Origin of the sequence: Agrobacterium cavarae, assembly GCF_004310285.1 — a bacterium.
Lineage (GTDB): Bacteria > Pseudomonadota > Alphaproteobacteria > Rhizobiales > Rhizobiaceae > Agrobacterium > Agrobacterium cavarae.
Window position 1 is genome coordinate 399,249 of record NZ_SISF01000023.1, and the last position, 57,671, is coordinate 456,919.

47 protein-coding genes and 1 tRNA gene (2 of these 48 cut by a window edge) are annotated in these 57,671 nt (G+C 59.2%); 24 read left to right on the forward strand and 24 right to left on the reverse strand.

Translation table 11 applies throughout. The features are described from left to right. The 3 genes in view from fliE to flgB are tightly spaced (at most 1 nt apart) and all read right to left on the reverse strand, a layout consistent with a single transcriptional unit that may run on beyond the window. On the reverse strand, window positions 1–136 hold the start of the coding sequence (gene fliE, locus EYC79_RS04950; RefSeq protein ID WP_062426048.1) for a flagellar hook-basal body complex protein FliE. It extends 212 nt beyond the left edge of the window; the window shows 136 of its 348 coding nt (coding positions 1–136); it begins with the start codon at window positions 134–136; the stop codon falls past the left edge of the window. Next, window positions 136–552, reverse strand: coding sequence for a flagellar basal body rod protein FlgC (flgC, locus tag EYC79_RS04955; RefSeq protein ID WP_062426047.1), 417 nt, complete (start codon window positions 550–552; stop codon window positions 136–138). Before flgC ends, fliE begins: the two co-directional genes overlap by 1 nt. 1 nt (window position 553) lies before the next feature. Then, complete coding sequence (gene flgB, locus EYC79_RS04960) at window positions 554–943, reverse strand: flagellar basal body rod protein FlgB (RefSeq protein WP_062426046.1); 390 nt, start codon at window positions 941–943, stop codon at window positions 554–556. A 196-nt stretch (window positions 944–1,139) separates the two neighbouring features. Between flgB and EYC79_RS04965 the strand changes: the two genes are divergently transcribed. After that, window positions 1,140–2,912, forward strand: coding sequence for a GumC domain-containing protein (locus EYC79_RS04965; protein ID WP_130977308.1), 1,773 nt, complete (start codon window positions 1,140–1,142; stop codon window positions 2,910–2,912). 92 nt (window positions 2,913–3,004) lie between these two features. Further along, window positions 3,005–3,904 (forward strand): bifunctional methylenetetrahydrofolate dehydrogenase/methenyltetrahydrofolate cyclohydrolase FolD, encoded by a 900-nt coding sequence (folD, locus tag EYC79_RS04970; protein WP_130977309.1) that lies wholly within the window; start codon window positions 3,005–3,007, stop codon window positions 3,902–3,904. A gap of 5 nt (window positions 3,905–3,909) precedes the next feature. Here the strand turns inward: folD and EYC79_RS04975 are convergent, their stop codons facing one another. Beyond that, a complete protein-coding gene (locus EYC79_RS04975) occupies window positions 3,910–4,938 on the reverse strand; it encodes a LacI family DNA-binding transcriptional regulator (protein ID WP_280956447.1) in 1,029 nt (342 codons plus the stop codon). A gap of 274 nt (window positions 4,939–5,212) precedes the next feature. Here EYC79_RS04975 and EYC79_RS04980 point away from each other — a divergent pair, with 274 nt between their 5' ends. The 5 genes from EYC79_RS04980 (at window position 5,213) to EYC79_RS05000 (ending at window position 11,650) form a co-directional block, all read left to right on the forward strand. Then, entirely contained in the window at window positions 5,213–6,574 is a 1,362-nt protein-coding gene (locus tag EYC79_RS04980) for an ABC transporter substrate-binding protein (protein ID WP_130977311.1), read from the forward strand. Window positions 6,575–6,670: 96 nt separating this feature from the next. Then, the gene (locus EYC79_RS04985; protein ID WP_111848389.1) at window positions 6,671–7,684 is read left to right on the forward strand and encodes a carbohydrate ABC transporter permease; all 1,014 of its coding nucleotides are present in this window, start codon (window positions 6,671–6,673) and stop codon (window positions 7,682–7,684) included. Window position 7,685: 1 nt separating this feature from the next. Continuing rightward, complete coding sequence (locus EYC79_RS04990; protein WP_111848263.1) at window positions 7,686–8,846, forward strand: carbohydrate ABC transporter permease; 1,161 nt, start codon at window positions 7,686–7,688, stop codon at window positions 8,844–8,846. Between the two features lie 38 nt (window positions 8,847–8,884). Beyond that, window positions 8,885–10,540, forward strand: a complete 1,656-nt coding sequence (gene bglA / locus EYC79_RS04995) for a beta-galactosidase BglA (RefSeq protein WP_130977312.1) — start codon at window positions 8,885–8,887, stop codon at window positions 10,538–10,540. Between the two features lie 21 nt (window positions 10,541–10,561). Further along, on the forward strand, window positions 10,562–11,650 hold the full coding sequence (locus EYC79_RS05000) for an ABC transporter ATP-binding protein (RefSeq protein WP_130977313.1): 1,089 nt from the start codon (window positions 10,562–10,564) through the stop codon (window positions 11,648–11,650). A gap of 218 nt (window positions 11,651–11,868) precedes the next feature. Here EYC79_RS05000 and EYC79_RS05005 read toward each other — a convergent pair whose 3' ends face one another. From EYC79_RS05005 to EYC79_RS05030, 6 genes are all read right to left on the reverse strand, one after another. Beyond that, complete coding sequence (locus tag EYC79_RS05005) at window positions 11,869–13,230, reverse strand: metallophosphoesterase (protein WP_130977314.1); 1,362 nt, start codon at window positions 13,228–13,230, stop codon at window positions 11,869–11,871. Window positions 13,231–13,523: 293 nt separating this feature from the next. Next, window positions 13,524–15,341, reverse strand: a complete 1,818-nt coding sequence (gene edd / locus EYC79_RS05010; protein ID WP_130977315.1) for a phosphogluconate dehydratase — start codon at window positions 15,339–15,341, stop codon at window positions 13,524–13,526. A gap of 109 nt (window positions 15,342–15,450) precedes the next feature. Next, on the reverse strand, window positions 15,451–16,149 hold the full coding sequence (gene pgl, locus EYC79_RS05015) for a 6-phosphogluconolactonase (protein WP_062599342.1): 699 nt from the start codon (window positions 16,147–16,149) through the stop codon (window positions 15,451–15,453). Between the two features lie 12 nt (window positions 16,150–16,161). Then, window positions 16,162–17,637 carry a glucose-6-phosphate dehydrogenase gene (zwf, locus tag EYC79_RS05020; RefSeq protein ID WP_062438714.1) on the reverse strand — a complete coding sequence of 492 codons (1,476 nt, stop codon included), beginning with the start codon at window positions 17,635–17,637 and terminating at the stop codon, window positions 16,162–16,164. 156 nt (window positions 17,638–17,793) lie between these two features. Beyond that, window positions 17,794–19,080, reverse strand: a complete 1,287-nt coding sequence (locus EYC79_RS05025) for an NAD(P)/FAD-dependent oxidoreductase (RefSeq protein WP_130977316.1) — start codon at window positions 19,078–19,080, stop codon at window positions 17,794–17,796. Between the two features lie 10 nt (window positions 19,081–19,090). Continuing rightward, complete coding sequence (locus EYC79_RS05030; RefSeq protein ID WP_062426035.1) at window positions 19,091–20,527, reverse strand: glutamine synthetase family protein; 1,437 nt, start codon at window positions 20,525–20,527, stop codon at window positions 19,091–19,093. Window positions 20,528–20,654: 127 nt separating this feature from the next. Here EYC79_RS05030 and EYC79_RS05035 point away from each other — a divergent pair, with 127 nt between their 5' ends. Together EYC79_RS05035 and EYC79_RS23895 are read left to right on the forward strand one after the other, a co-directional pair. Beyond that, a complete protein-coding gene (locus EYC79_RS05035; RefSeq protein WP_130977317.1) occupies window positions 20,655–21,839 on the forward strand; it encodes a BaiN/RdsA family NAD(P)/FAD-dependent oxidoreductase in 1,185 nt (394 codons plus the stop codon). 242 nt (window positions 21,840–22,081) lie between these two features. Further along, window positions 22,082–22,213 carry a hypothetical protein gene (locus EYC79_RS23895; RefSeq protein ID WP_280956445.1) on the forward strand — a complete coding sequence of 44 codons (132 nt, stop codon included), beginning with the start codon at window positions 22,082–22,084 and terminating at the stop codon, window positions 22,211–22,213. A gap of 62 nt (window positions 22,214–22,275) precedes the next feature. On the opposite strand, the gene EYC79_RS05040 is transcribed toward EYC79_RS23895, so the two are convergent. Further along, complete coding sequence (locus EYC79_RS05040) at window positions 22,276–22,521, reverse strand: SMc00767 family acetate metabolism repressor (RefSeq protein ID WP_062426031.1); 246 nt, start codon at window positions 22,519–22,521, stop codon at window positions 22,276–22,278. A gap of 102 nt (window positions 22,522–22,623) precedes the next feature. Further along, entirely contained in the window at window positions 22,624–23,913 is a 1,290-nt protein-coding gene (gene aceA, locus EYC79_RS05045) for an isocitrate lyase (protein ID WP_112358817.1), read from the reverse strand. Between the two features lie 240 nt (window positions 23,914–24,153). On the opposite strand from aceA, the gene EYC79_RS05050 reads away from it, so the two are divergent. The 6 genes from EYC79_RS05050 (at window position 24,154) to EYC79_RS05075 (ending at window position 31,810) form a co-directional block, all read left to right on the forward strand. Continuing rightward, on the forward strand, window positions 24,154–25,572 hold the full coding sequence (locus EYC79_RS05050) for a helix-turn-helix domain-containing protein (protein WP_130977318.1): 1,419 nt from the start codon (window positions 24,154–24,156) through the stop codon (window positions 25,570–25,572). A gap of 185 nt (window positions 25,573–25,757) precedes the next feature. Further along, on the forward strand, window positions 25,758–26,855 hold the full coding sequence (locus EYC79_RS05055) for a polyamine ABC transporter substrate-binding protein (RefSeq protein ID WP_130977319.1): 1,098 nt from the start codon (window positions 25,758–25,760) through the stop codon (window positions 26,853–26,855). Between the two features lie 80 nt (window positions 26,856–26,935). Next, window positions 26,936–28,093, forward strand: a complete 1,158-nt coding sequence (locus tag EYC79_RS05060) for an ABC transporter ATP-binding protein (RefSeq protein ID WP_112955900.1) — start codon at window positions 26,936–26,938, stop codon at window positions 28,091–28,093. Window positions 28,094–28,104: 11 nt separating this feature from the next. Continuing rightward, window positions 28,105–29,013, forward strand: coding sequence for an ABC transporter permease (locus EYC79_RS05065; RefSeq protein ID WP_130977320.1), 909 nt, complete (start codon window positions 28,105–28,107; stop codon window positions 29,011–29,013). 3 nt (window positions 29,014–29,016) lie between these two features. After that, window positions 29,017–29,829 (forward strand): ABC transporter permease, encoded by an 813-nt coding sequence (locus EYC79_RS05070; protein WP_062426026.1) that lies wholly within the window; start codon window positions 29,017–29,019, stop codon window positions 29,827–29,829. A gap of 28 nt (window positions 29,830–29,857) precedes the next feature. Next, entirely contained in the window at window positions 29,858–31,810 is a 1,953-nt protein-coding gene (locus EYC79_RS05075) for an acetoacetate--CoA ligase (RefSeq protein WP_130977321.1), read from the forward strand. Window positions 31,811–32,129: 319 nt separating this feature from the next. Here the strand turns inward: EYC79_RS05075 and EYC79_RS05080 are convergent, their stop codons facing one another. Further along, on the reverse strand, window positions 32,130–33,770 hold the full coding sequence (locus EYC79_RS05080) for an ABC transporter permease (RefSeq protein WP_245495196.1): 1,641 nt from the start codon (window positions 33,768–33,770) through the stop codon (window positions 32,130–32,132). Between the two features lie 94 nt (window positions 33,771–33,864). Beyond that, a complete protein-coding gene (locus tag EYC79_RS05085; protein ID WP_130977322.1) occupies window positions 33,865–37,716 on the reverse strand; it encodes a PAS domain-containing sensor histidine kinase in 3,852 nt (1,283 codons plus the stop codon). A gap of 313 nt (window positions 37,717–38,029) precedes the next feature. Between EYC79_RS05085 and EYC79_RS05090 the strand changes: the two genes are divergently transcribed. The 3 genes from EYC79_RS05090 to EYC79_RS05100 all read left to right on the forward strand — a co-directional run bounded on the left by EYC79_RS05090 (window position 38,030) and on the right by EYC79_RS05100 (window position 40,601). Further along, window positions 38,030–38,106: transfer RNA gene (locus tag EYC79_RS05090), tRNA-His, on the forward strand. 223 nt (window positions 38,107–38,329) lie between these two features. After that, window positions 38,330–39,877 carry a Ppx/GppA phosphatase family protein gene (locus tag EYC79_RS05095; RefSeq protein WP_113259942.1) on the forward strand — a complete coding sequence of 516 codons (1,548 nt, stop codon included), beginning with the start codon at window positions 38,330–38,332 and terminating at the stop codon, window positions 39,875–39,877. Between the two features lies 1 nt (window position 39,878). Next, complete coding sequence (locus EYC79_RS05100) at window positions 39,879–40,601, forward strand: RlmE family RNA methyltransferase (RefSeq protein ID WP_130977323.1); 723 nt, start codon at window positions 39,879–39,881, stop codon at window positions 40,599–40,601. A gap of 2 nt (window positions 40,602–40,603) precedes the next feature. Here the strand turns inward: EYC79_RS05100 and EYC79_RS05105 are convergent, their stop codons facing one another. Continuing rightward, window positions 40,604–42,001 (reverse strand): MDR family MFS transporter, encoded by a 1,398-nt coding sequence (locus tag EYC79_RS05105; protein WP_130977324.1) that lies wholly within the window; start codon window positions 41,999–42,001, stop codon window positions 40,604–40,606. Between the two features lie 192 nt (window positions 42,002–42,193). Here EYC79_RS05105 and EYC79_RS05110 point away from each other — a divergent pair, with 192 nt between their 5' ends. From EYC79_RS05110 to EYC79_RS05120, 3 genes are all read left to right on the forward strand, one after another. Next, on the forward strand, window positions 42,194–43,192 hold the full coding sequence (locus EYC79_RS05110) for an MBL fold metallo-hydrolase (protein ID WP_165456959.1): 999 nt from the start codon (window positions 42,194–42,196) through the stop codon (window positions 43,190–43,192). A gap of 217 nt (window positions 43,193–43,409) precedes the next feature. Beyond that, on the forward strand, window positions 43,410–44,915 hold the full coding sequence (gene guaB, locus EYC79_RS05115; protein WP_113178506.1) for an IMP dehydrogenase: 1,506 nt from the start codon (window positions 43,410–43,412) through the stop codon (window positions 44,913–44,915). A gap of 109 nt (window positions 44,916–45,024) precedes the next feature. Further along, window positions 45,025–45,426 (forward strand): MAPEG family protein, encoded by a 402-nt coding sequence (locus EYC79_RS05120; protein ID WP_130977369.1) that lies wholly within the window; start codon window positions 45,025–45,027, stop codon window positions 45,424–45,426. A gap of 11 nt (window positions 45,427–45,437) precedes the next feature. On the opposite strand, the gene EYC79_RS05125 is transcribed toward EYC79_RS05120, so the two are convergent. After that, window positions 45,438–46,325, reverse strand: a complete 888-nt coding sequence (locus EYC79_RS05125; protein WP_130977325.1) for a hydrogen peroxide-inducible genes activator — start codon at window positions 46,323–46,325, stop codon at window positions 45,438–45,440. Between the two features lie 73 nt (window positions 46,326–46,398). After that, window positions 46,399–47,349: a LysR substrate-binding domain-containing protein gene (locus tag EYC79_RS05130; RefSeq protein ID WP_062426017.1), complete on the reverse strand. Its 951-nt coding sequence runs from the start codon at window positions 47,347–47,349 to the stop codon at window positions 46,399–46,401. A 196-nt stretch (window positions 47,350–47,545) separates the two neighbouring features. Here EYC79_RS05130 and EYC79_RS05135 point away from each other — a divergent pair, with 196 nt between their 5' ends. Beyond that, window positions 47,546–47,842, forward strand: coding sequence for a YjiS-like domain-containing protein (locus EYC79_RS05135; RefSeq protein WP_062426016.1), 297 nt, complete (start codon window positions 47,546–47,548; stop codon window positions 47,840–47,842). A gap of 213 nt (window positions 47,843–48,055) precedes the next feature. Here EYC79_RS05135 and EYC79_RS05140 read toward each other — a convergent pair whose 3' ends face one another. The 6 genes from EYC79_RS05140 to EYC79_RS05165 all read right to left on the reverse strand — a co-directional run bounded on the left by EYC79_RS05140 (window position 48,056) and on the right by EYC79_RS05165 (window position 54,672). Beyond that, window positions 48,056–49,429 (reverse strand): glutamate--cysteine ligase, encoded by a 1,374-nt coding sequence (locus EYC79_RS05140; RefSeq protein WP_130977326.1) that lies wholly within the window; start codon window positions 49,427–49,429, stop codon window positions 48,056–48,058. A 140-nt stretch (window positions 49,430–49,569) separates the two neighbouring features. Next, the gene (locus EYC79_RS05145) at window positions 49,570–50,307 is read right to left on the reverse strand and encodes a 16S rRNA (uracil(1498)-N(3))-methyltransferase (RefSeq protein ID WP_130977327.1); all 738 of its coding nucleotides are present in this window, start codon (window positions 50,305–50,307) and stop codon (window positions 49,570–49,572) included. A gap of 33 nt (window positions 50,308–50,340) precedes the next feature. After that, a complete protein-coding gene (locus tag EYC79_RS05150; RefSeq protein ID WP_130977328.1) occupies window positions 50,341–51,849 on the reverse strand; it encodes an inorganic phosphate transporter in 1,509 nt (502 codons plus the stop codon). Between the two features lie 93 nt (window positions 51,850–51,942). Continuing rightward, window positions 51,943–52,413 carry an NUDIX hydrolase gene (locus tag EYC79_RS05155; protein WP_130977370.1) on the reverse strand — a complete coding sequence of 157 codons (471 nt, stop codon included), beginning with the start codon at window positions 52,411–52,413 and terminating at the stop codon, window positions 51,943–51,945. Window positions 52,414–52,582: 169 nt separating this feature from the next. Further along, window positions 52,583–53,338, reverse strand: a complete 756-nt coding sequence (locus EYC79_RS05160) for an HAD-IIB family hydrolase (RefSeq protein WP_130977329.1) — start codon at window positions 53,336–53,338, stop codon at window positions 52,583–52,585. Next, entirely contained in the window at window positions 53,335–54,672 is a 1,338-nt protein-coding gene (locus tag EYC79_RS05165) for a glycosyltransferase family 4 protein (RefSeq protein ID WP_062426011.1), read from the reverse strand. The genes EYC79_RS05160 and EYC79_RS05165 overlap by 4 nt, the downstream gene beginning before the upstream one ends. Window positions 54,673–54,894: 222 nt before the next feature. Between EYC79_RS05165 and EYC79_RS05170 the strand changes: the two genes are divergently transcribed. Continuing rightward, complete coding sequence (locus EYC79_RS05170; RefSeq protein ID WP_062599363.1) at window positions 54,895–56,169, forward strand: DUF3422 family protein; 1,275 nt, start codon at window positions 54,895–54,897, stop codon at window positions 56,167–56,169. A gap of 3 nt (window positions 56,170–56,172) precedes the next feature. On the opposite strand, the gene EYC79_RS05175 is transcribed toward EYC79_RS05170, so the two are convergent. After that, the gene (locus EYC79_RS05175; RefSeq protein ID WP_130977330.1) at window positions 56,173–57,078 is read right to left on the reverse strand and encodes a LysR family transcriptional regulator; all 906 of its coding nucleotides are present in this window, start codon (window positions 57,076–57,078) and stop codon (window positions 56,173–56,175) included. 111 nt (window positions 57,079–57,189) lie between these two features. Between EYC79_RS05175 and EYC79_RS05180 the strand changes: the two genes are divergently transcribed. Next, window positions 57,190–57,671, forward strand: partial view of an FAD-binding oxidoreductase gene (locus EYC79_RS05180; RefSeq protein WP_130977371.1) — the 5' portion only. Its footprint extends 952 nt past the window's final position; 482 of the gene's 1,434 nt are visible here — the first part of the coding sequence; its start codon is at window positions 57,190–57,192; its stop codon lies beyond the right edge, outside the window.

A 57,671-nucleotide genomic window follows, 5' to 3' on the forward strand; every position in this document is an offset into this window, starting at 1 on the left:
TCGGGCCAACCGTCGCGGTTGTGGCCGTGGTGACGGCGGCACCCGCAAGCGAGGTCAGGCCACTGGCAATGCCCTTGATGCTGTCTGTTGCGGAGTTGTTGGTCAGCGATTTGATGTTGCTGATAGATTCGATCATCACTGAGCCTTCAATAGGTCGATGGTTGAGGAAATCAGATCACGCGTCTGCTTGATGACCTGGAGATTGGCTTCGTAGCTGCGGTTGGCTTCGCGAAGGTCGGCCATCTCGATCAGCATGTTGACGTTTGGCAGCTTCACCACGCCTTTTTCATCGGCCGCCGGGCTGTCCGGGTCGTATTCCTCGATGAAGTTGGAGCGGTCGTAGCCAAGCTTCTTCACCTCGACGAGGTTGGTCCCCGACGCGCGATCCAGCTCATTGGCAAAGGTAATCGTCTTGCGGCGATAGGGGTCGGCGCCCGGTCCGTCGCCTGTCGTGCGGGAGTTGGCGATGTTTTCCGAAACGATGCGCAGGCGCGTTGCCTGTGCTTCCATTCCGCTGCCTGCGATCTTCAGCGAGGTTGATAATGAGTCCATCTTACTTGCCCACCGCGGTCATCATCATTGAGTGGAAGGTGCGAACGAGCTGCGTGTTCAGTTCGAACTGACGCTTGATTTCGCCGGTCTTGGCCATTTCCGTTGAAAGCGAAACGGTGTTGCCGGATGCCTGAACACCGATTTCATTGTTCAGTGGAGCGTCCCTCAGGCCGATCTTGCCAGCGCCGGTCACGCTCATTTCCATATGCGCCGGGTTCGTGCGCGCCATCTGCATGCCAGCCGTCTTCAGTTCAGTTTCGAACGGAACGACTTCCTTGGCGCGATACTGCGGCGTGCTCGCATTGGCGATGTTCGTGGCGACAACTTCCTGACGGATTGAGAGCCACTCGGCCTGCCGGGAGGCCAGCGCAAACAGCTGAATGGGCTGCATGACAATTCTCCGTGTTTAATCTGCCTCCGGTCTAGACCCACAATCTTGCGCGGGACTTACCCGCGGGTCGGGCATTCATTTGGTGGGCGTCACTTCCACAATTCGCCGTAGCATTAACCATTTGTTTGCCATGGCGCTTTAGATTTCGTTGATATTTCCGCCAGACGGACGGCTCTTACATCCCTGCGGGTTCGCAATGGCTCTTCATACGCAAACATATGTCGGTTCGGTTACGGAGCAGGCTGCGGCAGGCAGATGGCGGCGGTTCGTCGTTCCCGCGGCTCTCGTTCTGGCGTTCGGGGCCGCCGGTGCTATCCTGCCGTCCGCATTCCTTCCATCACCGTCTGCAGGATATGTCTCGCATGCCGTCGTCAGAGTTTCAGCCCCAGGGGGGAACCCAGTCGATACCGGCCGGCTAGCTGCTTCCATGCAGCAGAGCCTACTGTCCCCGGTGTCTCTGACGCTTGCCATTTCAGAGCTGAAGCTCAAGGCTGGCGATGTTACGGGCATTGTGGAAGAGGGGCGCCTCGCCATGCTGGCGAACCTGCTCTTGGGTGACGTGCAGCAAGCAACCCCCGTCAACGCCATCGAAGACGCGCTTCGTCAGTCCGTCAAAATCACCTCGGCATCGAAGGCGGACGTCGATGTCGGTGTTACCGCCGCAACGCCGAAGGCCGCTGAGCGGATCGTTGATTATCTTGCTCGCCAGGTCGTCAAAGGCGTGGGCGGCGATCATGCCGAACCCGCCTTGCAGGCGGTAGAGAAAGCACGCACCGCGCTCGACGCGGCGGAAGGCGCACTGACCGGATTTCAGATGCGCCACGGCAACGATATTGTCTCGCGTATCCAGGGCCTGCAGCAATCGCTTCATGAGGCGGACGCAACGATTGCGGCTTTGGGCGAGAAGGAGCACGACCTCGCCCAGGCTGTGACCAAAGTCTCGGCGATGAAGACGGACGACGTGCTGACGAAAGCATTGCCGCCGCTTCCCGTTTTCGAAGCTCTTGCGCCCGTCAGAGACAACTACACCACTGCAAAGCTTGCGCTTGACGACGTCAATGTCGATCACGGACCGAAACACCCGCGCACCATTGCGGCCCAAGGCGCTGTCGATGCCGCAAGATCTGCCGCCATGCCGGCTCTGCGCCGTGCGCTGGACGGTGCCAAGGCGGAGTTGAAGGACGTTGCCGCCACGCTTGACGCTGAGACCCGCGCGAAAGCCGCCGTTGAAGAACAATTGCGCGCTATGGGTAACGCACCGGAAGAGCTTGCCAAGCTGGAAACGGCTCTCGAAAAAGCCCGGCGCGAATATCTGGCGGCAAGCGAAAAGGCCGGTCCCTTCGCAGCACCGACCGTGACGGCCGCGATCGCCAAACCCGCATCACCCGCGGTTCTGCAGGAAGAGGGTATTCTGCCGCAGATGATACCTGGCGCGATGGCAGCTGCCGGCGCTCTGGTGGGAGTACTACTCGCGCTCTTCCTCATCAGCTTCCGCCGCACGGAGACGCAGGACCGGGTCGGGGCCGCCATTCAAATGGCAATAGAGGCGGAGACGGCTTTTGAGGCCGCCCCTGCAAAGGCTGAAGCGCATGATGAACGGTTCGAGATCGAGCCGGATATCTTCCATGATCTGGTCGAGGACGACGTCGAGCCCGTCTATGCCAGCGAGCGATACGATGTGACCGAAGACGATATCTGGGAGTACGATCTCCACGATGAGCCTGCCAACGATATCCCGCTCGATGAACGTGTCCGTCAGGTCCTGCTCGCCAACCGCGTCCGGTATGCGGAGACGGCACAAAAGGAGGATGGCTTCTGTCTACCGCCCTTGCTGGCCGCCGCACTGGAAGGCAAGGCAGATCATGCGCAGGCCGAAACGGACGAGCTACGAACGCTTCGACAGGAACTCGCTTCGCTCAAGCAAAGATTGAACGGCTTTGTCGAAGACGACATGCGGCGTCGCGGTTGATCCACTGATTTTCCCTTGCAATCTGTAGCTTCGCGCAGCATTAGGGGTTTTACCCCTCAAGGCTGGTTTGCGGGTTCTCAGGAGGCAGGCATATGGTGGTTGTGATCGACGGCAAGGCCAAGGCGGCATCCGTGACGGATGCTGTGCGAGACGCGGCTGAGCGTCTGGAGAATGAGACCGGCAAGAAGCCCGGTCTCGCTGTCGTCATCGTCGGCGATGATCCTGCAAGCCATGCCTATGTGAACTCCAAGAGCAAGATGGCCAAGCAGTGCGGTTTCAACTCCGTCCAGCATACACTGCCGGAAGAAACGACACAGCAGGAGCTTGCTACCCTGGTCGCGACCCTGAATGCGGACGCATCGATCCACGGCATTCTCGTTCAGTTACCGCTTCCAAAACACCTCGATTCCGATCCGATCATCCAGTCGATTCTGCCGGAAAAGGATGTCGATGGTCTGAGCGTCTTGAATGCCGGAAAGCTCGCTGTCGGCGATCTGAAGACAGGCCTGCTCTCCTGCACCCCGGCTGGTGCCATGCTTCTGGTTCGCAGCATCCATGGCGATGATCTGTCCGGCCTGAACGCCGTGGTAATCGGTCGTTCCAACCTGTTCGGCAAGCCGATGGGTCAATTGCTGCTCAACGCCAACGCAACGGTGACGATGGCGCATTCGCGCACCAGAGATCTGGCCTCCGTCTGCAAATCCGCCGACATTCTGGTTGCCGCGGTCGGTCGCGCGCAAATGGTGAAGGCCGATTGGGTCAAGCCCGGCGCGACCGTTATCGATGTCGGCATCAACCGCATTCCCGCACCCGAGAAGGGCGAGGGCAAGTCGAGGCTCGTCGGCGATGTGGCGTTCGAAGAGGCTAGTGCGGTCGCTGCGGCCATCACGCCTGTCCCGGGCGGCGTTGGCCCGATGACGATTGCTATGCTGATGGCCAACACGGTGATTGCTGCGCACAGAGCGCTCGGCAAAGACGCGCCGACGTTCTAATCCAGTTACCGAGGAGCGGGGCCGGTGGAGGCGCGCACCACCAGTTCCGCTTTCCACAACTCGTGAAACGGCTCGTTTTGCCCGGTCTTGATCTGGGCAATCAGCCGTTCGGCAACGCGCATGCCTGCTGCTCGAAGCGAAGACCGTGTCGTGGTCAGCGGCACGGAAAAGTTCACCGGCTTCAAGAGTGGCAGCACGTCGTCATGGGCGATGAGGGAAATATCCCGCCCGGGGCGCAGGCCCCGCTGGTTGAGCGAGCGGATGGCGCCGAGCGCAAGTGCGGTGGAGGCACAGAGAACGGCGGTCGGCTGTTGCGGCTGGTCAAGCAGCCGCTCCATCATCAAGAACCCGGCTTCGTCGGTCATCACGCTGTGGCTGACCTTGTCAGGATCAAGTGAATGGCCCTGAGCGGCCAATGCCGCTTCCACACCGCGGTAGCGACGGAATGTAAAGTCGTAACCCTCCGGCCCATTGATCAGCGCGATATTTTCATGGCCGAGTTGGAGCAGCAGCGATGCGGCGTCATGAAAGGCGCCCTCATTGTCGACATCGAGATAGGGATAGTCCGGCTCGATCCCCCAGGAGCGGCCGTGCACCATGAAAGGGATCGACAGACTCTTCATCATCGCGATGCGACGATCGTTCTTTTTCATATAGGCGAGATAGATACCGTCGACCGTGCCATTGGCGGCGAGATCCCGCAACGCTTCGTCCTCGTCACGCGGATCGGTCGGCATGATAACGAGGTGAAACCCGTTTCTTGCCGAGACCTCCCCAAGCCCGTTGAGGAATTCCCCGAAGTGAACGTCGGATTGATGTTCTGCACCCGTGGGCATCACGAGACCGATGGAGCCGACCTTGCCGGTCGCCAGCCGCTGCGCTGCCGCGTTGGGTCGATATCCGTTCTGGCGCGCCGCCTCGATGATCTTCCGGCGCGTCTCGGCATTGACTTCGGGATAGCCGTTCAGGGCGCGGCTGATCGTCGTCTGAGAGATGCCAAGCAACTGCGATAGTTGTTTCAGATTCATGCCCAGCCTCCCTCTGCTGCTCAAGCCCGCGGACCTTGGAAAGGGACGGCTCCTCCACCGTCTCCAAACCGCTTTGAAGGCTAGCAAGTGTTGAGGCGCTAGACAATTCAAAAAGCTCTGCTGCAGCGCAAATACAGTCTCCCGCACAGCAAAAGGGGACCAAACTTGGGATGATCATCAACCCTCTTGACTCTGAGCAATTCTCAATGAGATGAATAGGCAGCCAAAGCGCTTTGAAAAGACACGCCGAAGCCGATTAATGTGATGGGAGGTAGATCACATGAAAAAATTATTTTTAACGACCGTTGCCGTAGCCACGCTTCTGTCGGGCGCATCCTTTGCCGCCGAACTCAAATTCAAGCCGGGTGAAGACAGCAAGTTCAACTGGAAGAGCTACGAAGCCTTCAAGACCGCCAATTCCAGCCTGAAGGGCGAGACGCTGACGATCTTCGGACCGTGGCGCGGCGAAGACGAAGCGCTGTTCCAGTCCGTGCTCGCCTATTTCGCCGATGCGACCGGCGTCAATGTCCGTTACTCGTCTTCGGAAAATTACGAGCAGCAGATCGTCATCGACACGCAGGCCGGCTCGCCTCCAAACGTCGCGATCCTGCCGCAGCCGGGCCTTCTGGCTGACCTCGCCGCCAAGGGACTTCTCACTCCGCTCGGTGACGAGACGGCAAATTGGGTGAAAGAAAATTACGGCGCGGGCCAGTCCTGGGTCGATCTTGGCATGTACAAGAACAAGGACGGCAACAAGGCCTATTTCGCCTTTCCGTTCAAGGCCGACGTGAAGTCGCTTGTCTGGTACGTTCCTGAGAACTTCGAGGAAGCCGGTTACAAGGTACCGGAAACCATGGAAGATCTCGTCAAGCTCAGCGACCAGATCGTGGCCGATGGCGGCACGCCATGGTGCATTGGTCTCGGCTCTGGTGGCGCGACCGGCTGGCCGGCAACCGATTGGGTGGAAGATTTCATGCTGCGCACGCAGCCGCTCGATGTCTACCAGAAGTGGACGACGAACGAGGTAAAGTTCAACGATCCGCGTGTCGTCGCCGCCATCGATGAATTCGGCAAGTTTGCAAAGAACGACAAGTATGTTTCGGGCGGCGTTGCCGCTGTCGCCTCGACAGACTTCCGCGACAGCCCGAAGGGTCTCTTCGACATTCCGCCGAAGTGCTACCTGCACCGTCAGGCTTCCTTCATTCCATCCTTCTTCCCCGAGGGAACGAAGGTCGGGACGGATGTCGACTTCTTCTACATGCCGACTTTCGCCTCCAAGGCCGATCTCGGCAAGCCGGTTCTGGGTGCTGGAACGCTCTTCACCATCACCAAGGATTCCAAGGCTGCGCGTGCGCTCGTCGAATTCCTGAAGACGCCGATCGCTCACGAAGTCTGGATGGCGCAATCCGGCTTCCTGACACCGTTCAAGGGCGTCAACAAGGACGCCTATGCCAATGATCAGGTGAAGCGTCAGGGCGAGATTCTGACGACGGCCACCACCTTCGGCTTCGACGGTTCCGACCTCATGCCCGGCAAGATCGGCGCTGGCGCGTTCTGGACCGGCATGGTCGATTTCGTCGGCGGCAAGTCTGCCGAGCAGGTCGCCAACGATATCCAGAAGGCCTGGGACGGCTTGAAGTAATTCTCAGATCCAGCCCGGCAGTTATCTCTGCCGGGCTGTCATCGAAAGAACGGCGCGGGAAACGCGCCGAATATAAGTAAGATCGGGGAGGGAATGATGATCACGCAAATCGTATCCGCGCTGGGTGTCGTTATTGTCGGCGTCTTTGCCTGCGCCGCCTATTACTGGCTGTCGGACAAGGCGTTGCAGTTTATTTTTCCGGTGCGGGACGGCGATGTCATTCATGCGTCGCGCAATCTCAACCGGCGCGCCGCCATTCGTCCCTGGCTCTTCGTCGGACCAGCCCTGCTGCTGCTTGCCATCTATCTTGTCTACCCGGTCGTTGCGACCTTCATCCTGTCTTTCTACGATCGGACAGGAGCCAATTACGTCGGCTCTGCCAACTACGTCTGGGCCTTCTACGACGCTGGCTTCCGCCAGTCGATCTTCAACAACATTCTCTGGCTTGCGGTCGTCCCCGCCGCTTGCACCTTTCTGGGCCTGGTCATCGCGGTCATGACCGACCGCATCTGGTGGGGCAATATCGCCAAGTCCATCGTCTTCATGCCGATGGCGATCTCCTTCGTCGGCGCCTCCGTCATCTGGAAATTCATCTATGAGTATCGCGGCGAGGGCCAGACGCAGATCGGCCTTCTCAATGCGCTGGTGGAGTTCTTCGGCGGCAATCCGCAGGTGTGGATTTCCATGCCCTTCTGGAACAACTTCTTCCTGATGGTGATCCTGATCTGGATCCAGACGGGCTTTGCCATGGTCATTCTGTCGGCAGCGCTTCGCGGCATTCCGGAAGAAACCATCGAGGCGGCGGTCATCGATGGCGCCAATGGCTGGCAGATTTTCTGGAAGATCATGGTGCCGCAGATCTGGGGGACCATCGCGGTCGTCTGGACCACCATCACCATTCTCGTCCTCAAGGTCTTCGATATCGTGCTGACCATGACCAATGGCCAGTGGAACACCATGGTCCTCGCCAACCTCATGTTCGACTGGATGTTCCGTGGCGGTGGCGATAGCGGGCGAAGTGCGGTCATTGCGCTCGTCATCATGGCGGCCGTCACACCGATCATGATCTGGAACATCCGCCAGGCGAACCGCGAGATGGAGGGCCGTTGATATGAACATCGCAACCCGTCTGCGCCGTATTGGCCTGCCCCGCCTCATCGTTCACGCCAGCGTCCTCTTCATCGTTCTGCTCTGGCTTCTGCCGACGCTCGGCATTCTCGTCAGCTCGCTGCGAGACAAGGACCAGATCGTCGTTTCCGGCTGGTGGACGGCCTTCTCCAGCTCCAACCAGACGCAGGCGCTGCGCCTTGGCGATCCATCGACACAGACCCAGCAGGGCGATCGCTTCGTCATTGCCGGCAATGTCTTCGGTGAAGGCAAAAGCGGCCATGTTTCGGCCTACGGCGTGCGCGTTCAGGAACCGGCAGCCTTCAAGGCCGGGACGTCCGCCGATCTCGGTGATGGCGAAACGCTTCAGCTCAACGAGGACGGCAGCTATCAATATAGCAAGAATGCCAGCTTCGAAGGATCGCGCGCAAAACGCGTCTATGTCGTGGTTTCCACGCCACCGATCTTCACGCTCGACAATTACCGCACCGTTCTCCTCTCCGAAGGCATCGGCCAGTCCTTCGTCAATTCGCTGACGGTTGCCATCCCCGCAACGATCATTCCGATCCTGATTGCCGCTTTCGCTGCCTACGCGCTCTCATGGATGCGCTTCAGCGGTCGATCCTTGATGATTGCACTGGTGGTTGGCCTGATCGTCGTGCCGTTGCAGATGTCGCTCATTCCTTTGCTGCAACTCTATAACTCCATCGGCAACATCTTCGGCATACCGTCCAAGACCTATGCCGGGATCTGGCTGGCGCACACCGCCTTCGGTCTGCCGCTCGCCATCTATCTGCTGCGCAACTATATCTCCGGGCTGCCGAAGGAAATCATCGAGAGCGCCCGTGTCGATGGCGCCAGCGATTTCGAGATTTTCGTCAAGATCGTGCTGCCGCTTTCCTTCCCGGCGCTTGCCTCCTTCGCCATCTTCCAATTCCTGTGGACGTGGAACGACCTTCTCGTCGCCATGGTCTTCCTCGGCACACAGAAGGATGAGCTGGTGCTGACCGGCGCATTGAACGCGCTGCTCGGCTCTCGCGGCGGCAACTGGGAAATTCTCACCGCGTCGGCCTTCGTCACCATTATCGTGCCGCTTTGCGTCTTCTTCGCGCTCCAACGCTACCTTGTGCGCGGCCTCTTGGCCGGCTCCGTCAAGGGAGGCTGATCGAACCCATGAATGCTTTCAATCAACAGGACACTACCATGACCGCGACCGTTTCTTCCGCCCTTACTCCGGACAAGGATTGGTGGCGCGGTGCCGTGATCTATCAGATCTATCCGCGCTCCTATCAGGACTCCAACGGCGATGGCATCGGCGATCTGAAGGGTATCACCTCCAGGCTTGAGCACATCGCCAATCTCGGCGCGGATGCAATCTGGATTTCGCCCTTCTTCACCTCTCCCATGAGGGACTTCGGCTACGACGTGTCGAACTATGTCGATGTCGATCCGATGTTCGGAACGCTCGCCGATTTCGACGGTCTGATTGCAGAAGCCCATCGCCTGGGTATCCGGGTGATGATCGATCTGGTTCTGTCGCACACCTCCGACCAGCACCCATGGTTCGTTGAGAGCCGCTCCAGCCGCAGCAACCCGCGCGCCGACTGGTATGTGTGGAGCGATGGCAAGCCGGATGGCACGCCGCCCAACAACTGGCTCTCGATCTTCGGCGGTTCCGGTTGGCAGTGGGACCCGACCCGCATGCAATATTACATGCACAACTTCCTGACCTCGCAGCCGGATCTAAACCTGCATAATCCGGAAGTGCAGGAAGAGCTGCTCAACATTACCCGCTTCTGGCTGAAGCGCGGCGTCGATGGCTTCCGTCTCGACACGATCAATTTCTACTTCCACGACAAGGAACTGCGCGACAACCCGGCACTGGCGCCGGAACGCCGCAACGCCTCAACCGCGCCTGCCGTAAACCCCTACAACTTCCAGGAACATATCTACGACAAGAACCGTCCGGAAAACCTGGAATTCCTCAAGCGCTTCCGTGCCGTACTGGATGAGTTCCCGGATATCGCCGCCGTCGGCGAAGTCGGTGACAGCCAGCGGGGTCTTGAAATCGTCGGCGAATATACATCCGGCGATGACAAGATGCAGATGTGCTATGCGTTTGAATTCCTGGCACCAGATGCGCTGACCCCCGCCCGTGTTGCAGAGGTTCAGGCAGCCTTCGCTCAAGCCGCACCTGAAGGCTGGGCCTGCTGGGCTTTCTCCAACCACGACGTCGTGCGCCACGGGACGCGCTGGGGTGAGACGGTCGAGGACAAGGATGCCTTTGCCAAGGTGCTTTCGGCTCTGTTGATGACGCAGCGTGGCTCTGTCTGCATCTATGAGGGCGAGGAGCTTGGCCTGACGGAAGCAGATATCGCGTTTGAAGATTTGCAAGACCCCTATGGCATTCAGTTCTGGCCGGAATTCAAGGGCCGCGACGGCTGCCGCACGCCGATGGTTTGGGATGCCGGCCACGCGCAGGCGGGCTTCTCCACCTCGGATAAGACCTGGCTTCCCATTCCTGCCGAACACAAGAAGCGCGCGGTCAGCGCCCAGCAGGGCAACGAGGCGTCCGTTCTGGAGCACTACCGTCGCTTCCTCGCCTTCCGCAAGCAGCACCCGGCTTTCGCCAAGGGCAAGATCGAGTTCCAGGACGCGGACGCGACCGTCTTGAGCTACACCCGCACACTCGGCAACGAAACCGTTCTTTGCCTCTTCAACCTCTCGGCAGTGCCAGCACCGGCAAAGCTGCCGGATGGCGAGTGGAACGAGCTGGAAGGCCATGGCTTTTCGGCTGAACGGAATGGCACAACCGTAGAACTTCCGGCATGGGGCGCGTTTTTCGCCCGCCACGCGTAATACCATAGGGAGGAGCACCGCATGACTGGCCTAATTCTCAAGGGCATCCGTAAATCCTACGGTGAGGTGAAGGTCCTGCACGGGATCGACCTCGATATCAAGCAGGGCGAATTCATCGTCTTCGTCGGCCCCTCTGGCTGCGGCAAGTCAACGCTTTTGCGTATGATTGCCGGTCTGGAAGAGATCACCGGCGGTGAAATGTATATCGACGGCCAGTTGGTCAACGAAATCCCGCCATCACGGCGCGGCATCGCCATGGTCTTCCAGTCCTACGCGCTTTATCCGCATATGACGGTCTACGACAACATGGCCTTTGGCATGAAGATCGCCAAGGAAAGCAAGCAGGAAATCGACCGCCGCGTTCGCGCTGCTGCCGAAATCCTGCAGCTCACCCAATACCTCGAACGCCTGCCGAAGGCGCTCTCTGGCGGTCAGCGCCAGCGCGTCGCGATCGGCCGCGCCATCTGCCGTAACCCCAAGGTCTTCCTCTTCGACGAGCCGCTATCAAACCTCGACGCGGCCTTGCGCGTCGCGACCCGCATCGAGATTGCCAAGCTCAGCGAGAAGATGGCCGATACCACCATGATCTACGTGACGCACGATCAGGTGGAGGCTATGACATTGGCTGACCGCATCGTGGTATTGAATGGCGGCCGCGTCGAGCAGGTGGGCGAACCGCTGGAGCTTTACGAGAACCCCGCTAACCTCTTCGTTGCCCGCTTCATCGGCTCCCCGGCCATGAACATCATCGCAGGCACAGTGAAGGCGTCCGGCGAAATAACCACGCTCGATCTTGCGGGCGGCAAGACACTGGCCGTGCATATTCCGACGCCATCGGGCGAAGAAGGCAAGGCAGCGTCCTTTGGCGTGCGTCCGGAAGACTTGTTCATCGCCGACGGCGACGATTATCTGTTCGAGGGCAAGGTGTCGATCGTCGAGGCGCTCGGTGAAGTGACGCTGCTCTATCTGGAGGCACCCGCGGGTGAGGAGCCGGTCATCGTCAAAATCCCAGGCATTGCACCGGTGAAGAAGGGTCAGACGCTGCGCTTCTCCGCGCCACCGGAAAAGCTTCACCTTTTCGACGCGCTGGGGAAAACCTATCGCCGCTAACTCAGCTGGCGTGGTTGCAGCTCAGACCATCGGGACATGCGAAAAAGGGTGGGAGCAATCCAGTTGCCGCGAGGCCGCTTGAGTTGCGCTCACTCTCTACGTGTCTCTTAGAGCGTCCTTTGGACGCACAAAAAACGCTCTATCTTCTTTGATAGACGCATCGTGCTTTCCGAAAATCGATCCGACTTTCGGGTCGATGCTGTAACGCTCGCCGGCGGTCAGCTGAGCCCCGTAAGAACCGTCTGCTTCAACTTCACATCGGGCACTTCGCTGAAGGTCAGATCGTCACGGCCGAAATAGGATTTCTGATTGGTGGCCGACCAGTCGTTACAGACAAGCTTGTAACGGTCTTTCGCCGCAGGATTGTCCGGCATCGCATAGAGATAGTCGCCGGTGCGTTTGGCCAGTGGAATATCGCCATCCTGATTGCAGCGGCTGAGAACCTGCTTCAGCACCTCACCATCGACCTCGGTGACCATCAACTTGCCCTCGAAGCGCAGGCACGCGTTGAAATCGTAGCGGCGGATATCCCCCTTCGGCAACCCAGCACCGAAAGAGGTATGGCCGATGAAGCCGACATCCGCACCGGCCTTTGCGGCAATAAGCTCGGCCACCCGGCGTCCCGCCTCATCGACTGTCAAGGCCTTCGCCGTTTTGGCGACGGTTTCCCGTTCCTCCGGTGTCAGATGCTGAGCGAGCGTCTTTTCGATCAGCGTGCCCAGCGCCGGGGAGGGCTTCGCACTGCGATCGATCGCCGCCGTTTCTATGGTTGCGGCCTGGCCGGGGCCTGGAATGCTAGCAACCGCCATCGACGTGCCCCAAGAGCCGGTATGGACATAGCGTGTGGCACCGGCTTCATGCACGAAGTTCAGGTGGTCGTGACCACCCACCACAAGCGTTCCGTCTGGTAGCAGAGGAAGGATGTCGCGGTCCGCCACCACACCGGCATGGCTCATCACGATGTTGATCGCATCGGGCTTGACGATCTCGGAAAGGTTGGCCTTTGCCCATTCCACGGGCTGGGGAATGGTCAGCGCCTCGCGCGTCGCCTTCGGATAGGTGTTGATGGCGTTGGTGGCGAGCCCGGCCACGATGACCTTTTGTCCACCAATCTCGAATGTCTTGCTCGACGGGGCGTAAGGCGCACCGCTCCGCTTGTCGATGATGTTGGAAAGGACTGTGATTCCAAGCCCTTCAGCGCGGCTAACGAAATGAGCGAGGTCGCTGTCGATATCCGGCTCGTGGTTGCCGATATTCACGACGGTAGGACCGAGCTTGGCAAGGGCTGCGAGGAAGCTCCACTCGATCTCGCCTTGCGACCGCATCGCGACCGTATTGCCGCTCTCGAACAGGTCGCCATTCAGGAGAATGATGTGAGGGCTTTTGTCCGCGGAAATGCGCGTCTCGATGGCTGCCAGAAGCTGGCCCATGCGCTCATAGGCGGAGTGCAGGTCGGAAATGACGATGGCGCGCAGCGGAGCCTGTTGGTCGGCAACTGCCGGAAAACGCAGCAGCGGCAACATGGCAGTTCCGGCCATGAGCTTCAGCAAATTGCGGCGTGTGCGTGAGAAAATCGTCATACTTGGCCCCGTCACTTCAGACTGCGCCACCGCCCCCGCGGCTGGCTGCACAGGCCCTATAGGGCGATCATCACAGCCGCATGACAGCAGAGGCGCTAGCCTTCACGTCAATAGGGGAGAAAAGGGGAGGAGATGTCAAGGCATGGTGCTGGAGCGCCCTTCGTCCTTTCGGACGCCAGAAGGACGCTCTCTCTTTCAAGCCACGCAGGGTGCTTTTGCGAAACTCGGTCTCGAGTTTCGCGCCGGTTTTGTCGGGCATGGCGGATGCCCCAACCGGACCGCCATTGGGCAGATCAATGGAAGACGCTGGCGCCCTGGTCTGCGGTTCCGGCATTGCGACGGAACGGCGCGAAAAGCTCGCGGCCCATGCCCCACTCATTGGCGGAGAGATCGGCCCGCGCCGGTTCGCGCTTGGACAACTCCGCTGCCGACACCAGAACCTCGAGCGTGCCTGAGACCGCATCGAGACGGATGATGTCGCCATCGCGAATGAGCGAGATCGGCCCGCAATCGGAGGCTTCCGGCGTGACGTGAATGGCGGCGGGCACCTTGCCCGAAGCGCCAGACATACGGCCATCGGTAACGAGCGCAACCTTGAAACCGCGGTCCTGCAGCACGCCGAGCGGCGGGGTGAGGCGGTGCAGTTCCGGCATGCCATTGGCCTTTGGTCCCTGGAAGCGCACGACCGCGATGAAGTCGCGGTTCAGCTTGCCATCCTTGAAGGCATCCTGCAGTTCCTGCTGGTCGTGGAAGACTATGGCAGGGGCTTCGATGATGTGACGCTCTGGCTTCACCGCGGAAATCTTGATGACCGATTTGCCGAGATTGCCGGTCAGCATCTTCAGCCCGCCGGTTGGCTGGAATGGTGTTTCGATGCGCGAGAGAACCTTCGGATCGTGGCTCTCTTCGGGCGCTGCTTCACGCTGGATGGAGCCGTTTTCGCCAAGCTTGGCATCGATCGTATAGGCCTCAAGCCCGTGACCGAAGACGGTGCGCACATCATCATGCACGAAGCCCTGTTTCAAGAGCTGCTTGATGAGGAAGCCCATGCCCCCCGCCGCATGGAAGTGGTTCACATCGGCAAGACCGTTCGGATAGACGCGGGCGAGAAGTGGCACGATGTCGGAAAGGTCGGAGATATCCTGCCAGGTCAGAATGATCCCGGCGGCGCGTGCCATGGCAATCAGATGCATGGTGTGGTTGGTGGAACCGCCTGTCGCATGCAGGCCGACTACGCCGTTGACCACGGAGCGCTCGTCGATCATCTCGCCGGCAGGGGTAAATTCGTTGCCCTGTGCGGTGATCGCCAGCGCCCGCTTTACGGCTTCCTTGGTCAGCGCATCGCGCAGCGGCGTGTTCGGATTGATGAAGGAGGAGCCGGGCATATGGAAGCCCATGATCTCCATCAGCATCTGGTTGGAATTGGCGGTGCCGTAGAAAGTGCAGGTCCCAGGACCGTGATAGGACTTTGACTCGGCCTCCAGCAGTTCCGCACGGCCGACCTTGCCTTCCGCATAAAGCTGGCGAATGCGCGACTTCTCGTCGTTTGGCAGACCGGTCGTCATCGGTCCGGCCGGAATGAAGACGGCTGGCAGATGGCCGAAGGTGAGTGCTGCGATCACCAGACCGGGCACGATCTTGTCGCAGACACCGAGATAGACGGCAGCATCGAACATATTGTGTGACAGGCCGATACCGGCCGCCATGGCGATCGCGTCGCGGGAAAACAGCGAAAGTTCCATGCCGGGCTGGCCCTGCGTGACGCCGTCGCACATCGCAGGCACTGCACCCGCCACCTGCGCAATGCCACCTGCCTCTTTTGCCGCATCGCGAATGATCTGCGGAAAGACCTCGTAAGGCTGGTGGGCGGAAAGCATGTCGTTATAGGCGGTGATGATGCCAAGATTGGGAATTCGATCGCCGGCAAGGATGTCCTTGTCGGCGGGGGAACAGACGGCAAAGCCGTGGGCGAGGTTGCCACAGGACAGGGTGGAGCGGTGAACGCCCTTGGAGATCTGCAGCCGCAGCCGCTCGAGATAGATTTCGCGATAGGGTTTCGAACGTTCAACGATGCGGGCGGTAATGTCCTGAACGCGTGAGTCGGCAGCCATGGGCTTCATCCTGTCCTTCTGTTGAGCGTCGGCCCCAGGCTTGGGAGGCCGGGCCGAGGATCATGTTTCATTCAAATGCCGGGCACCGCCGCCGCATGAATGCGGGACGTTATGGCGCCCAGTAGATATTCACCGTCGAATCCGCACGGTTCAGCACGGAGCGGATCGGCATTTCGTCCTCATCGAGATCGGACTGTGCTTTCTCCAGCGTCTCCTTTTTCGCCGCACCTTCGATGTGCAGCACCAGGAAACGGGCGTCGTGAAGCGCCGCAAGGTTGAAGGTCAGTCTCTCCTCACCGGCATTTTCCGCCGCCATGGTCAGCACGGTGCGCGGCTCATCGAGATCGAGCGCTTCCTCGAGATTGTCGCCGCCGGGGAAGAAGGAGGCGGTATGTCCGTCGGTCCCCATGCCCAGAATGACGATGTCGAACGGGTCGCAGATATCGGCGGTTCTTGCGGTTGCCAGCGTTGCCGCATCGTCAGGTGAGGCGGCAGACTGATAAAGCGGCACGAAATAGGCCGCCTTCGCTTCGTTCTGCAAAAGGTTCTCGGCGACCAGCTTGTGGTTGGAGCGGTCATTATCCGGCGGCACGAAACGTTCATCGACCAGCGTGATGCTGACGCGCGGCCATTCCAGCTGATGCTTGGAAAGCGTCTGGAAGAACAGTTTTGGTGTAGAGCCACCGGAGACGGCCATGCTGGCCGCCCCGCGTTCTTCGATGGCCGCTTTCAGATGCGCAGCAACATCGCCTGCGAGCTTTTCGGCCAGCTCCGGACCGTCCTTGAAGATGTGCATGTTGGGTTCCATCCGCATCTTCCTTTAGTCGGCTTCATGCCAGGTACGACCGTCGCGCTCGATCAGCGCGATTGCGCCGCTCGGTCCCCAGGTGCCTGAGGTGTAACCCTGCACGCCCTGTCCCACCGCTTCCCAGCTTTTCAGGATCGGATCGACCCAGTTCCATGCCGCTTCCACTTCGTCGCGACGCATGAAGAGCGTCTGGTTCGAGCGGATTGTGTCCATCAAGAGACGCTCATAGGCATCTGGATTGCGCACGTTGAAGGCTTGGGCAAAGCTCATATCAAGCGACACCTGACGCAGGCGCATGCCGCCCGGGCCCGGATCCTTGATGAGCAGCGACTGCTTGACGCCTTCGTCCGGCTGCAGACGGATCACCAGCTTGTTGGCTTCGATCTTGCCGGCCGTATCGTCGAAGATCGAATGCGGGATCTGCTTGAAGGTGACGACGATTTCCGAAACGCGGGTTGCAAGCCGCTTGCCGGTGCGGATGTAGAAAGGTACGCCCGCCCAGCGCCAGTTGCCGATTTCCGCCTTAAGGGCGACGAAGGTTTCCGTGTTGGAAACGCCGCCTTCCAGCTCTTCCAGATAACCCTTGACCGCTCCGCCTGCCGAGGCGCCGGCGCGGTATTGTCCACGCACGGTGTTCTTCTCGACATTGGCTTGCGTGATGGGTTTCAGCGAGCGCAGAACCTTCAGCTTCTCGTCACGCACCGCTTCGGCGTTCATCGAGGAGGGAGGCTCCATTGCAACGAGGCAAAGCAGCTGAAGAATATGGTTCTGCACCATATCGCGAAGCGCGCCCGCCTTGTCATAGTAACCTGCACGACCTTCGAGCCCGACGGATTCCGCTACGGTGATCTGCACGTGGTCGATATGGGTGGAATTCCACAGCGGTTCAAAGAGCGCGTTGGCAAAGCGCAGAACCATGAGGTTCTGAACGGTTTCCTTGCCGAGATAATGGTCGATACGGAAGATCTGCTCTTCCTTGAAGACGTTACCAAGCGTGTCGTTCAGCTCCAACGCTGAGGCGAGGTCACGTCCGATCGGCTTTTCCACCACAATGCGGGTAGATTTGGTGATCAGCTTGTGATCGCGGATCTTGGAGGCGATGTCGCCGAAAATTCCCGGTGCGACGGCAAGATAGAAAGCGCGGATGCGATCCTTGCCTTCATCGAGAAGCTTCTTCAGCTTGTCCCAGCCATCGTCGGACTTGGCATCGACGGGAATGTAGAAGAGGCGCGCGCAAAACTTGGCGACCTGCTCCTCGTCATATTCGCCGGACTTCAGATGCTCCTTCAGGGCATCCTGCGCAAACTTCCGGTATTCCTCATGCGTCATGACAGAGCGGGAAGCGCCGATGATGCGGGTCGGTTCGGTTAGCTGGCCTTCCACCTGGCGGTGGTAAAGGGCGGGCAGAAGCTTGCGTTCTGCCAGATCGCCGGTGCCGCCAAAGACGACGCAATCAAAGGGGTCAACGGGAATAATTTGACTGCTCATGTCGATTCTCTCGATCTCTACACGTTAGGGGCATCCATAATCTAATCGATTTAAAAATGCCAGAGTTGATGTACGATAATAATGAATTTTGCTGCTGGCCCGTCATGCCGGCAGGTGTCCAATCGTTGCTTTTGCACAATGCGAAGGCAGACGCGTTCAAAACCTGTCCCGTAATGCATACCACGTCAGCGCCAGGAACAGGAGTGGCGCCCTCAGCGATGCACCACCCGGGAAGGATGGAACATCGAGCGCAGCGAACTGATCGAGTGCCTTGTCCTTACTGATCACCATATCGGCGTAAAGCTTGCCGCAGTAGTTGGAGAGCATCACACCATGTCCGGAATAGCCGCCGATGGAAAGCACACCCGGCATGACGTCGCGCACGAAGGGCTGGCGTGTCAGCGTAATGCCGACGGACCCACCCCAGGCATGGGTCATCTCGATATTCGCAAGCGCGGGGTAGATTTCCGAAATCTGCTTGCGGATATGCTTGGAAATGTCGCGTGGCGAGTCTGCCGTATAGGCTTCCCGCCCGCCGAATAGCAGGCGGTTGTCCGGCGTCTTGCGAAAGTAGCGCACCACGAAGCGTGAATCCGCCACCGCTTCCTTGTCCGGAATGATCGATGGAAACTGATCGAGCGGTGCTGTCGCCCCGATGAAGGAGCGGATCGGCATCACATGCGCCGCGGTGACCGGCTCCAGATTGCCGATATAGGCATTGGTCGCAATCAGCACTCGGGTTGCGGTGATCGTACCAGACGGCGTTTCGATCAGCGTCTTGCCGCCGGACTGGCGGATAGATTTGGCCGGTGTCATTTCGAAGATGTCGGCACCCGCCGCTTTCGTAGCCTTCGCCAGTCCCACGAGAAGTTTCAGGGGGTGAATATGACCGGTGCCGGTGTCGCGCACGCCGCAATGATAATGCGACGATCCCAGCCGATCTGCGGTTTCTGCCTTCTCCATGAAGGCAATTTCCTCATAGCCGTAGCGGCCCACCATGGCCTCGACGCTATCACGATAGCTCTTTTCATAGGCACGCTTATGTGAGACGTTCAACTGCCCCGGCTGGAACTCCATGTCGATCTGGTTGTCGCGGGCAAAGTCGAGCACATAGTGCTTGGCGTTTTCCGCGAGATCGAACAGCGCCTTGGAGCGCTCAAAGCCGATCTTTTCTTCAAGCTCGTCCGGCCAGGCGCGCTGACCGGTGCCGAACTGTCCGCCATTGCGCCCCGACGCGCCATCGCCAAACCGATGGGCCTCGATCAGAGTGACGGCAATGCCGGCGCGCGCCAGATTATAGGCCGCCTGAAGGCCGGTGAAGCCGCCGCCGATAATGGCGACATCGACCGTGCGCGAGCCATCCATCGTCGGATACTCCGGACGCTCCGCAACAGTCTCCTGATACCATGAAACGCCCGGCGCTATCGGGCTCTGCCATGCCATATCGCTCACCTCACACGTTCAGCAGCAGGAACTCGCGCTCCCATGGGCTGATCACCTGCATGAAGGTTTCGAACTCGCCGCGCTTCAGGCCGGCATAAAGACCGACGAACTCGTTGCCGAAGATGCGTTCGAACTGCTGCTCCTGTTCCAGAAGTGCGACGGCTTCGAGCAGACCGCGTGGAAGCTCGATGGAGCCTTCATTGGCGGTCTCGTAGGTCGGCTCCGTCGGTTCGATATTGTTCATGATGCCAAGCCAGCCGCAGCCGAGCGATGCGGCAAGCGCGAGATACGGATTGGCATCCGAACTCGGCAGCCGGTTTTCCACGCGCCGTGCCTGCGGTCCGGAAATCGGCACGCGAAACGCCGTGGTGCGGTTGTCGTAACCCCAGGCATTGTTCACCGGGCAGGCCATATCCGGCGTCAGGCGACGATAGGAGTTCACGTAAGGCGCCAGCATCACCAACGCGTTCGGCACATAGCGCTGCATGCCGCCGACGAAGGAGAAGAACTCTTTAGACGGGGTGCCATCCTTGTTGGAAAACACGTTCTGGCCCGTCTCGATATCGATGACGGACTGGTGGATGTGCATGGCCGAACCGGGCTGAGCCTGCATGGGCTTTGCCATGAAGGTGGCGTAGATGCCATGTTTCAGCGCGGCTTCGCGAATGGTACGCTTGAAGAGAAACACCTGATCGGCAAGCTCGACCGGATCGCCATGGCGCAGGTTGATTTCCAGCTGCGCCGGCCCCTCTTCATGAATGAGGGTGTCGATTTCCAGACCCTGCTTTTCCGAGAAATGATAGATATCGTCGATCAATTCGTCGAATTCGTTGATGCCGGCAATCGAATAGCTCTGGCCGCCAACGATGGAGCGACCGGAACGACCCTTTGGCGGATGCAGCGGATAATCCGGGTCGTCATTCATCGCCACGAGATAGAACTCGATTTCCGGCGCGACCACCGGCTTCCAGCCCTTGTCCTGATAAAGAGACAGCACATTCTTCAAGACGTTGCGCGGCGTGTAGGAAACGGGTTTGCCTTCCTGGTCCACGACATCACAGATGACCTGTGCGGTCGGATCGCTTTCCCACGGTACGACGGAGAGGGTGGAGAGATCGGGCACCAGCTTGAGATCACTGTCGCGCGGCTCATAGCGGAAATTTGCGGTCTCGTCCGGATAGTCGCCGGAAATCGTATGACGATAGAGCGCGGAGGGCAGCGCCAGCGAGGTGTCGCCCGTGAACTTTGCCGTCGGCATCATCTTGCCGCGTGCAACGCCTGCCAGATCGGGAGTGATGCATTCGATGTCTTCGATCCCGCGAACCTTCAGCCATTGCGCCGCTTCGCGCCATGTGGAGACGCCGCGGGTAGAGGAGAGTTCAACGGGTGGTTTCTTCGCCATGGTTGCCGGTTTCTTCGGGCGGAGCATGGTTTTCTTGGGGGGCATAAATCACCGGTGTCTGTTTCGACTGGGGGCATAATAGTCAGACTTTGACAATTGGCGAGAGGGGAATGCGCATTGACAAGAAGCCTGACTTCGAAAAGAGGGAGTGCAACAAGGATAAGGAAAATCCATGACGGAAAAATGTGATGTGCTGATTTTGGGCGCGGGCGCCGCAGGCATGATGTGCGCCATCCGTGCCGGTCAGCGCGGCCGCTCCGTCATCATCCTCGACCATGCCAAGGCGCCGGGAGAGAAAATCCGCATCTCCGGGGGCGGGCGCTGCAACTTTACCAACATCCACGCCGGGCCGAAGAACTACCTGTCGCAAAACCCGCATTTCGCCAAATCGGCGCTCGCCCGCTACACCCCGCGCGATTTTCTCGATCTGGTGGAGAAGCACAAGATCGCCTGGCACGAGAAGACGCTCGGCCAACTCTTCTGCGACGACAGCGCCAAAGACATCATTCGCATGTTGCTGACGGAGATGCAGGCTGTGGGTGCCAAGCTGCGGCTACAGACTGAGATCACATCGGTCGAGGGCGTGGCAACAGGCGGCTTCCGCGTGGCGACTTCGCAAGGAGTGATCGAGGCAAAGAGCCTGGTCGTTGCCACCGGCGGTAAGTCGATCCCCAAGATGGGCTCCACTGGCTTTGCTTACAAACTTGCCGAGCAATTCGGGCTCCCTTTGGTCGAGCCGCGTCCCGGTCTGGTGCCGCTAACACTCGATCCGTCGCAGTTGGAGCGGCTGTCGCCCCTCTCCGGCGTTGCGGTCCCGGCGGATATCTCACACGAGAAAACCACGTTTCGCGAAGCGCTGCTTTTCACCCACCGCGGCTTGAGTGGTCCTTCCATTTTGCAGATCTCATCCTATTGGCGGGAAGGCGATGCCATTCGCCTGAAGCTCGAGCCCGAACAGGACATTGCTGAGAAGCTGAAGGCTGCCAAGAAAGCCAATGGCCGTCAATCCGCCCAGACGGCGCTCGGCGAGATTTTGCCGAAGCGGCTTGCGCAATATCTGGTGGAGCAATCGGGCCTCACCAGCCATCTTGCCGACCTTTCCGACAAGGCGCTGATGGCGCTCGCAGCAAGCGCGCAGGACTGGCAGATCAGGCCATCTGGCTCGGAAGGATACCGCACCGCCGAGGTCACGCTCGGCGGCGTCGACACCGGTCATCTCGACTCCAGAACCATGCAGGCCAAAGCTGTTTCGGGGCTCTATTTCATCGGTGAAGGTGTGGATGTTACGGGGTGGCTCGGTGGCTATAATTTCCAGTGGGCCTGGGCATCCGGTTACGCTGCGGGAGAGTCCGTTTAGGAAAAGTCCGGCCAGCCTGTGTCCGCCGAACTTTGCCCAAACGGCTTCCCCTGACGCATTCTGAGTGCAAAGCGGAAACCACTCTTGCCAGAAATGCTGCAACGCGGCGATGCTTTAACATCTTGTTAAGAGACGCGAGTCATGCTGACCTCTATGCCAGCACAACGCGAGTTGGAACATGAGGTCTCGCTGGACGCCGGAACCCGGCATTGATCGGTCAAGTTTTTCGTTGGAAGCCGCTCATGATGATGTCCAGAAATCGCGCCCGCGCCGTCGCTATTGCCCGCACGCGCAATGACAACCTCCTCATTACCTTTCGCCTCAGCCTGATCGCGGCTGGCGCTCTGGCTACTCTCCTGGCGCTCCTGTTCTGAACAAGCCTACCAGCTCGTAGAATGAGGTGAAACCGGACGGTTTCCCGTCCGGCTCAAGTTGATTAGGCCGCAGCCTTGCTCTGCGCGACGATAACCGGGATCAGCAGATCGCCCCAGTTTCCGTCGCCGCCATGGTGGCGGGCCGAGCGGACGAGTTCGACGGAGATCCCTGCCTCGACCGCATTCATGACCGCTTGGTTGAGGCGGTGCAGGTCGTTTGCCAGCATACGAATGGCAGCCTGTTGGTCCTGCGTCATGGCAGAGGACTGTTCTTCTGCCCGTTCTCTAACTCTCGAAATCGAAGCCATTGTCTTTCCTCCTCAAAGAGCATGCCGCGCAAAGCTGTTGAGCGGTTTGCGGATAACGACATGCGTTAACAAAAGTACCTGAAGCGTTTCACACTTCCGATGTTATTCTGCGGCCGGGCGGAACTGGTCGTGCTCGGTAGATTCCTTCATGGCGGTGGTGGATGAGGTGCCGCCGGAAATCGCGACGGAGACCGCGTCGAAATAGCCGGTGCCGACTTCGCGCTGGTGCTTGGTTGCGGTGTAGCCGTTGATTTCGGCTGCAAATTCCGCCTCCTGAAGCTCCGAATAGGCTGCCATCTGGCGATCCTTGTAGCCGCGTGCCAGTTCGAACATGCCGTAATTCAACTGGTGGAAACCGGCGAGCGTGATGAACTGGAACTTGTAGCCCATCGCTCCCAACTCACGCTGGAACTTCGCAATCGTCGCATCGTCCAGGTGCTTCTTCCAGTTGAAGGACGGCGAGCAGTTATAGGCAAGCTTCTTGCCTGGATGAACCTTGTGAACACCTTCGGCAAATTTGCGGGCCTGCTCCAGATCCGGCTTGGATGTTTCGCACCAGATCAGATCGCAATAGGGAGCGTAAGCATTGGCGCGGGCGATGCAGGGCTCCAGCCCGTTCTTGACCTGATAGAAACCTTCGACCGTGCGGCCGGCATCGTAATCGACAAAGGGGCGATCCCGCTCATCGATATCGGATGTCAGAAGCTTTGCTGCTTCCGCGTCGGTTCTGGCGATGACGAGGGTCGCAACACCCATGACGTCTGCCGCAAGACGCGCTGCCGTCAGGTTACGGATATGCGCCGCCGTCGGGATCAGAACCTTGCCGCCGAGATGGCCGCACTTCTTTTCCGATGCCAGCTGGTCCTCATAGTGAACGCCCGCCGCGCCCGCCTCGATGAAGGCCTTCATGATTTCGAAGGCGTTGAGCGGCCCCCCGAAGCCGGCTTCGGCATCGGCAACGATCGGCGCGAACCATGTATCGACCGAAAGACCTTTGCCTTCGGCGGTTTCGATCTGATCGGCGCGCTGAAGCGTGCGGTTGATGCGCTTGGCAAGTTCGGGTGCGGCATTCGCCGGATAGAGCGACTGGTCAGGATACATGGCGGATGCGGTGTTTGCGTCTGCCGCAACCTGCCAACCCGAAAGATAGATGGCCTTCAGACCGGCGCGAACCATCTGCATGGCCTGGTTGCCGGAAAGCGCACCGAGTGCATTGACGAAGCTTTCTTCGTTGATCAACTTCCAAAGGCGGTCGGCGCCCATTTCGGCCAGCGAATAGCGGATATCGACCGAGCCGCGCAGCTTCAAAACATCGTCCGCCGTGTAGGTGCGCTCGATGCCGTCGAAGCGTCCCTTCGGAGCATTTGGAACAAGCTTGTAAAAATCAGTCACATCTCTCTCCCATGTCTGTGTGCTGTCACTTCCCGCTGCTTCTGCGTTGGATCGATAACAGCGATCTGATGTGACTGAATTTACATTTATCGGTTTTCCGTGGCTAGATAAAAAGGAAAAACAGTGACTTGAAACGGGTTATGCTGTATCGTCTTTGACAGAATGTCTTTGTAAAAATGTAAAATTTGTAAAAGAGAAGAACTCTGGTCGTTTGTGAGCTTTTGTCAAAGGGGAGGGATGATGGCGGAAACCAAGATCTTTGCAGGGCCGCGCGTGCGCCGGGTGCGAAACGGCTTGGGCCTGACGCAGACCGCCATGGCGGAAGCGCTGTCAATCTCACCTTCCTATCTCAATCTGATCGAGCGCAACCAGCGTCCCTTGACGGTGCAACTGCTGCTGAAACTCGCCTCAGTCTACAAGGTCGATCTCGACGATCTGCAGGGGGAAAGCGGCGGCACCGCCAGCCAGTTACGGGAGATCTTCGCCGATCCGCTGCTGGCAGGGGAAATTCCCTCGCCACAGGAACTTGTCGAAGTGGCCGAAGCCGCACCCAACGCCGCCATGGGTGTGGTCAAGCTCTACCGGGCCTACAGCGAACAGGCCAAGCGCCTTAGCGATCTCTCCGACCTTCTGGCGCGCGAGGGCCATCAGACGACCCTGTCGGCCACACGCCTGCCGATCGACGAGGTCCGGCAGATATTCGAAAGCAGGCCTGCCCATTTCGCTCTTCTGGATGGCGCGGCGGAGAGCTTTCATACTGCACTCGGAGCGAGCGACGATCTGGCATCGGCTTTGAAATCCTGGTTGCAGAAGAACCACGGCATCATCGTGCGCAGCCTGCCGGTCCATGTCATGCCGAATCTGCGTCGCCGGTATGACCGGCACTCCATGCGTCTTTTTCTGTCCGAGCGGCTTTCGATGCATGACCAGCTTCGGGAACTGGCGATGGAAGTGTCTTTGCTCGCGCTGACGGATGAAATCTCGCAGGAGTTGGAGGCGCTTGCGCTTTCAAATGAAGAAGCAAAGCGCATCGCTCGTTTTGAACTCGCGCGCTATGCCGCCCACGCTTTGATGATGCCCTATGCTGCCTACCTGGCTGCGGCCCAGCGGGCGCGCTACGATATCGACGTGCTGCGCGCGCGCTTCAATGTCTCCTTCGAACAGGCAGCCAATCGTCTTGTCTCATTGGCAAAGCCTGGATCGTCGGCAGTTCCCTTCTTCATGATGGAAACCGACAGTGCCGGAAACCGCTTTCGCAAGGCCGGCGCGCAGGGCTTTCCGCAGGCGAAATTCGGTGGTCTCTGTCCTAGGCTCAATCTTCATGCGGCCTTCGCCCAGCCTGGGCAGATACTGGTTGAGAGTACGGAAATGCCGGACGGCGCTTCCTACATCACCATCTCACGCACGCTCGAAGGACCTCAGGCCGGTTTCGGGGAACGGGTGCGCCGTACGGCTCTGATGATCGTGACAGAAACGGCGCACGCAAAGGATATCGTCTATGGCGAAGCGCTCTCTGCTTCGGCCAGTGCAGTTGCCATCGGACCGTCCTGCAGGTTGTGCGAAAGACAGGGCTGCCTGTCGCGAGCGGAGGCACCGCTGACACGTCCGCTCGGTCTCGATGAAATGGTGACGGGCCTCAGCGTCTTCGATTTTCAATAACTTGGCACGAAAGACGCGCGATGCGGGGCTTTTGCGAAGGCCTAGGGCCGCCGCGCCGAGATGTCATCTGCCTGAAATTTTCGCACTGCACATTTCTGCTTGCGGAGGGTGATTTTCCTTCTTAGTCTCTGCCAAAACAAAGGGGTTTGCGCAGTTTCTCGTCATGCGCCACATCAGGAGAAATCATGAGTTATCGATCGCTTCGTTTCACCCTGGCTTTTGCCACGGCCGTTCTTTCTGCCGGCGCTGCCTTTGCCCAGGAAAAGGTCGTCCACGTCTATAACTGGTCCGACTATATCGACCCTTCGATCCTTGAGGACTTTACCAAGGAGACGGGCATCAAGGTCGTCTACGACGTTTATGACGGCAACGAAGTTCTGGAAACGAAGCTCTTGGCGGGAAATTCCGGCTATGATGTCGTGGCCCCCACATCACCCTTCCTCGCACGCCAGATCAAGGCGGGCGTGTATCAGAAGCTCGACAAGTCCAAGCTTCCGAACCTGAAGAACATGTGGCCGGAAATCACCACGCGTTTGGCGCAGTACGACCCCGGCAACGAATACGCCGTCAACTACATGTGGGGCACGACCGGCATCGGCTACAATGTCGCCAAGGTGAAGGCGGCTCTCGGTGACGTGAAGGTGGATAGCTGGGACATTCTGTTCAAGCCGGAAAACGCAACGAAGCTGCAGTCCTGCGGCATCAATATTCTCGACGCATCGGACGAGACCTTTGCAATTGCCATGAACTATTTGGGCAAGAACCCGGACAGCAAGGAGACAGCCGATCTGGAAGCTGGCGGCGATGTCTACAAGGCGATCCGTCCCTATGTGAAGACGTTCAATTCCTCCGCCTATATCGATGAGCTTGCCAATGGCGATAGCTGCATCACCATCGGTTGGTCCGGTGACGTGCTGCAGGCCAAAACCCGCGCCGAGGAAGCCAAGAACGGCGTCGAGGTTAACTACGTCATTCCGAAGGAAGGCACCTATATCTGGATGGACTCCTTCGCCATTCCGGCCGATGCCAAGAATGTCGAAGAGGCGCATGCCTTCATCAACTATATGATGAAGCCGGAAGTGGCTGCGAAGGCTTCTGACTTTGTTCAATACGCCAACGGTAATCTTGCTTCCCAGGCGCTGATGAATCCGGCGGTTGCGAAGAATCCTTCCGTTTATCCAGACGAGGCGACGATGAAGAAGCTCTTCACCATCTCGCCATACGGGCCGCGCGAACAGCGCGTTCTGAACCGTATCTGGACCCAGATAAAAACCGGCACCTGATCGGATTTGGACAAAAGGGGCAGGCGGTAACAGCCTGCCCCTTTCACGTTCGGCACTCTCGAAAGCAAACAGAGCAGGTCATGGCGAAATCACTCGGCCCGGTAAAACGCAAATTCTCTCCCTGGACAGATCCATCCTCGGTCCCCTTCATCCGGTTCGAAAACGTGACCAAGCGATTTGGTGATTTCACCGCCGTCGACAATCTGACGCTGGATATTTACGAGCGCGAATTCTTTTCTCTGCTCGGGCCATCCGGTTGCGGCAAGACAACGCTGATGCGCATGCTGGCGGGCTTTGAGGAGCCGACCTCGGGGCGTATTCTCCTACAGGGAAAAGACATTTCCGGCGTGCCTCCCTACAAGCGCCCGACCAATATGATGTTTCAGTCCTATGCGCTGTTCCCACACATGTCGGTGGAGAAGAACATCGCCTTCGGTCTGGAGCAGGACGGCCTGCCGAAAGCTGATATCGCAAACCGCGTCGCGGAGATGCTGCGCCTCGTCAAGCTTACCGAGTTTGCCAAGCGCAAACCAAGCCAGCTTTCGGGTGGCCAGCGTCAGCGCGTGGCGCTGGCCCGTTCGCTCGCCAAGCGTCCCAAGGTATTGCTCCTCGATGAGCCGCTCGGCGCTCTCGACAAGAAGCTGCGCGAAGAAACCCAGTTCGAAATCATGGATCTGCAGCAGACGCTCGGCCTCACCTTCCTGATCGTCACCCACGACCAGGAGGAGGCGATGACCGTCTCGGACCGTATTGCGGTGATGGACAAGGGCATCGTCGTGCAGGTCGCAACGCCTGCCGAAATTTACGAGGCGCCGAACAGTCGCTACGTGGCCGACTTCATCGGCGACATCAATATTTTCGAAGCGAAGGTCGAGAGCAAGGCTCCTGCAAACGGCAAGCCTGCCCAGGTCGTGCTGGATTGCGAAGGTCTGAAGGTGACGGTGGAGCAGGAATGCCAGGCCGCTGTCGGCAGCCAGGTGGCCTTCGCCGTTCGACCGGAGAAGGTCCGCATCTCGCTCGACGCGCCGGCCGATGAAACGGTGAATGTCGCACATGGCGAGGTTTGGGATATCGGCTACCTCGGCGATTTCTCTATCTTCATCGTCAAGCTCGATGATGGCCGCATCATGCGTGCCGCCCAGGCCAATGTCTCGCGCCTGGTCGATCGTCCCATCACCTTCGATGACAAGGTCTGGCTCACCTGGAAATCCGATTCCGGCCTGGTTCTGACGCGATAGGAGAGCGACAAATGGCGATTCCTTCTCCTGAAAGCCGCCGAAACCCACTGCAATGGCTGGTGGTGGCCGTTCCTTATTTTTGGCTGTTCCTGTTCTTCGCAGCGCCCTTCTTCATCATCGTGAAAATCTCGCTCTCCGATACCGCGATCGCCATGCCGCCCTACGTGCCGGTCTTCGAAGGCTTCAGCAGGATCCGTGAGTTCTTCTCTCAGCTCGATTTCGACAACTATATCTTCCTGACTGAAGACCCCCTTTACATCGAAGCCTATCTGTCGTCGCTGCGAATCGCCGTCATTTCAACGGTGCTGCTCCTTCTTGTCGGATATCCGATGGCGCTTGCTATGGCGCGCGCCCCGAGCCACATCCGCCCAACGCTGGTCATGCTCGTCATCCTTCCGTTCTGGACGTCATTTCTCATCCGCGTCTACGCTTGGATCGGCATTTTGAAGCCGGAGGGGCTGCTGACTGTACTGTTCCAGTCGCTCGGCCTTCTCGGGCCGGACGAACAGGTCAACATATTCCGCACCGAGACCTCCGTCTTCATCGGCATCGTCTATTCCTATCTTCCCTTCATGGTGCTGCCACTCTATTCGGCGCTGGAAAAGCTCGACAACACATTGTTGGAAGCCGCTGCCGATCTTGGCTGCCCGCCTTGGAAAGCCTTCTGGAAGATCACCTTCCCCCTGTCGCTGCCGGGTGTCGTGGCAGGCTCGATGATCTGCTTTATTCCCATCACCGGCGAGTTCGTTATTCCCGATCTTCTCGGCGGGGCTCAGACACTCATGATCGGCAAGACCCTGTGGACCGAGTTTTTCGGCAACCGCGACTGGCCGCTCGCCTCGGCGGTGGCCGTCATCCTGCTCCTACTGCTGGTGGTGCCGATCGCCATCTTCCAGAACCAGCAGAAAAAGGTGGGTTGAGCCATGAAACGCGGCAAGTTCGACACCACGATCCTAACCATCTGCTTCGCTTTCCTCTATATCCCGATCCTCATTCTGGTGATCTATTCCTTCAATGCCTCCAAGCTGGTGACGGTCTGGGGCGGATTTTCGCTGCACTGGTATCAGTCCATGTGGTCGAATGAGGGCCTGATGGACGCGGCATGGATTACGCTGCGTGTCGGCGTGCTGAGCGCTACCATCGGCACCATTCTTGGAACGTTGGCGGCGCTTTCGCTGACACGCTTTGCCCGCTTCCCGGGACGGGTCCTCTTCTCCGGCATGATCTATGCGCCGCTCGTCATGCCGGAGGTCATTACTGGCCTGTCGCTGCTGCTGCTCTTCGTTTCCATCGGGGTGGATCGCGGCTTCTGGACGGTCGTCATCGCCCACACGACCTTCACCATGTGCTATGTCGCGATCGTTGTGCAGTCCAGGCTTCTGACCTTCGATCGCAGCCTGGAGGAAGCGGCGCTCGATCTCGGCTGCCCCCCGGTCAAGACTTTCTTTCGCATCACTTTGCCCTTGATCATGCCGGCTGTCGTCGCCGGCTGGATGCTGGCCTTTACCCTGTCGCTCGACGATCTGGTCATCGCAAGTTTCACCACGGGACCGGGCGCGACCACATTGCCGATCAAGATTTACTCCCAGGTTCGTCTTGGGGTAACGCCGGAGATCAACGCCGTCTGCACGATCCTGATTGGACTCGTCACGATCGGGGTGATCTGCGCGTCCATTACCTCCAAGCGGAGCGAACTCCAACGCATGAGGGATGAGCACGCCGCTGCAAAAGGCTGAGTAGATTTGGGGGCAGGAGGAGGCCACCGTGACTGACACCAACCCACTTTGGACACCGTCGGCTGAGCGCATCGCGCACTCGCCCGTGACGCACTTTATCGACTGGTGCGCCAGCCACTATGGCGTGCAGTTTGCCGATTACGACGCCTTTCACCGCTGGTCTATAGATGCGCGCGAAGATTTCTGGAGTGCGGTGTGGACCTATTGCGGCGTGATCGGAGAGGCGGGGGAACGCGTTCTCATCGACCGTGATGACATGCTCCACGCGCGGTTCTTCCCGGATGCGGAGCTGAATTTTGCTGAAAATCTGCTGAGCCGCGGCGGGCCGGATGATGCGCTTATCTTCCGCGGTGAAGACAAAGTCGAGGCGCGCTGGTCCTGGGATCGACTTCGCAAAGAGGTCTCACGCTTGCAGCAGGCCTTCGCCGAGAGGGGCATAGAAGCTGGCGACCGCATTGCCGCGATGATGCCGAACATGCCGCAGACCGTGGCGCTGATGCTGGCTGCCACATCGCTCGGCGCCGTCTGGTCCTCCTGCTCGCCCGATTTTGGCGAACAGGGTGTATTGGATCGTTTTGGGCAGATCGGACCGAAACTCTTCATCGCCTGCGATGGCTACTGGTATAATGGCAAGCGGCAGGAGGTGGCGGACAAGGCCAAGGCGGTTGCCGAAAAACTCGGCGTTCCGTTGCTGCTGGTGCCGTATGCGGGAACGACGCAGACCGACCAGGAGAATGAAGCTGGCATTCTCCACTATGATGATGTCATTCAGCCTTTTCAGCCCAAAGCGCTACATTACGTCCGCCAGCCGTTCAGCCACCCGCTCTATATCCTCTTCTCCTCCGGCACCACCGGCGTTCCCAAATGCATCGTCCATTCGGCTGGCGGAACGCTGCTGCAGCATCTGAAAGAGCACCGCTTTCACTGTGAGCTGATAGAGGGCGAGCGCTTCTTCTATTTCACTACCTGCGGCTGGATGATGTGGAACTGGCTGGTAACGGGCCTCGCTTCGGGCGCAACGCTCTGCCTTTACGACGGTTCGCCATTCGCGCCGGATGGCACTGCGCTCTTCGACTATGCAGAACAAGAGGGCTTTGCCGTCTTCGGCACATCGGCCAAATATATCGATGCGGTGCGCAAGGCCGGTCTGGAACCGGGCAAGACCCATGATCTTTCGGCGCTGAGGCTTGTCACGTCCACAGGATCGCCGCTATCGCCGGAAGGCTTCTCCTTCGTCTATGACGGCATCAAGAGCGACGTCCAGCTTGCATCAATTTCGGGCGGAACCGATATCGTCTCCTGCTTCGTGCTCGGCAATCCGGTGAAGCCGGTCTGGAAAGGAGAGATCCAGGGGCCGGGCCTGGGTCTTTCGGTGGATGTCTGGGATGACGAGGGCAAGCCGGTTCGCGGCGAGAAGGGCGAGCTCGTCTGCACCGCACCCTTTCCCTGCCAACCCATCATGTTCTGGAACGATCCGGATGGTGAAAAGTATCGTGCCGCCTATTTCGGCCGCTTCGACAATGTCTGGTGCCACGGCGACTTCGCTGAATGGACGGTGCATGGCGGGCTGATCATTCTCGGGCGCTCGGATGCCACCCTGAACCCCGGCGGCGTGCGCATCGGCACGGCCGAGATCTACAACCAGGTGGAGACGATCGACGAGGTGCTGGAAGCGCTCTGCATCGGGCAGGACTGGGACGGCGATGTACGCGTAGTGCTGTTCGTTCGCCTGAAGGATGGCGCAAGCCTGAATGATGCGCTGATCTCACGCATCAAAAACCGCATCAGAACAGGTGCATCGCCCCGTCACGTTCCGGCAAAGATCATTGCGGTGGCCGATATCCCCCGAACGAAGTCCGGCAAGATCGTCGAACTGGCGGTGCGCGATGTGGTCCACGGGCGGTCAGTCAAGAACAAGGAAGCGCTTGCCAATCCAGAGGCGCTTGCCTTCTTCGAAGGTATCGCAGCGCTTCAGAGCTGAGTGTTGGGGCGGATAATGCGAGGGGATCGCGCCCCGGATTTAACCATCGCGTGACGACCGATAGGAATTGTCGCCCGTCAAAGGTGGGATGCGGTTTTAACCTTCTCTTAAAGTGAATTGTCCAAAAATGAATCTAACGCGGGTCCATTCGATGACGGGATGGAGAGCCGGTGGCTCCAAAAAGACATGATGTATTTTCGATCCTACTCTCGTTGAAAGCACAAATTTAGTGGCAGCGTCAGCTGCCTCTTTTTTGAGCATTAGCCCGGAAATCAAACGCGATTTTTCGGAAAGCACGATGCGGGAAAGCAAGAACACTTTAAGCGTCACTGTCCAGCGAATGTGAGACGAGGATGACCGGCACCAGCCCGGCCGCAATGATGACGAGCGCTGGAAGCGCTGCATCCTGCACGCGGGAGCGCGACGCGCTTTCATAGACCATCGTCGACAGCGTGTTGAAATTGAATGGCCGCAGCATGATCGTCGCCGGAAGTTCCTTCAGCGATTCGATGAACACCAGCAGCGATGCCGTAATCGCGGCGGGTCGGATATTGGGCAGCAACACGCCAACCAGCGTCTGAAGCCGGGTTCGGCCTAGTGTGCGTGATGCCATGTCGAGATGGGGCGACAGCTTCTGGAACCCAGCATCGACCGTACCTTCCGCGAGCGTCATGAAGCGCACGCTATGCGCATAGATGATCGCAAAGGCGGTGCCGGACAAAAGAAGCCCGGTGGAGATGCCAAGATGGCTCCGCATTATCCCATCCACCGCATTGTCGAGACCGGCAAGCGGAAGCAAAACCCCAATGGCAAGCACGGTGCCCGGTATGCCGTAACCGAGCGAGCCCACGCGAACGGCAAAGCGCGGCGGCCATGAGGGGCGTTCTCGCTGCGCATAGGCCAGCAGAAAACCGCCGAACAACGTGATCACCGCCACTGGCAGCGAGACTTCCAGACTGTGAAGCAGCGCCTTGAGGAGTTTCGGATCAGCAAGCCCGTTCAGCCGTTTGAGAGCATAGCTACCGAGCACGAGAACCGGGATCGCAAAGCCGGACAAGAAGGGCAGTGCGCAGAGAAGCGTCGCGAGCCACCCACGGGCTGGCGACAGTTTTACTCTCGCGGAGCGCTGATGCATCGCCGTCGCTTTACCGGCTGCAAAACGCTGTCGCCTGCGGGCTCTCCGCTCGATGACGATAAGCGCCCCGACGATGAGGACCAGGCACGCGGCGATCTGTGTCGCGCCGGCGAGATTGCCACGGTTGAGCCACGTCTCGTAAATGGTGAAGGTCAGCGTATGCACGCCAAGATACTCCACCGCGCCGATATCGTTCAGCGTCTCCATCATCACCAATGCGAGGCCGATGATGATTGCAGGACGCGCCATCGGCAGTTGGACGGAGAGAAAAAGGCGCAAAGGGCCGACACCGAGCGTCCTCGCCGCATCAGCCGCAAACCGCCCCTGCAACCCGAAGGCCGCGCGGGTGGAGAGATAGATGTAAGGATAAAGAACCGAACCCAGAACCAGCACGGCACCGCCAAGCGAGCGAATATCGGGAAACCAGTAATCGCGAATGGTTTGGTAGCCTAAAAGCGCGCGTAGCCCGCTCTGCACCGGGCCGGCAAAATCCAGAAACTCACCAAAGGCATAGGCTGCGAGATAGGATGGGATTGCCAGCGGCAGCACCAGAGCAAAGGAAAGGAGCCGGCGGAAGGGGAAGTCGAACATGGTCACGAGCCAAGCGGTCGTGACACCGGTGATCGTGGTGAAGGCGCCTGTCATGAGGAGCAGAAGCAACGTCTGCGCGCCGGACCGCGGCAGCACGTTGACCAGAAGATGCTGCCAGCCGTTGGTGCCACCCGTCAGAGCGATGACGAATATGGCAATCAGCGGCATCGCGACCAGTGCGGAAAGCAGCATGGCCGCAATCGTCAGCGGACTGACGCGCGATCCTGCCCGCATCGACGCGGCGGTTGGATGTTCTGCTGGATGCAAGGCGTTTGTCCTTCCGTGACCGGTATGTGGCGGCCACGGATGTTGCTAACAGCTGAGCCAATCAGTTCGCAAGAACCCGCTGCGATGGAAAGCTGATTTCCACCAGCGTTCCTTCATTCGGCGTGGAGGTGATGGAGAAGTTGGCGCGGTTGGCATCCACCATCGCCTTCGTCAATGGTAGACCGAGACCTGTTCCATCGCCACGAACACGGCTGCTGGAAGCAGAGACCTGGCGGAAAGGCTTCATTGCCTGCTCCAGCTCCGAGCGCGTCATGCCGATGCCGGTATCGCGCACCCGCAGCACGACGCTGCCATTCGCTTCATAGGCCGTCGACACGACGATTTGGCCGCCCGACGGCGTGAACTTGATGGCATTCGACAGGATGTTGAGCAGGATCTGCTTGATCGAGCGCAGATCCGCAACGACCGGCGGTACCGATTGCGACAAGGCAGTTCGAATGATGACGCGCTGGTTGTTCGCCTGCGGCTGAACCAGCGAGACCGCTTCCGCGATGGTTTCGTTCAGCGCCACCGCCTTGAAATCCACATCCATCTGGCCGGCTTCGATCTTGGAGATATCCAGAAGATCGTTGACGATATCGAGGACATGGCGCCCGGAGCGGACGATGTCGTTGGAGTATTCGATGTAACGCGGATGACCGATCGGCCCGAAACGCTCCGTCGCCATCATGTCGGCAAAGCCGATGATCGCGTTGAGCGGCGTGCGGATTTCATGGCTGACACGCGCCAGAAAGTCGGTCTTGTGCGCATTCGCGGTCTCTGCCGCGCGCTTGGCGTTGCGCAAGTCTTCCTCAGTGCGCTTCCACTGGGTGATGTCGCGGATGACCGCGCAATAACCATTGGTGGATTTCAGCCGGCCGATCGTCATGAAGAGTGGCAGGAAACCGCCGGAGGCTTCCCGACCGATCACTTCACGACCGTCGTTCAGCACGCTTGCAACGCCATTATTGGCGAGACCCGAAAGATAATCGAGCACGGCCCGCTGGCTCTCATGCGCAAACAGCGTCACGAAGGGCTTGTTGGAGATTTCGGCACCGTCGTAATTGAAGAGTGCGCTGGCCGAGCGGTTGAGCGAGCGGATACTGCCATCCTCGTCCAACAGGACCACGCCATCGGTCGCCGTCTCCAAAATGGAGTGCAACTCCTCGATCTCGCCCTTCATCCGGTCGGAGTCTTCTGCGTTGTCAGTTGTCGGCTCTTCACCCGCCACATCAGCCGCGTGAACTAGCGCCGCATCTCGTACCGTTTCAGTCGGGATAAGCGATAGCATCAAGGCGCTTGCCTCCTCCCAACGAACCGACTGCAGCTTTGCCCGCACGGGAATGAGTTCGTTTTCGGCGCTTACCGCGACCATGCCGCCGCTGCGCTCGGAAACATTGTCCAATTCTTCCCGCTGCAGCAGCGCATCCAGACCGCCCAGCGCTGTCAACTCGTCGAGATCCGTGTAGCCAGTCAGGCGCAGGAACTCAGGGTTGGCATGGATCAGACGATCGCCGCTGTGGATAAGAAGCGCCACCGGCATCTGGTCGACAGTCTCCGGCGTCAGTCCAGTTGAAACACGGGTGGAAGGCGCGAGCGCGACCGCCTCATCGTCGATGGCGGGATCGACGTCCTCATCCTGCGTGGCCGGTTCCTCGGCAGCAGCGGTGTCGTGCTCATCCTCATCATGGCCGCCTTCCATGCGGGTGCCGATGGGCGGATGGGTAAAGGCCACAGGCTCGTCACCACGCGTATAGGCGTGAAATGCATCGTCCTCGGCCGGCGCGGCTGGTTGATCGGCGTCGACGGCATCGGTGGCGACAGCCGGTTCGTCGGCTTCAGCCTTGGCGTCTTCTGTCTCAACGGCAGCCGCAACAGCGTCTTCTGCTTCGGCCTCGACAGAAATCTCGTCGGCTCTATCGTCCGACGGCGAGTCTTTAGAAACAACCGGCGTCGCTTCTTCGTCTTCGACGGGCTTCAGGGTGCGGCCGATCTCACGAAATGCCGCCTGTTCGCTTGCCGTCAGGCCATCGCGACGATTGCGATGTTCATCGATGTGCACGACTTTGTCGGAATAGGATTGAACCGGCTTCTCGGCAATCTTCAACACCGGAACCTCATGTTCCGGCGGCTGGTGGAAGCGCTGCTGCTGCGGTTCTTCCGGCACGGAATCCGTTTCGAGTACGTCCGTCTCAACCGCGTCGGCCTCTGCCTCTGCCTCGTCTTCATCCACGAAGGAGAAAGGAACGGGTTCTTCGACGTGGGTTGGGGTGACGTCAGCGGAGACATCGGGCTCTACCGCCGCCGCGTCATCCTGCTGGTCCTCGGCAATCGTTAGCTCGTCGTCGGGATGGCTCTCTCCCGCCAGCACGAGGCCTGCCGCATGTGGGTCTTCCACCGCATCGGCGATCCGCACGATGCCAAAACCACGGAAACCATCGAATTCACGCGCCCGAGTATAGGTCGGAAGGGCGGCAAGATCGATCGGCACGGCGAGGGACGTGCCCTCGACAGGCCAGTAGATCGTCTTGCCCGACCATGTGTCGCGGCGCTTCAAGAGTTCGGCGATCTTGCCTTCCGGATCGAGGTTGAAGAGAGCAGCAAGGTCGGAAAAGCTCATGCCTTCGACAGCCGCGGCCTTCGGCCCCACGGCTTCGGCAAACTCATGCGAAATGGAGCTGAAGCAACCAGCAGCATCGATCTTCCAGACGAAACGGCTCGCCCGGCCATTCGGATTGAATACGAAAGGCGAGGTGGATGCCGGTTCGTCGGCTGGCTCGTGCGTGTCAATCGTCAGCGCCTGGGGCTCGGCTGCCTCCGGGAAATGCGCTTCCTGTGCCTCGGACGTAATACCTTCCAGGCTATGTGCGTCGTCGGTGTTATCCGCCGTGGCGCTATGGCTGGGCTCTTCGTCCAGTGTCGACACCGCTGCCGGCTTTTTCTCGTCTGCCAAAAGAAAATCGTCTGCAGGCGAAAGCGCCTCAACTGTTTCGAGCTCCTCGTCCGTATCCTGCTTATAGGCTAGGAAAACAGACTGGTCCTCGTTCGAGATAGCCTCTGCAACGCCGTGCTCGTCCGCCTCTTGCTGCTCATCATCCGTCTCTTCGATCTGTGCAACCGCATCGAGAACGCTTTCGAACGCCAGTTGCTGTGATGGCTTGGATGCCAACTCAGCCTGTTCTTCGACAGGGACAGCCTTTGGTTCAGGCCGCTCCTCGATGAACTCGGAGGAGGGGTCGAGTCTGCCGAGCGCGGTCTCGACCACGAAAACGAGATTGAGAACGGGCTTTTGCGTCAGTTGCGCGGTGGCAGCGGGGAGATAGCCCTTGCCCGTTGGCACAGGGCGCTTCACCAGCTTGCTGGCATGACGCGCCGCCATCGATATCAAAGTCCTGGCGGTCTGCGGTGCGATTTCAAGATCGGCGAATTTTCCAGAGGCAGCAATAATCGCGCCGCTTTCGTCCATCACGGCCATGTGGATATCGGGATCATCGAATCCTTCGATCATCCTCCAGGCGCGTTCTTCCAGTGATAGGCCGGATTGATCCAACATAGCGGAGAAGAGAAGCACCGGCTGCTGCCGCTCGACTTCGATCACTTCGAGGGCGGCAGAGACGGCAACGCTGCGAAAGCCCGACGGAACGCGGATCATGAATTGCTGGCGGTCACCGATATTATGCAGCCGGCTTGCCGCACCCGCCACCTGACGGAAGGTCACATCCTGCGCTTTCGGCCCATGCTCGATGAAATCATAGATCATCGGCGTGCCGAAAAGAGCAGCACCGCGTCCGTTCGCCCAGAGCGCGCTTTTGAGGTCCATCGAGAACAGCGCAAGCGCTTCACCCTTGGCGAATTTCTCCCGAACGCGCTCATGCACGGCTATGTCGATAAACGGGTATTGAACGGCGGGCATGTCGGAACCTACTTTGGCACTACGTGACCTTCGCTGCCGCACGGCCTCCTCATGAGGCACCACACAGCCTGCATCGGCGTGACGTTAACAGAATCTTAAATAACTTCACAGGGCCGCCGGGTCCATAATCGCCTGAGGGAATTGGGAAATAGAGTTAATATCACGTGGACCGGAACGCCGCCGATCCGGGTGCTGGATGACCATGGGAAAACGCGCTTGCTTTCTATATGTTTTTTCGCAAAAATTAGAGAAGGACTTGCAAAAGGGAAAAACTCCCCGTATGTGAGCCCCGTGACGCGCAAGCGTCTCTTGTGCGGTTGTAGCTCAGTTGGTTAGAGCGCAGGTTTGTGGCACCTGAGGTCGGTGGTTCGACCCCACTCAACCGTACCATTCTCTTCTCCCCGTCAGTCATTTCGTCACACCGACTTGCGGGGAGAAGAGAAGTTTCTCTTTTCGATCCCCCCTTAAAAACTGCCTATCCCCATCCGAAATGGCGTGTGCGATCTCTCGCGCGGCCAAAAATCGGTTGGCTAGAATGTCACATACTGGTAAGGTCACGCCAACGTAACCTTATGGACGCCAGCGGCATGCCTTTAGGCCTTTGCGCGGCGGAATGGAAAAAACAGTGATTGACCCCGGCAACGGCGTAAAGCCGTCGGAACCAGGGGCGTCGGTGGCAGAAAAAGGGAAGGCGAAGCGTTCCCGTCGTGGCAAGGGCAAGCGAGGCGGCAAGAACCGTTCCGCTTCTGCTTTGCCGCAACTGCTTGTTGCCGACTCCCGTCAGGAGCCTCCACCCCCAGGCGGTATCGAGCCTGGAGCAGAGCCGCGCAAGCGCAAACGCCGCAGGCGTTCCGGCGGGCAGGGCGCTCAGAAAACACCTCCAGGCATTGCGGCAGAAGCTCAGAAGCCGGACCTATCGGCGCGCCCTGAGCAGCAACCATCCAGCAAAAGAAAAACGCGCAATCGCAAGCGCCCGCACCGCGACCCGCAGGGCAGGCCACTGGTGCCAAGCCATGCGCCACGGCCTGCAGCCAAGCAAAACGGCCAGGGAGCCAATGGTGCAGCGGTTGTCGTGGAGCCCGCGGGCTTTGCACATTCGCGGCATGGCGCTGGTCGGGAGGCTTTCGAGCCCAGTTCCGATATGTATGCGGCGCTCGACCTTGGTACAAACAATTGCCGCCTTCTGATAGCGCAGCCGACGCGTCCAGGCCAATTCCGCGTGGTGGATGCCTTCTCGCGGATCGTGCGCCTTGGCGAAGGCCTGGTGTCGACCGGACGACTATCGGATGATGCGATGGATCGTGCTGTCGAAGCGCTGAAGGTCTGCGCGGCAAAGCTTGCGGGACGGCCCATTCGCCGCATGCGGCTGATTGCGACCGAGGCCTGCCGCGCGGCTGCCAACGGCGAAGAATTTCTTGCCCGTGTGACGCGTGAGACCGGCCTTGATCTTGAAATCATCAGCCGTGAGACGGAAGCGCGCCTTGCTGTCTCCGGTTGTTCATCGCTTGTCGGACGCGAAGCTCGCTCCGTCGTCCTCTTCGATATCGGCGGCGGCTCATCGGAAATCGCGGTCATTCGGCTGAATGAAAACCGCTCAAACCGGCTTGCCAACCACATCACCCATTGGACCTCGCTTCCTGTCGGTGTGGTGACGCTCTCGGAGCGCCACGGCGGTCGCGATGTGACGCCAGCGATTTTCGAGGCCATGGTGACGGAAGTCGAAGGCCTGCTCGACGCGTTCCACTGCCCGCCACTGTCTGACCAGTCTACACTCGATGATTTTCATCTGATCGGCACCTCCGGCACGGTGACGACGCTTGCCGGTGTCCACCTCGATCTGCCGCGCTACGATCGCCGCAAGGTCGATGGGCTATGGCTCTCGGATGCCGAGGTCACGGCCATGCAGACCAAGTTGCTCGCCTGGGATTTTGCCGGACGCGCCGCCAATGCCTGCATCGGGCCGGATCGTGCGGACCTGGTTCTTGCCGGTTGCGCCATTCTGGAAGCGATCCGCAGGCGCTGGCCTGCACGGCGCATGCGCGTGGCAGATCGTGGGCTGCGTGAAGGCCTGTTGACCGATATGATGGCAGATGATGGCGCATGGCGCCGCAATAAGATACGCCGTGCCCAGACGCAGGGCAAAACAGAGCGGAAGGGTTGATATGAGCAAGGCGCCCACGAGCACCAACCGTACCGGACGCAAGATCGGCCAGAAGGTGAAGAAGACGAAGCTGAAGGCATCGTCCCGCCGCTGGCTGGAGCGGCACATCAACGACCCCTATGTGCAGCGTGCCAAGCTGGAAGGCTACCGCGCCCGTGCGGCCTTCAAGCTTCTGGAAATCAACGACAAGCATCAGATCCTCAAAGACGCGCGCCGCATCATCGACCTTGGTGCCGCTCCCGGCAGCTGGTCGCAGATTGCCGCCAAAGTGACGGATTCGACCGAAGACGATATTCGCGTTGCGGCGATCGACTTCCTCCAGCTCGATCCGATTCCCGGTGTAAAAATCCTGCAGCTCGACTTCCTCGATCCAAACGCGCCTGATCTTCTGATGGAAGCTGTTGGTGGTACGCCCGATCTCGTTCTCTCCGATATGGCGGCACCCACAACCGGCCACCAGAAGACCGACCACATTCGCACCATGCATCTGTGCGAAGTCGCTGCGGATTTCGCCGTCCAGGTTCTGGCAGAAGGCGGGCATTTCCTTGCCAAGACCTTCCAGGGCGGCACGGAAAAGCAGTTGCTTGACATGCTCAAGCAGAACTTCAAGCAGGTGCTTCACATCAAGCCCGCCTCGTCGCGCTCTGAATCGGTGGAAATGTTCCTGCTTGCCAAGCACTTCAAGGGCCGTAAGGCAGCCCCGGTCGAAGCAGCGGACGAATAGGATTATTCAGCCGGCTGTGTGGCCTTGCTCCTGTGGCCGGAAACCTCGGCGCCGGCACCCCTGTCCATCGCAATCAGCGGCAGGGTGGCAAACAGCGAGACCAGCGCCACTACTACGAAGGCGAGATGGAAATCGGCAAGCTGGAGATGGCCGCCGGAAAAGTAGCTGCTGACTTCCAGAATTGTCGCTGCGAAGGCGACGCCGAGCGCCAGGCTGATCTGCTGCAGCACGGAGGCCATGGATGTGGCCTGGCTCGCCTGATGGTCATCGATATCGGAGTAGCTGAGGGCATTCGTGCCGGTGAAGAAGAACGAGCGGGCAAAGCCGGCGACCACCAGGCAGATCATGATCAGCGAATAGGGCGTCTGCGGCGTGAAGAAACTATTCACGACCGTCGTGCAGGCACCGACCACGCCAGCACTGATCAAAGTCGCTTTGAAGCCGGTTGCGGCAAAGACACGGCGCGCCATGAACTTGGTCGTGATGGCGCCGATGGCCCCGGCAAAGGTAATCATGCCCGACTGGAACGGGTTGAGGCCAAAGCCGATCTGCAACATCAATGGCATCAGGAAGGGAATGGCGCCTGTCGAGATGCGAAAGACCGTTCCGCTGATGGAGGCGGTGCGGAATGTGGCGTTCCGGAAAATCTTGAAATCCAGGATCGGCGCTGGGTGGATTTTGGCGTGGCGGACGTAAAGCGCGCCGCAGATGAAGCCGATGATAATCGCTGCAATGCCGACAAAGGGCGGTAGAGCGGGCAGGCTGACCACCGAAAAGCCGAAGACCACGCCGGATGCGGCAAGGCCGGACAGGATGAAGCCGAGAAAGTCCATGGGCGGTGGATTGGTGGTCTCGATCTCCGGAAGATAGATCGTCGAGAGCCAGATGCCGATCACGCCGATCGGAACGTTGATCAGGAAAATCCAGTGCCAGGAAAAATAGGTGGTGATGAAGCCGCCGATGGGTGGACCGGTCAGCGGTCCGACGAGCGCCGGAATGGTCAGCAACGCCATGGCTGAAACGAGATCGGTACGCTTAGTGGTGCGCAACAGAACGAGGCGACCGACGGGCGTCATCATCGCACCGCCCATGCCCTGCAGGAAGCGTGAGACGACGAATTCCACGACCGAACCGGACACCGCACAGCAGATGGAGCCGATGACGAAGACCGCGATGGCAAAGCGGAAAATCTTCTTCGCACCGAACTTGTCCGCCATCCAGCCGCTGATCGGAATGAAGATGGCAAGCGACACCATATAGGCGGTCAGCGCGAGCTTCAGCGTGATCGGGCCGACATTGAGATCCCTGGCGATCGCCGGCAGCGCCGTGGCGATCACGGTCGAGTCCATCTGCTCCATGAAGAGGGCGACGGCGAGGATTAGCGGAATGATTCTGTTCATGGCTTGACTGCGGCCCACCCCGCATCGACAAAGTTCGGACCACTTACTACTCCCGCATCGATGACTTGCCAACTAAACATTTGGCAAGAAAAGGACCGTTGTCCTCCTCACGACGCTGTGAGGAACTGCTAATGAACCGAATGCCGCAAATGCTCGTTAAACCCCGTGGTACCCCAACAAGTGGAGATAGTCATGACGGACAGGATGAACATCAGCCGGCGCGTGCTGCTCGGCACCGCAGGCGCCGGAGCAGTGGCCCCCTTTGTGCTCAGCGGCGCAGCAAGTGCCCAGACAAGCCAGCCCCAGACGTCCATGGAGATCAACCACGCAATGCCGCCCGAAACCAATCGTTTCAAGCTTGGAGACTTTGAAGTTCTGGTCGTCAAGGACGGTGCGCGTCCTTCCGGCAAGCCGGGTGAAACCTTCGGCACGAACCAAAGTCCGGAAGCGGTCAGCGAGCTGCTGCAGAAGAACTTTTTGCCCACCGATCAATTCGTCAACAGCTTCTCGCCCGCCTTGATCAATACAGGCTCCGACCTCGTGTTGTTCGACACCGGCTTTGGCGAGCAGGGTCGTGAATCCGGCAATGGGCGGCTCCTCGAGGGGCTGGCCGCGGCCGGTTATACGCCGGACGACGTGACCGTTGTGGTTCTGACTCATATGCACGGCGACCATATTGGCGGCCTGATGGAGAAGGGCAAGCCAGCCTTTCCTAAGGCACGCTACGTCTTCGGCCAAAAGGAATACGACTTCTGGACCGACGAAAAGCGTGTCGGCACGCCTGCCGAAAATGGTCATAAGGCGGTGCTCGCCAATGTGAAGCCACTGGCGGAAAAGGCGACCTTCATCGGCGATGGTGCTGACGTCGTGCCTGGCATCAGTGCGATTGCCGCCGTCGGTCATTCCCCGGGTCACATGATCTTCAATGTGGAGTCCAGCGGCAAGCGGTTGATCCTGACGGCCGATACCGCAAACCACTTCGTGCTGTCGCTGCAGCGTCCGGAGTGGGAGGTGCGCTTCGATATGGACAAGGCGGCGGCTGCCGCGACGCGCAAGAAGGTTTTCGACATGGTCGCAACAGATCGCGTCGCCTTCCTCGGTTACCACATGCCGTTCCCATCTGTCGGTTACGCGGAAAAACTCGATACCGGATACAGGTTCGTGCCGAAGTCCTACCAGTTCGATATCTGACCCGTAGTCGATCATCACAAGCATTTCGAGCCGCGGCGACACCATCGCGGCTCGTCGCTCTACGGTGCATTGCACAGCTTTCAGGGTTTTTTCTATTCCCTTCCCGTCATAACCGTGTTACCAGCCCTCGCCAACTTCCAAGCAATCCTTTGCAGGACCGCCGGGGTGAACATTCGTTCCGGATCGGCCATGCATTTCATAATGAAGGAATTTGGCCATGGCACGCATCATTGAAACTCCCACTGGTCTCGACGCGCTGACGTTCGACGACGTGCTCCTCCAGCCGGGGCATTCTGAAGTCATGCCCGGCCAGACGAACATCGCGACACGTATCGCGCATGATATCGAGCTCAACCTTCCCATTCTCTCTTCGGCAATGGACACGGTGACCGAAAGCCGTCTGGCAATTGCCATGGCGCAGGCCGGCGGCATCGGCGTCATTCACCGCAACCTGACGCCGGTCGAGCAGGCCGAAGAGGTCCGCCAGGTCAAGAAGTTCGAAAGCGGCATGGTCGTCAACCCCGTCACGATTGGCCCGGATGCGACGCTGGCCGAGGCCCAGTCACTGATGAAGGCCCATGGCATTTCCGGTATTCCGGTTGTCGAAAACGGTGGCAGCGGCGGACATAAGGTTGGCCGTCTCGTCGGCATTCTGACCAACCGCGACGTGCGTTTTGCCTCCGATCCGGGCCAGAAAATCTATGAGCTGATGACGCGTGAAAACCTCGTCACCGTCAAGGAAAGCAGCGTCGATCAGCAGGAAGCCCGCCATCTTCTGCATAAGCACCGCATCGAGAAGCTGCTGGTCGTTGATAGCAAGGGCAACTGCGTCGGCCTCATCACCGTGAAGGACATTGAGAAGTCGCAGCTGAACCCGAACGCCACGAAGGATGCGCAGGGCCGCCTTCGTGCCGCTGCCGCGATCAGCGTGGGCGACGATGCCATCGAGCGCGCCGAGCGTCTGATTGCGGTGGGTGTTGACGTTCTGGTCGTCGACACTGCACACGGTCATTCGCAGCGTGTTCTCGATGCTGTGAGCCACGTCAAGAAGATGTCGAACTCGGTTCGCGTCATTGCCGGTAACGTCGCGACGTCGGCAGGCACCAAGGCACTGATCGATGCGGGTGCGGATGCCGTAAAGGTCGGTATCGGTCCGGGCTCGATCTGCACCACGCGCATCGTTGCCGGTGTCGGCGTTCCGCAGCTTGCCGCCATCATGTCCGCTGTCGAAGCGGCGCAGGCGGCAGATATCCCCGTCATTGCCGATGGCGGCATCAAGTTCTCTGGCGACCTTGCCAAGGCAATCGCGGCTGGCGCATCCGCCGTGATGATCGGCTCGCTGCTGGCCGGTACGGATGAAAGCCCAGGCGAAGTGTTCCTCTATCAGGGCCGCTCCTTCAAGGCCTATCGTGGCATGGGCTCGGTTGGCGCCATGGCTCGCGGCTCGGCAGACCGTTACTTCCAGGCGGAAGTGCGCGATACGCTGAAGCTTGTTCCGGAAGGCATCGAAGGCCAGGTTCCCTATAAGGGTCCGGTCTCCGGCGTGTTGCACCAGCTTGCCGGCGGTCTGAAGGCTGCCATGGGTTACGTTGGCGGTGGAACGATCAAGGACTTCCAGGAACGCGCGACGTTCGTGCGCATCTCCGGCGCCGGCCTGCGTGAAAGCCACGCCCACGACGTGACGATTACCCGCGAGAGCCCGAACTATCCCGGCGCTGTTTGATATTCCGTTTCCTGCGAATAGACGATAAAGATGATTTCACGCTCTCCGAACCCGGTTCGGGGAGCGTCTTTTTGTAAGAAGGAGAAACCGCATGTCCACGACGAGCGCAATGTTCTGGCCAATGATTGCTCATGCCTTTCTCGTCTTCTGGCTCTATTGTCTGCTGGCGTATCGCCGAAAGAAATTCACCTTCCTCGACGGTGATGCCGTGCGCCGCTTCCGCGATGCTGGCGAAGAAGCTCCCGAGAGCAAGCTGGTCAACAAGAACATCGCCAACCAGTTCGAACTGCCGATGCTCTTCCACGCGGCATGTCTGCTGCTCTACATCACCGATGCGGACAATATCGTCACCGTCGTGCTCGGCTGGATTTTCGTTCTGTCGCGGGTCTTCCATTCCTACATTCACGTCACCAGCAACCGTCTGCGCTACCGCGGCCCGGCCTTCATTACCGGCTTTGTCGCTCTCGTCTTGATGTGGGGCTGGCTCTTCATCTGGCTCGCGCTGGAATAGGACGTCAGTTCTTAACGGATGCACTGCCGGATGGCGTCCGCAAGGGCGGCGATGTCGCCTTTACGGCCGCTGGCCATGCGCCAGACGAGACCGATCTCTCGTGCAGGGGCCGGATCGGCAAAAGGAACGATGCGAAGATTATTGCGCATCGTCTCGGTCGGAATGGCAATCTCCGGGATCAGCGTCATTCCCATATCGTGGGACACCATCTGCAGCAGCGTCGCCATCGAGGTCGCGCCGTAATTGACAAGGCTGCGCTTGCCCGCCGCATCGCAGACCGCCAGTGCCTGATCGCGAAGGCAGTGGCCTTCCTCAAGAAGGAGCAGCCGGTCCATGTCAACCTGGCCTTCATTAACGGGAGAGACGAGCACTTTGTCGTCGCTCTTTGCGGTCGCCATGAAGAAGCGATCGGTGAAAAGGTGGCACGTCTCCAATCCTTCGCCGACCACAGGGATGGCAGCAATTACGGCATCCAGCTTGCGTGCCGCGAGATCCGAGAGAAGACGGTCGGTGACGGTCTCCTTCAGTTCGATCTCGACCAGAGCGTGATGGGCGCGCAGATGCGGCACAAGCTTCGGAACGAGATAGGGCGCGATGGTCGGAATGATCCCGATCCGCACCAGCCCTTCCAGCGCGCCTGAGGTCTTGCGCGCGGCGTCTTCCAGCCGTTCCACCTCCTGAAGAATGGCCCGCACATGCTGCAGCACCTCCTCGCCCTTCAGCGTGATGGTGATGTCACCTCGGCTGCGTTCCACCAGCTTGACGCCGAGATGCTCTTCCATATCCATGATTTGTACAGAAAGCGCCGGCTGACTAATATGCGCCTCCGCCGCAGCCTTGCCGAAGTGCAGGGTGCGCGCCAAGGCGTCGAAGTATCGCATCTGTCGAAGTGTGAGCATGATAGGTTTTTCCTATCATGCTCCGCTTCACACGGAAAGATGAAACTATTGAACGAGGACGGGCATAGCGAAATTACCAGCCCGGCGCGATATAGTTGGCTTTTAGCTTCTGCATGCCGGGCAGCATTTTCACCCGCGAGTCCATATCCTCCGGGACAGGGCCCAGTGTGATGTTATCGAGGCAGGCGGTAATATGATCGGTGATGGCATTGACCAGCGAGGGCGACAGGCCCGGACGCTTCATCAGCCCGATCTGTACCGGCGGCAGAGGCGGAAAGCCATCGGCAGAGGTGAGCACGCGCATGCCGGTCCGAAGCGTCGATTCCGGGAGAACCGACACGGCCATTCCGGCAAGAACCGCAGCGGCGATCACGGTCGAAGACCAGCTGGTGAAAAGGACCTGATAGTCGCGCCCGTCGGCATCGAGAGCGGAGCAGGCAAGCTGCCGCCAGTGGCAGTCGCGTCGCCCGACGGCAAGCGGCACGGGCGCATCGTCACGCAGTGGATGGTTTGCCGAGGTGACCCAGCAGAGTGGCTCGGTGCGGACGATATCCGACACGCGCGTCCGTGGGTTGTGCGTCACGAGCGCAATATCGAGTTCGCCGCGTGCCATCTTTTCGGCAAGGCTGATCGACGGCTCGCAGACGATATAGAGCTCGACATTGGGATGGGTCTTGGCAAAGCGCCCGATGATCTCTGGCATGTAGCGGTCGGCATAATCGTCCGGCGTGCCGATGCGAAGCGTGCCTTCCAGTCGGTTGTCGTCGAAGGCTGCGACCGCCTCGTTGTTGAGGCGAATGATCCGGCGGGCGTAGTGCATCAGCTTCTCGCCTTCAGCGGTCAGCCTGTTGCCTCGTCCGTCCTTGGCAAAAAGCTGCTTGCCGAGCCGCTCTTCCAGCCTGCGCATCTGCATGGAGACCGCCGACTGCGTCTTGAACACCCGGTCGGCCGCCTTGGTAAAGCTGCCCGTATCGACGATGGCGATGAAAGTGTGAAGCTGATCGATATCGAGCGGAGCGGACATGATGGATCATCCATAAGAGCAATTGATATCTGACATTAGAAACATTCGTTGGACTGATCAATAGTCTTGCGACATTTTGACGCTCAAGACATCCGATCAACCCGCCGACGCTAACCCGCTGCGGTCTCAACCTCACCACTCTTCGTGCGAAAGCGCGAAGCGATATCTTCACGTGCCTCCAAGGAAGGACAGTGTCATGCGCACGGCAGAACGGAAAATGGAATTGCAGATTATAGCCCCCGCCATCTCGCTCGAGACGCGCTGGACCATGGCTATCAATCGTGTGGCGAAACTCGCGCGTTCCATCATGAACCGTCTGGCCGTGAACAAGCTGACGGAGATGACCGATCAACAGCTGGCCGATATCGGACTGGTGCGCAGCGATGTGACGAAAGCGCTTGAGATCGGCCTGCTCGACGATCCAACCCTGCAGTTGGCGCGCGCCGCCAAGATGCGTGCGAGCTCCCGCTTCACGCGCATTCGCAGCCGCTGATTTCCAAACGCCGGGTTTCGACCCCGCATCAAGTTTCCCCGCAGGGTGACTGCCAATAGCCCTGCCTTTGCCCGGTGTCAGGCTCAAGCCGCACCGGGCTTTTTTGCGTTCACTATAAAGCTGGGCTGCTGCTTTACCTTTTTGGAGATACGCATCGTGCTTTCCGAAAATCGAGTCCGATTTTCGGGCCGATGCTGTAGAAGAGCAGCGCTATCAGTACTGATACTCTTCGAATACGGGCAGAACCGACTGCTGCCAGCGGCCATGATAGAGCGCCAGAAGATCGTCAGCGAGCGTCGACTTCTTGGCAAGAACCTCTTCCAAGGGCGAGAGGAATACGCTCTCGTCCTGTCCTTCACGGTTCAATCGTGCGCGGTTTTGCAGGCCCTTGCGCGAAATCGCCACCACATCGCGCGCAACGCCCAGGAGATCACGCCCGGCAATCGTTGCCTTGAGACCTTCCACCGGCACGGCATTGCGAAGTCCGATCACATCGTCCACCTGCCAGTCTGCGGTGAACTGGTCGGCTGCGGCCAGCGCCTCGTCGTCATAGAGCAGACCGACCCAGAAGGCCGGCAGCGCACAGATGCGCCGCCATGGGCCGCCGTCGGCACCGCGCATTTCCAGAAAACGCTTTAGGCGCACATCGGGGAAGAGCGTCGACAGGTGGTTGGTCCAGTCACCGAGATTGGGTTCCCACTCGGCGATATCGCCCTTCAAGGCGCCGTCCATGAACTGGCGGAAGGTAATGTTGGTACAGTCGCGATACTTGCCGTCGCGCACGATGAAATACATCGGCACGTCGAGCGCCCACTCGACGTAATCCTTGAAGCCGAAATCCGGCTTGAACGTGAAGGGAAGAACGCCGGAGCGCTGATTGTCGGTATCGCGCCAGATATCGCCGCGCCAGGAGAGAAGCCCGTTCGGTTTGCCTTCGGTAAAGGGTGAGGACGCAAAAAGAGCGGTCGCAAGCGGCTGCAGTTTCATGGAAACGCGCATCTTGCGGCGCATGTCTTCTTCGGAGGAAAAGTCCAGATTAACCTGGATGGTGCAGGTCCGGTACATCATGTCCAGGCCCTTGGTGCCGACCTTGGGCATGTAGTTGCTCATGATCGCGTAGCGCGACTTCGGCATTCGCGGCGTTTCTTCAAGCGTCCAGAGCGGGCTTCCGCCAATGCCGAGAAAACGAATGCCCATCGGCTCGGCAATGTCGCGCAGCGTCGCCAGATGCTGGTTGGATTCCCGGCAGGTTTCATGCAGGTTTTCCAAAGGCGCGCCGGAAAGCTCGAACTGGCCGCCGGGCTCGATGGAAATCGCGCCCATACCGCTCGGCTCGCCAAGGCCGATGATATTGTCGCCGTCCATGATCGGCTCCCAGCCAAGCTTTTCCTGCATGCCTTTCAGCAGCGCCGAAATGCTGGCATCACCGAAATAGGGAACCGGCTTATTGCCCTCACGGAAGAAGGCGAATTTCTCGTGCTCCGTGCCGATCCTGAACTTGTCTTTAGGCTTGCAGCCTCCGGCCAGATAATCTGTCAGTTCCTGCACGGAGGAAATTGGCGTCTGGTCGGTCGTGTCGCGGGCCATGAAATTACCTTGTTGTCTTTGCTGCCTGCGCAGCGATATTGCCATCGCTGATAGGGTGCCGTGCCTGCGCAAGCAAATGAATTTCTTTTAAGCATGAACTCATGCTGCGAATTTGCGCGAGCGCGACATCAACCGCGCAATTATTTCCAGTCACCGATACTTGCCTGAATGACCGCAAGTGCTGCGACCGCTGCCGTATCGGCCCGCAAGATGCGCGGTCCCAAGGGGATCGGCGTCACAAATGCCTTGCTGCGCAGCAACTGTCGTTCCTCCTCCGAAAAGCCGCCCTCTGGTCCGACGAGAAGGGCCAGTTGCTTTTCCTTGATCTGTTGAAGGGCAGGCAAGGGATTTTGCCCGGCATCGCCTTCGTCGCAGTAGATGATCCGGCGTGAAGGCGACCAGTCTTCCATCAGATCCTTCAGCCGCACGGGTTCTTCGACATCCGGAACGGCGAGAATACCGCATTGTTCCGCAGCCTCGATGACATTGGCCCGTAGCTTGTCGAGATTGGTGATCTTGCCCTGAACATGCTGGGTCAGAACGGGGCGAAGAACGCCCGCGCCCATTTCCACCGTCTTCTGCACCAGATAATCCAGGCGCCCAGTCTTCAGCGGCGCGAATATATAGTGCAGGTCCGGCTTTTCCGGTTGGGGCCGCGTCTCCTCCAGCGGAACAAGCATGATCTTCTTGCGCGTTGGGAAAGAGAGCTTCGCCTTCCATTCGCCGTCGCGCCCGTTGAAGAGTAGGATTTCCGCGCCGTCGCCCATGCGCAGCACGTTGGCCAGATAGTTGAACTGGTCGCTATCGGCCTCGATACTCACTCCCGCCCGCAAGGACTGGCTGACGTAAAGCCGCTGCATTCTGAAATTGGCACGCATGTCAGTACTTCGATACGTTGATGATCTGTCCGCTCATATAAACAGAAGATGGATAATTGCGTAGAGCGCGGCGGCAAGTGCAGCACTTGCCGGAAGCGTGATGATCCAGGCCGCGATGATCGTCATAAAGTGCGACCGGCGCACCAGATAGCGCCGCCGCGTCTCCGAAGCATTTTCGTCCGGCTCGTCAGTTGAGGGATCGGCTGGCGCAAGGCTCTTGCGCAGAGCCTCCTGCTGCTTTCGGCCCTGTGCCGTATACCATTCGCGGAAGAAGCCGACACCGAAGACAGCCCCGATCGCCGTATGGGTGGTGCTGACCGGCATGCCGAAATGCGAGGCGGTGAGGACGGTGAGTGCCGTTGAGGTTGAAACGCAAAAGCCGCGCATCGGGTTGAGCTTGGTGATCTGTTCGCCGACGAGCCGGATCAGGCGCGGCCCGAACAGCAGGATGCCGCAAGACAAGCCGAACGCGCCGATCAGCATCACCCATTGCGGTGCCGGCGCGAACACATCGTTGAGGTTGCCGTAATCGGCCCTGACGATGGCAACGACCGGGCCGATCGCATTGGACACGTCATTGGCGCCGTGGCCGAAAGACATGAGTGCTGCTGCAAAAATCAGGGGCCACTGGAACAGCGTGCGAAGCGACTGGTTGCGATTCTCCAGACCCTCGGATTGATTGCGGATCAGCGGGATACAGAGCCGCCAGGCGATGAGGCCGACGGCCAGGCCGGTTGCCAGGGAAACGCCGCTCGGCACATCGATCACCCGATGCAAGCCAAAACGCATGAGATAGGCGGTCATGACACCGGCCATCACGCCAAGCAGCACCGGCACCCACTTGCGGGCGGCGTCGATCTTGTCGTCGCGGTCGATGATGACTTGGTTGATGAAGGCGAGCAGGGCGACCGCGAAGAAGGCGCTGATGAACGGCGTTAGTACCCATGTCAACGCAATGCCCATGAGTGACGCCCAGTCCACCGCACCGACGCCGAAGGCGGCCGTGCCGGCCCCTGCCACCGCACCGACGATGCTGTGCGTGGTGGAAATCGGCGCCTTGAGCAGATTGGAAAGATTGACCAGAAGAGCCGCCGCCAGAATGGCGCCGAGCATGGCCCAGGCAAACACATGAGGATCAGGCACCGTCCTGACATCAACGATGCCGCTTGCAATTGTCTCGACAACATTACCGCCGGTAATGAGAGCGCCGAACACTTCACAGATCGCGGCGATGATGAGTGCTGCCGTGAGCGGCAGAGCCTTCGAGCCCACGGCCGGTCCGACATTATTTGCGACGTCCTTGGCACCGATATTCATCGCCATATAGGCGCCGATGATGGCCGCGGCGAGCGTGATCACCGCGCCCGGCGTCCCTCCGGCGTAGGAACTGGCGACCAGAGCCGTTACCACGAGGAACAGGAGTGCAGCACCCGGCGCCACGAACCGCTGGCCGAGATGGTTCACTGCTTCCTCGACGCGGGTCATCTTGTCGAGATCCTTGTCGAGTGTCGGCTTTTTGCGGTTTTCGGGAAATTGCGTCATGGAAACGCTTTATAGCGACATCGAAAGCGCTTGGCTGGCGTATTCGCGACACGAAGTCGTCATTAGAGCGTTTCCGTTAAACAAGGAAACGCCCTAAGAATTGGCGGCCTTTTGCGGCAGGGGTGGTGCGGTTCTCGCCATGTGCTTGCCGAAAGCGACGAAAAGCTGCTTCAACTCGATTTCGTTGACGCGCTTTTCCGCTTCCTCGGGCGAAACCCATTCCAGCTTACGGCTTTCCCGTTCGGGAAAATTCTTGGTGAGGTCTGCGACCTCCAGAACGTGAACCTGCACCAGGCAGGTAACCTTCACCCCGTTCTTCAGCTTTTTCTCATAGTGGAAGAAGCCGAAGGGCTCCTTCTGTACGGTTCCCCGCACACCCGCTTCTTCGAAAGCCTCGCGTTCAGCAACCGCATGCGCCTTCTTGCCTTCCATTGGCCACCCCTTGGGGATGACCCACCGTCCGGTGTCCCGGCTGGTGAGCAGCAATACCTCAACATCGCCGTGCTTCTTGTTACGGCGGTGGCATATGGCACCATATTGCTGTCGAGGGGGACGGCGCAGCATCAGGCCGACGTCTTGGGCCAGACGGCTCAGAAGGTTCAACGCGGGGTATTCCTTTCAGGGTAGAAGTGTGCAAAGGCCCGAACCACGAAGCGTTCGGCGAATTTCATTGTCTGCTTATGAAGAGAGTGGGTCAATGCAGATGTCCCACTCTTGCACCAATATTTCTGGGCTATTTTTGGGTCTCGGAAGAAGAAATCCAGTGCTTCAGCCCCGTTGTAACGCCGTCTGCTTCTTCTTTGAGCGTGATGATCATATTATGTTTACCGGCGGCAAAAGATTTCAGCTCTTCAAGCGCATTGGCGACGACCACGCCCCGCACGCCTGGCAGTTCGAACATGGCCCGATCGTTGCCGGTATCGCCCGCTACCACGGTTTCATCGAGCCCGATGCCAAGGTGATCGCAGAGCCAGCGAATCGCCGCTCCCTTGTCCGCGGCGCGGGGAAGGACATCGAGATCCCGTGCGCTGGAATAGACGATCCGCGCGGCAACACCATTGTCGTTGAGCCGCCACTCGATGTCTGCCAGCATGTCGTCATCGGCATCGTGCAGATACCAGCTGGATTTCAGCCCATGCTGGTATCGGTCGGGCTGTAGACTGATGCCCGGAACATCTTTCATCACCGACGCGATCCTGTCGGCGTCGAACGCCGCGCCAAGCTGCGAGGTATAGGCTTGCGAAAGCCTCGGCTCGCCCTGGCGTGACAACATGGTGCCCACCCCGCCGATGATATAATCCGGGCGAGGCAAAGGCACAGAGTCCAGGAGTTCGAGCTGATCATCGATCAGTCGCCCGCTGTTGAAGACCAAGAGCGGACGTGCTTCTTCCGGAAGCGAGCCCCAGAAGTCGCGAAAGCGCGCCGTCGCCTCATCATTGCCGACGACGGTACCATCCAGATCAGTGGAAAAAAGGCGAACAGGTTTCAATCGCCGTCATTCCACGGTTCGGCCCAATCGGATTCCTCCAGAACGGGCATCATCGTGCGGCCTTCGACCACAGACAGAAGCTGCTGCGCAATGCCTGTCCAGGTAAACAGGCTGCGGGCCTTATGGGCTCCCATACGTGAAAGCCGGCCGTAGAGACGCTCGTGCTTGAACGGCTTCATCATGGTGATGCCAAGATCTTCCTTGTCGAAAGGATCGGCAAATAACGCATGGCGCCCATAGCTGACGGCTCGGAAGAGACCGCCATGGATGGTCACCACGGTCGGCGTGCCGCTTGCCATCGCCTCGATCGCCGTCATGCCGAAGGGCTCGTAACGGCTGGACAGGACGAAAAGATCGGCGGCGCGGTAGATGTCCGGCAAATCCTCATCCGAGACGTAACCGGAGAAGACCACCTTGTCTTCCAGACCCAACTCGCTCACCCGCTCTTTCAGCTGGTTGAGGATCGTGGTCTCCTGCTGGTCCATATTCTCGCCGCCGACGGCAAGATGCAGGCGTGCTTCGGGCTCGCGCTCGGCCAGCACGGAGAAGCCATCGATCAGAAGATCATAGCCCTTATTGGTGGCCAGACGACCAAGCGCCAGAACGGTCTTGCCTTCGAAGCCGAAACGCTGACGCAGCATTTGCCGCGAGGCTTCCGACACGGGGAAGAAGCGGTTGTCGTCATATCCTGGCGGGATCATATGGACCTGCTTGCGCTTCAGTCCGTAATCTTCGAGCAGCACATCGAGCTGCACCGGCGTCGTCGCGATCACCATGTCGCAACTGCGGTAGATGATCAGTTCGTGCTGGATGCGTTCCTTGAAATTGAATTCCAGTTCGAACGTATCGGCCTTTTCCGGATAGTCGGTTTCCATCTGGCGCTTTTTCCAGATGCCGAGCGAATGGGGCGTATGAAGGTGGGGAATCTTCAGCGCTTCGGAGAGCCGCTGTCCCGCAACACCGGCGTCCCAGTAATGGCTGTTGATGAAGGAATAGGAGAGGTCGTTTTTCTTGATGAAGCGCAGCGCGTTTTCGCACCATTCCAGCAGATGGCGGTGGAGATATTCCTTCGGAATAAACTCTTTCCCGCCGCAGGGAATGCGGACGACGCGGACGCGATCGTCCACCTCATCGATTTCCGGTTGGTCCTCAAAGCGGCGGGTGTAAAGATCGACGGTATAGCCGAGCTGGCCGAGTTTCTTTGCAAGTTCGAGGACATAGACAACCTGTCCTCCGGTGTCGGCTGCGCCAAGCGGCGGGTGTGCGGCTACATAGCCATGCGTCGATATGAGTGCTATCCGTGGATAGCGTTCAGTTTCGCTCGTGGTAGTCATCGCGTCCCATCTTGGTAGAAATTTCCAATAACCCGTCAAGAACGTCTTGAAGTTGATAAAGTTCCCGGAAAAATTGCCGAACTAGGATTATTCGTTCCTTGGAAGCAGAAAGATGGCGCCTCTGAACACGTCGTATTTTAGCAGTTGCCCTGCGTCAACTCGGCACCTGCCAATGCATCTTTTCATTTGATAAATCAGGGTGATCGAGACGGAGAATGCCGAATGGCCAGGGGACGATTTGCATTTGCCAGCGCACCGGAAAGGGCGCTGGCGCTAGGGGAAATTCATGCCAGACCGACCGTGTTGCTCGGTCCGTCACGCATCATCGTCCAGCTTGCCTTCATGATGGATGGCGGTGCGTCGGTCCATCACTCGGCGATCGCGGAAATGTCGCGCAGCCGCGGCGTTGCGCCGCCGGAGCGTGATGCTCGCCACCACGCCATGCCCTGCGGCCTGGGAACGCTTCGATGGGAGCGGCACACCGAATTCTCCACATGGTTCTGGGATGGCCCGGCACCGGATAAGATTGGCGGCGATATCATCGGCGATCCGTTTGGTGACGGGTTCTCGCCGCCTGGCTCGCTGATTTCCGCGGTGAGATTGGAGATCCGCTCCGAGGGTCCGGAGACTGTCGACGCCGAGAGCCATTTCGATCCGATCAGCCTCTGTCACAGCACGGTGCGCGAAGGGCAGGCCTCCATTCTGACCGACTTCCGCCAGGATCGCGACGGGCTGACCCAGTTTCTTCTGCTCGACCGTGGGCTGACGGATTCCGCACGCGGCGGTATCGTGCAGCGTCTACTCGACATCGAAACCTATCGCACCCTTGCAATGCTCGGCCTGCCGCTGGCGCAGACGCTCTCGCCGGAAATTCGCCGGATCGAAGACGGTTTGACCGCAATCACCCAGCGGATGAAGAACGGAGCGCGGGAGGAAGCCGATGCGCTTCTGGCCGAAATGACCCGCCTTGCCGCGGAACTGGAAGCCAATGCGGCGCTCAGCCTCTACCGCTTCGGCGCCAGCCGCGCCTACGACGTGATCGTCCGCGAGCGTATCCGCACCCTGGCCGAAACGCCGATCCATGGGCATGAGACCATGGCGACATTTCTGGAGCGGCGACTGGCACCCGCCATGCGCACCTGCCAGTCGGTAGAGGAGCGTCAGGCGAACCTGTCGCGCAAGCTCTATCGCGCCACAGCGCTTGTGCGCAGCTGGATCGATGTCGAACTGGAACGCCAGAACACGGTGCTTCTAAATAACATGAACAAGCGCGCCGCGATGCAACTGCGCTTGCAGCAGACGGTCGAAGGCCTCTCGGTCGCGGCCATTTCCTATTATGTCGTGGGGCTGATCGGGTATCTGATAAAGGCCCTGACCCATGATCTGCTGCCGGTCGATCCGGCGGTGGTTACGGGTGCCTCCGTTCCGGTGGCCGTTCTTGGTGTCTGGTGGGTCGTGCGCAATATCCGCAAGCGCCATGCCGACGGGGCGCATTGACCTCTACAGCGCGTCCTTGTCCCAATAGGGCAAGGGCCCGTAAAGTCCCGCCAGGTAATCGATGAACAGTCGAACCTTGGCGGGCAGGAACCGGCGGCTGGAATAGACCGCCGAAAGCGCGACGTTCTTCGATCCTTCATAAGCGGGCAAAACCTGAACCAGCGCGCCGGATTTCAGCTCGGGCCCGATATCCCAGGTCGAGCGCAGCGCGATGCCGAGACCCGAGATCACCGCCTCGCGGATGACTTCCGACGAGTTGGTTACCAGAAGGCCTTCGGGCCGAAGGTTGAACGCACCCTCCGGTCCCTCCAGGCGCCAGAGATCGTTATTATGTGCGGGCAGGCAGCGGTGATTTTTCAGGTCCTCGATCGTTTGCGGCAGCCCATGTTCCTCGACATAGATACGGGAGGCGCAAAGCACGCGACGCACCGGCGCCAGCCGTCGCGCAACAAGGCTCGAGTCCGACAGGTCGGCGATGCGGATAGCGAGATCATAGCCTCCCGCAACAATATCGATAAAGTCGTCGCTGAGCGTCAGGTTGATGGAGAGCGATGGGTGCTGGTCCATGAAACCTTTGAGATGCGGTGCGACATGCATGCGTCCGAAAGAGGTGGAGGCCGAGACCTTCAATGTGCCGGTCAACATATTGGATCGGCCGGAAACGAAGTCTTCCGCTTCTTCTAGCCCTTCCAGCACGGCGAGAATTCTCTGATGAAATCCCTGGCCGGCCTCGGTCAGGGAGATTTGCCTTGTGGTGCGCTGAAAAAGCCGCGCGCCAAGCTTTTCCTCCAGCCGCTTGATGCGCTTGGAGATGACGGCCGGAGAATAGCCCAACGCCTTTGCAGCAACCGACATGCTGCCGGAGGCGGCGACGCTGGCAAAGACTTCAAGATCGCCGAGATTCGTCATCGGTCCACACCATTCTTTCCGGATTGGAAACAATCTCTAGCATTTGTGAGGCTTGCAACCAAGGCGCAAACGCCGCATAGGATTGTGTAGATGAGGGAGCATCTGCAGACCATGTCGCAATCCATTCAATTTTTGCAGCCGCGCGCCGCGGTGCTTTCCGCTCGGGACAGGATCGTCTCCGATCTTGCAGACCTGCTTCCGCCAGACTGTCTTGTGCATGAGCCGCGAGAGCTCATGCCCTTTGAAACCGACGCTTTCGTTTCCTATCGCCGCATGCCCCTGGCCGTCGCGTTGCCGAAGACGACGGCCCAGGTCGCTGCCGTCCTGAAATACTGTCATCGCTATGGCGTGCCCGTGGTGCCGAGAGGGGCCGGCACGTCGCTGTCCGGCGGCGCGATCCCGCAGGAAGATGCCGTAGTGATCGGCCTTTCAAAAATGTCCTCCATTCTTGAACTGGACTTCTTCAACCGCACCGCAATCGTGCAGGCGGGTGTTACCAATCTCTCGATTTCCGACGCAGCAGGTCCTCAAGGCTTCTTCTACGCGCCTGATCCGAGTTCGCAGCTTGCGTGCACCATTGGTGGCAACATCGG

What these genes read in the sequence shown, in the direction of transcription:
- EYC79_RS05175 (WP_130977330.1), bottom strand. Translation starts at nt 57,078, where the DNA reads ATGACGAATCTCGGCGATCTTGAAGTCTTTGCCAGCGTCGCCGCCTCC.
- flgC (WP_062426047.1), bottom strand. Translation starts at nt 552, where the DNA reads ATGGACTCATTATCAACCTCGCTGAAGATCGCAGGCAGCGGAATGGAA.
- EYC79_RS05065 (WP_130977320.1), top strand. Translation starts at nt 28,105, where the DNA reads ATGGCGATTCCTTCTCCTGAAAGCCGCCGAAACCCACTGCAATGGCTG.
- EYC79_RS05145 (WP_130977327.1), bottom strand. Translation starts at nt 50,307, where the DNA reads ATGCGTGCCAATTTCAGAATGCAGCGGCTTTACGTCAGCCAGTCCTTG.
- EYC79_RS05140 (WP_130977326.1), bottom strand. Translation starts at nt 49,429, where the DNA reads ATGGCCCGCGACACGACCGACCAGACGCCAATTTCCTCCGTGCAGGAA.
- EYC79_RS23895 (WP_280956445.1), top strand. Translation starts at nt 22,082, where the DNA reads ATGATGATGTCCAGAAATCGCGCCCGCGCCGTCGCTATTGCCCGCACG.
- EYC79_RS05050 (WP_130977318.1), top strand. Translation starts at nt 24,154, where the DNA reads ATGGCGGAAACCAAGATCTTTGCAGGGCCGCGCGTGCGCCGGGTGCGA.
- EYC79_RS05025 (WP_130977316.1), bottom strand. Translation starts at nt 19,080, where the DNA reads ATGGCATGGCAGAGCCCGATAGCGCCGGGCGTTTCATGGTATCAGGAG.
- EYC79_RS05035 (WP_130977317.1), top strand. Translation starts at nt 20,655, where the DNA reads ATGACGGAAAAATGTGATGTGCTGATTTTGGGCGCGGGCGCCGCAGGC.
- EYC79_RS04990 (WP_111848263.1), top strand. Translation starts at nt 7,686, where the DNA reads ATGAACATCGCAACCCGTCTGCGCCGTATTGGCCTGCCCCGCCTCATC.
- folD (WP_130977309.1), top strand. Translation starts at nt 3,005, where the DNA reads ATGGTGGTTGTGATCGACGGCAAGGCCAAGGCGGCATCCGTGACGGAT.
- zwf (WP_062438714.1), bottom strand. Translation starts at nt 17,637, where the DNA reads ATGAGCAGTCAAATTATTCCCGTTGACCCCTTTGATTGCGTCGTCTTT.
- EYC79_RS05040 (WP_062426031.1), bottom strand. Translation starts at nt 22,521, where the DNA reads ATGGCTTCGATTTCGAGAGTTAGAGAACGGGCAGAAGAACAGTCCTCT.
- EYC79_RS05110 (WP_165456959.1), top strand. Translation starts at nt 42,194, where the DNA reads ATGACGGACAGGATGAACATCAGCCGGCGCGTGCTGCTCGGCACCGCA.
- EYC79_RS05120 (WP_130977369.1), top strand. Translation starts at nt 45,025, where the DNA reads ATGTTCTGGCCAATGATTGCTCATGCCTTTCTCGTCTTCTGGCTCTAT.
- EYC79_RS05155 (WP_130977370.1), bottom strand. Translation starts at nt 52,413, where the DNA reads ATGCTGCGCCGTCCCCCTCGACAGCAATATGGTGCCATATGCCACCGC.
- edd (WP_130977315.1), bottom strand. Translation starts at nt 15,341, where the DNA reads ATGGCTGCCGACTCACGCGTTCAGGACATTACCGCCCGCATCGTTGAA.
- bglA (WP_130977312.1), top strand. Translation starts at nt 8,885, where the DNA reads ATGACCGCGACCGTTTCTTCCGCCCTTACTCCGGACAAGGATTGGTGG.
- EYC79_RS05135 (WP_062426016.1), top strand. Translation starts at nt 47,546, where the DNA reads ATGCGCACGGCAGAACGGAAAATGGAATTGCAGATTATAGCCCCCGCC.
- EYC79_RS05165 (WP_062426011.1), bottom strand. Translation starts at nt 54,672, where the DNA reads ATGACTACCACGAGCGAAACTGAACGCTATCCACGGATAGCACTCATA.
- EYC79_RS05055 (WP_130977319.1), top strand. Translation starts at nt 25,758, where the DNA reads ATGAGTTATCGATCGCTTCGTTTCACCCTGGCTTTTGCCACGGCCGTT.
- flgB (WP_062426046.1), bottom strand. Translation starts at nt 943, where the DNA reads ATGCAGCCCATTCAGCTGTTTGCGCTGGCCTCCCGGCAGGCCGAGTGG.
- EYC79_RS04980 (WP_130977311.1), top strand. Translation starts at nt 5,213, where the DNA reads ATGAAAAAATTATTTTTAACGACCGTTGCCGTAGCCACGCTTCTGTCG.
- EYC79_RS05085 (WP_130977322.1), bottom strand. Translation starts at nt 37,716, where the DNA reads ATGCCCGCCGTTCAATACCCGTTTATCGACATAGCCGTGCATGAGCGC.
- EYC79_RS05125 (WP_130977325.1), bottom strand. Translation starts at nt 46,325, where the DNA reads ATGCTCACACTTCGACAGATGCGATACTTCGACGCCTTGGCGCGCACC.
- pgl (WP_062599342.1), bottom strand. Translation starts at nt 16,149, where the DNA reads ATGGAACCCAACATGCACATCTTCAAGGACGGTCCGGAGCTGGCCGAA.
- EYC79_RS05150 (WP_130977328.1), bottom strand. Translation starts at nt 51,849, where the DNA reads ATGACGCAATTTCCCGAAAACCGCAAAAAGCCGACACTCGACAAGGAT.
- EYC79_RS05095 (WP_113259942.1), top strand. Translation starts at nt 38,330, where the DNA reads ATGGAAAAAACAGTGATTGACCCCGGCAACGGCGTAAAGCCGTCGGAA.
- EYC79_RS04985 (WP_111848389.1), top strand. Translation starts at nt 6,671, where the DNA reads ATGATCACGCAAATCGTATCCGCGCTGGGTGTCGTTATTGTCGGCGTC.
- EYC79_RS04965 (WP_130977308.1), top strand. Translation starts at nt 1,140, where the DNA reads ATGGCTCTTCATACGCAAACATATGTCGGTTCGGTTACGGAGCAGGCT.
- EYC79_RS05130 (WP_062426017.1), bottom strand. Translation starts at nt 47,349, where the DNA reads ATGTCCGCTCCGCTCGATATCGATCAGCTTCACACTTTCATCGCCATC.
- EYC79_RS05105 (WP_130977324.1), bottom strand. Translation starts at nt 42,001, where the DNA reads ATGAACAGAATCATTCCGCTAATCCTCGCCGTCGCCCTCTTCATGGAG.
- EYC79_RS05070 (WP_062426026.1), top strand. Translation starts at nt 29,017, where the DNA reads ATGAAACGCGGCAAGTTCGACACCACGATCCTAACCATCTGCTTCGCT.
- EYC79_RS05100 (WP_130977323.1), top strand. Translation starts at nt 39,879, where the DNA reads ATGAGCAAGGCGCCCACGAGCACCAACCGTACCGGACGCAAGATCGGC.
- EYC79_RS05170 (WP_062599363.1), top strand. Translation starts at nt 54,895, where the DNA reads ATGGCCAGGGGACGATTTGCATTTGCCAGCGCACCGGAAAGGGCGCTG.
- guaB (WP_113178506.1), top strand. Translation starts at nt 43,410, where the DNA reads ATGGCACGCATCATTGAAACTCCCACTGGTCTCGACGCGCTGACGTTC.
- EYC79_RS05060 (WP_112955900.1), top strand. Translation starts at nt 26,936, where the DNA reads ATGGCGAAATCACTCGGCCCGGTAAAACGCAAATTCTCTCCCTGGACA.
- EYC79_RS05080 (WP_245495196.1), bottom strand. Translation starts at nt 33,770, where the DNA reads ATGCGGGCAGGATCGCGCGTCAGTCCGCTGACGATTGCGGCCATGCTG.
- EYC79_RS05005 (WP_130977314.1), bottom strand. Translation starts at nt 13,230, where the DNA reads ATGACGATTTTCTCACGCACACGCCGCAATTTGCTGAAGCTCATGGCC.
- EYC79_RS05030 (WP_062426035.1), bottom strand. Translation starts at nt 20,527, where the DNA reads ATGCCCCCCAAGAAAACCATGCTCCGCCCGAAGAAACCGGCAACCATG.
- EYC79_RS05000 (WP_130977313.1), top strand. Translation starts at nt 10,562, where the DNA reads ATGACTGGCCTAATTCTCAAGGGCATCCGTAAATCCTACGGTGAGGTG.